Consider the following 57,671-nt stretch of genomic DNA (forward strand, 5'->3'; position numbering starts at 1 on the left):
ATTTCACAAACAACAATTATTTTACCCGTAGAGCTACTGGATATCCAGGACCTGGAATAATCCCATCCGATAATAGATCATTCTACACTACTTTAGAATTCCTATTTTAAAGTAAAAAATACGCTAAAAATAAAACCATTTAGAGTTTAAGTTTCATTAAGGATTAGCCTTAATTTTCTTAATTTCTAAATGGTTTTTTATTTATAATAGGTACGCTTTCGCGAAAGAAAAAACATTATTTTCCGATATTCTTGTGCAACATTTTGAAATAAGGAAACGCTTTTAATAAGCGACTGCCGTACCAAGAAAACATTTCGCCATCAACTAAAAACGTTTGTGCTTTCTCAGTATAATTGCTGATTTCATAACCATCTTCTTTTTTAAATGGGTACGGTTCTGACGAAAGAAAAATATAATCTGGATCACCATCGTTAACTATTTCTTCTATTGCTACTTCAGGATAACGTCCTTTAGTATCATAGATATTTTTAAAGTGATTCAGTTTTAATAATTCGTTTATAAAATTATCTGAACCTGCCACCATATAGGGCTTTTTCCAAATAAAGTAAGCCACTTTCCTAACGGGAATATCCTTGATGAAAGTTTTAAAATCGCTCCACGCAAAAGCCAGTTTGTCGTTCCACTTTCGAGCTTCGGTGCGTGCATTAAATAACTGACCAAAATCGGTAATCATTTGGAAATTATCTTCAATGGTGATAATATTAGTAACCCAAACCAGACAAATTTCTCGCAGCCTTTCGACCATTTCTTGGGTATTCTCTTCCTTGTTACAAATGATAATATCAGGCTGCAGTTCTTTTATCTTACGATAATTCACCTTCTTAGTTCCACCCACACTTTGCTTGGTTGATTTAAAATGATACGGATGCACGCAAAATTTAGTTATTCCAACAATCTTCTCCTCTAATCCTAGATCGTATAATAATTCGGTTTGTGAAGGCACCAAAGAAATAATCCGTTGCGGCGCAGTGTCAAAAGTATGCTCGGTACCCAGTTGATCGACTAAAGAAAGTTGTTTCACGTTATTTATTTTAAAGTTTTCTGAAGTTGCGGAGCTTTTAAAAAGTTTAAAGTTTTTCTTGTTTAAAGTTTTCTGAAGTTGCGGAGCTACAAAGATTCAAAGTTGCAAAGTTACAAAGTGGAAGAGTTGCAGAGTTGCAGAGTTGCAGAGTTTTAAATAGTAGATAAAGAAAACAACTTTAAACAATCTACCGACAATCCAAAACTTTAAACATTAAACAAATTTAAGACAATGTAAAAACAACTTTAAACCTTAAACTTCAAACAAACTTTAAACAAACTAAAACAACTTCAAATTTACAATTTCGCTCATTTCTTGCTGCATTTTTAAGGCTTCTGCTCTTGCTTTTTCGGCAAAATCAGTTCCATTAGATGCGTAGATAATTCCTCGAGAAGAATTGATCAATAAACCTATATTATCGTTCATTCCGTATTTACATACTTCTGCAAGGCTTCCACCTTGTGCGCCTACTCCGGGAACAAGTAAGAAACTATCGGGAACAATTTTACGAACTTCAGTAAAATACTCGGCTTTTGTTGCACCTACTACATACATCAAGTTTTCACTATTTTTCCATGATTTAGACGTTTCTAGAACTTTCTTGTACAGTTCTTGTCCATCTATTAAAAGAGTTTGAAAATCAAATGCACCTTCATTTGAAGTTAAGGCTAACATGATGGTATGCTTGTTTTCGAAAGCTAAAAAAGGTTCCACCGAATCTTTTCCCATGTAGGGTGCAACGGTAACACTATCAAAGTTCAGGTCTTCAAAGAAAGCCTTGGCATACATAGATGAGGTGTTTCCTATATCGCCTCGTTTAGCATCGGCGATGGTGAAGATATCAGGATAATTATCGTTGATGTACTTGATTGTTTTTTGGAGTGCTAACCACCCTTTGATTCCATAGGCTTCAAAAAAAGCTATATTGGGTTTGTACGCTACGCATAAGTCGTGCGTTGCATCAATGATCGCTTTGTTAAACTCAAAAATGGGATCTTCAAGTGTCAGTAAGTGCGATGGTATTTTATCTAAATCAACATCTAATCCTACGGTTAGGAATGATTTTTTAATTTTAATTTGCTCAATAAGTTGTTGTGTAGTCATTGTGCTGGCTGTTTAATATTGGGTGTTGGGTTTTAGTTAAACCTTCGAGGCAACAAATTTCTTTAGTAATTGTATTCTTCTTTGTAAGCGATATCGTTCTAATATAAACTAATCCTATTTAGCCCCGATTGAGCCGATATCCTCGCAGTGAAAAGGAGAGATAAAGGCGAAAGCGGGAAATAGCTCCAAAAAAAAGCCTCAATAAATGAGGCTTAGATATTAGAAAACTTCGCTAGCTTCCTTTAATTTTTCCATGTTGTTCACTAGTTGTAATTCGTCAACAATTTTCTGGATATCACCATTCATGATGTTTCCTAGATCGTATAATGTCAAACCAACACGGTGGTCAGTCACACGACCTTGCGCATAATTATAAGTACGAATCTTAGCCGAACGGTCACCAGAACTTACTTGAGAAGTACGTTTTGTAGCGTCTTCTGCTTCTTTTTTGGCTAACTCTTGTTCGTATAAACGAGAACGTAAAACCGTTAAGGCTTTGTCCTTATTCTTGTGTTGTGATTTTTGATCTTGACATTGCGCCACTAATCCCGTAGGAATGTGCGTTAAACGTACCGCAGATTTAGTGGTGTTTACTGATTGTCCACCAGGTCCTGACGAACAAAAGAAATCCACACGTACATCATTCATATCAATTTGTACATCAAATTCCTCAGCTTCTGGCAATACCATAACAGTCGCTGCTGATGTGTGTACACGTCCTTGCGTTTCCGTTTGTGGCACACGTTGCACACGGTGTACACCTGCCTCAAACTTCAAAGTTCCATAAACATCCTCACCAGTAACTTCAAAAATTACCTCTTTAAAACCTCCAGACGTACCTTCATTCATATCTACTACTGATGTTCTCCACCCTCTGTTTTCACAGTATTTAGTGTACATACGGAATAAATCTCCTGCAAATATACTCGCTTCATCCCCACCCGTTCCGGCACGAATCTCCACCATCACATTCTTAGCATCCTCCGGATCTTTAGGAATCAACATAAATTTGATTTCTTCCTCTAGTTCTGGTAATCTTTCCTTTGCTTCTTCCAGTTGCATTTTGGCCATTTCGGTCATATCTGCATCACTGTTATCTGCTATAATTTCGTTTGCTTCTTCAATATTTGCCATCAAAAGAACATATTCGTCTCTTTTTTCAGCCAATGCTTTCAAGTCTTTATACTCTTTATTCAATTGTACATAACGCTTCTGATCAGAGATAACATCCGGCTGGATAATTAAATCCGAAATCTCATCGAAACGTTGTTTTACTATTTGAAGTCTATCTAACATAATCTTAGTCCTTTTATTGGAGTGCAAAATTACGAAATTTTTGTTTAAAGTTTAATGTTTAAAGTTCCAAGTTTTTTAAGGAGCTTAATCCTGCTATTCGCTATATCTTTTCCTTGCTAAAAGTGCAAGAAAAAGGATGGCGCTACTATCAGGGCTAGGGAATTTTGTACTAAATGAGAGGGATTACGGTTTTCCGTAAAGCCCCTGATTAAAAAGCGCTTACATTTGAATTACCGAAATTATTTAATCAGTAATTTCGGAAGAATGTTTATATTTGATAATATAAATTTTATTATTAAGACCAGTAACTTAAGTTTTAAACAAAAAATAAGTATAGATAATTTAAATATCCAATGAGTATAAAAAAATCACAAACTAGCTTATTGAACCATTCGGAAGCTAAAGTAAAGTTATTTGGAGATTACATTCAAAAATATTTAAATATAATATGTAACGATGGATATACCAGATCTGTACATATAATAGATTTATTTTGCGGACCTGGTGTTTATGAAAATGGTGGTGAAGGTAGCCCAGTTATTGCTTTAAAAAAGATAAAACAAACATTTTACCAATTCATTGATAAACGCCCAAATCAATCACCAAAAATTCATTGTTATTTCAACGACATTGATAGAAATAAAATAGAACAATTAGAAATTATTATAAAAGAAAAGAAACTACATTACAATAATTTTGGAAAATTAAATTTAATTAATAAAGATTATAATGAGATTGTAACCCAATTACCCCATAAATTCAAAGCATTTAAAGATGATAAAGCCTTTGTTTTTATTGATCCTTTTGGCTATAAAGATGTCAAAGCAGATCATATTTTAAATCTATTAAATTGTAATTATAAGTCCGAAGTATTATTATGGCTTCCAATTCAATTTATGTATCGATTTTCCAAAACTGGAACACCGGATGTTTTGGAAAGTTTCAATTCCCAATTAGGAATAAATAAAGATGAATTAAGAAACGAATGGGAATATATAAGTGCATTAAAAGAAGGATTTGGATCTTTTATTGGCAATGAATACTTTGTTGACAGTTTTACCCTAAAAAAAGAAGAAAACACAATATTCTGTTTATTCTTCTTCAGTTCACATATTCGTGGATATGAAAAGATGTTAGAAACAAAATGGGAGATAGACAATGAGCAAGGTAGAGGTTGGAAATATGATAGTAATCAATCCTCCCTCTTTTCTGATTTGGAAACTAATAAGCTTGAAGATTTTTTAATTATTTTTTTACAGAAGACCCGAAGAACTAATGGTGAAGTATTTGAATTCACATTAAGAAAAGGTTTCTTACCTAAACATTCAACTCAAATTTTAAAAAAACTACAGGCTGACAATAGGTTAAAAGTGTTGAATGAAGACGGTTCTAAAATAAGAAAAGGTGCTTTTTATTTAAATTACAGAGATTATAAAGATAACTTTGCTAAACTAACTATTAATCTAATATAATGGCACAATCTAGCATTGAATGGACTGAGATGACTTGGAATCCAACAACTGGGTGCTCTAAAGTTTCACAAGGCTGTAAGTTCTGTTATGCCGAAATTATGTCTAATAGGCTTCAGTCAATGGGTGTTGAAAAATATAAAGATAATTTCGAGGTTCGCTCACACTCAGAAGCTTTAAAAGTTCCGTACACTTGGAAAAAATCTAAGATTGTTTTCGTAAATTCAATGAGTGATTTATTTCACGAAGAAATACCCCTTGCATTTATCAAAAAAGTTTTTAAAGTTATGAATGAGAATCCTCAACACGTGTTCCAAGTTTTAACTAAAAGAGCAGAACGGCTATTAGAATTTCATACTGAATTAAAATGGACACATAATATTTGGATGGGAGTCTCAGTGGAAGAACAAAAAGTATCGAATAGAATAGACTTTTTACAGCAAACCAATGCAAGAGTAAAATTTCTTTCCCTAGAGCCTTTACTAGGACCACTGCCAAATTTAAATTTGGAAAAGATTGATTGGGTTATAGTTGGTGGAGAAAGCGGACACACTCCTAGACCAATGGATGTAGATTGGGTAATTGATATTCAAGAACAGTGTCAGCAAAAAGATGTAGCATTCTTTTTTAAACAGTGGGGAGGAAAGAATAAGAAGAAAAATGGGAGAATTCTAAATGGCAGAACTTATGATGAAATGCCTGAAATTGAATTACAACGTAGCGTCTAAAAAACAAAGTCCCCGCTCTACGAGGTCGCCCGACTTCGCACCACAAACCAAGCAAACAATACAGTTCGTTAAAATTGTTATCCCGACAAAGGTAGGAACTTCACAAAACAACGAACATAGTTTGCAACCTGACTTATAAAGACTCTTCCTTATAGTTAGAATGACAAGATACTGGAATCTATACTTAAGATTCAGAGAACTCCGATTTGCTATCCGTGCCTCTAATTAAAAGACAATAACAACATAGAAAACTAAATACCATTGTTGTTCTTAACGTTTACAAACGGGATTAATGCTACTCATTATGGCGCAAATAAAAAACTTTGTCACTCCCAATAATATTCTTAAATTGAGACTTTAAAAAACACTCTGAGCAGGAACAATTATTGCTCATATAAGCGACATCACATTATGGAAAAATATTTACGTCAATTGATTACAATTGAATTTGAAGATAAAAAAGACATTTTTACCGGATTTCTAATTGACTGGACCGAAGATTGGATTTTACTTAAAAACAATCCCGTCGATTTTATTATTGATGGTTTTACGATTTTGAAAAACAAAAATGTAAAATCCATTATTCAAGACAAAGACCACGAATTTACCGAAAGAGTTATTAAATTAAAAGGTCTAAAAACCAGTGCCGAAGAAATAATTCAGCTTACTAGTTTAGAATCTATTATCCAATTTTTGGCAAATAAATACGAGATATTTCAAATCGCAAAAAAGTCGGACAAGGCGGTTTATCTTGGTAAACTCATGGAATGCGATGACAAAGAATTGGTTATGGATTTCTTAGGTCCTGAAGGAGAATTTGAAGGAGTAATGAGTTTCAAAAACAGTAAAATACGTGTTATTGAATTTGACACAGACTATATCAACTCTTTAAAACTAATTGTTGAAGAAAATAGCAAAGGCTAATTAAGAACTTTGATCTTATTTGTATTAGAAGCCAAAAAACGGAATTACTAGCCCTGATGGCAGCGGCATCCTCGCAGCGCAGCGTAGAGATACAGCGTACAGCAGGACTGTTCGTTTATAAAAACAATAATGATGCTGCTCCTTAAACAGTGAACCAACACTTTTATAAGAGTGACGCACAACATAAAATTATCTTTATGAAACCGGAGGATAAAGAACAAGAAACATATCAGGAGGAATTAGAAAAAACGTCTAACGAAGTGGATGGTGTCAATGAGTACCGCGATATTTTGAGCCGCGTTATTCATGAAGGCGAACAGGTTTTTAAAATTAAAAATAAAGCCATTACGCTCAGTGCCATTATCGCCGGACTTGAAATTGGGTTTAGCTATTTCTTGATTTGCACTCTTTACTACTTGCTAGAGGGAACGCTTGCTGAGAATACTATTTTTAAGCTTTTTAGTGTGGTGTATCCTGTGGGTTTTATTCTGGTTATTTTGGGCAAGTCGGCTCTATTTACAGAGCAAACTTCCGTTTTGACCTTGCCTGTTTTGAACGGGCAACGATCCATTGGGGAGCTACTCCGAATTTGGGGATTGGTCATTTTGGGTAATGTGGTAGGAGGAATTCTATTTACCTTATTCATAAGTGTGCTGGCTCCGCATTTGAATTTGTTCACACAAGATACCATGGTAAAAATAGGGACGCATGTTGTCCATCACGATGCCTGGGTCCTTTTTATTAGCGCCATTGTTGCGGGCTGGCTGATGGGCTTATTAAACTGGTTATTGAACAGTGCTAAAAGTTCACTAACACGCATTTTTATCATTTTTATGATTACCTCAGTGATAGGTTTTGGCGGATTCCATCACAGTATTGTAGGGAATATCGAGGTTTTTGCCGCCTATCTATTTTCAGATGCTGTAACACTTTTTGATTATTTGTGGTTTTTATTGTTAGCTTTACTTGGTAATGGTATTGGTGGTGCAATTGTCGTAGGACTTTTCAAATACCGAATTTTTGAATCTAATTACAAGAGTTAGAAATCTGTTTTTTAATACTTTTATAAACCTAATTTGTACTGTTTTTAAAGCGCACGAATATGAATCCAAATGTAGATGACTTTATTAGTAATGCCAAAAATTGGCAGTCAGAAATGAAGGAATTGCGACAACTATTGCTGGCCTGTGGCCTTACTGAAGAATTTAAGTGGCGCGCGCCTTGCTATAGTTTTCAAGGAAACAATGTTGTGCTTATAGGAAGTTTCAAAACTTTTTGTACGCTTAGTTTTTTCAAAGGAGTATTGTTACAAGATACTGCCAACCTATTAATTAAACCGGGAGAAAATAGTCAGTCAGTACGGTTTTTTAAATTTACTAGTTTACAAGAAATTACAGATCAAACATCGATCATAAAAAACTATATTTATGAGGCCAAAGAGATTGAAAAAGCGGGTTTGAAAGTCGAATTAAAAAATAATATGGAACTGGAATTAGTTCCTGAATTACAAAATACCTTGGCTACAAATCCAAGTTTAAAAAAAGCCTTTGAAGCGTTAACTCCAGGGAGGCAAAGAGCATACAATCTTTATATTTCATCCAGCAAAAATCCCAAAACAAGAGAAACCCGAATCGAAAAATACATTCCGCGTATCCTAGACGGCAAAGGGATCAATGATTGTGTTTGTGGTTTATCAAAAAAAATGCCTAGTTGCGATGGCTCACATAAGTATATTTGACAATTTAAAGAGCAGCACAACCCCCAGTAATCAAAAGTAGTCATAAAAAGTAATGTCTCTAAAGAAAGCTATAAACAGATAACTTGATTACAGTGAAAAAACATTGTAATTTAATTAAAGGGACTTAATTTACGAATAAAACATTTCTAGCGTAAACGACGAAAACTATGAAAAAAATTTCTTTACTACTATTCCTACTTGTTTCGTTCAAAGGTTTTTCTTGTGATTGCGACAGTGGTAACAATGCTTTAGAGTTCTATTCTTCGAAATATGTTTTTGAAGGTAAAATAATTTCAAAAGTTTACGCAGCAGACAGTCTAACGTATAAAATTACTTTTGATATTTTAAAACATTATAAAAATGGAGATGCTCCTAAAACACTTTCATTTGATTTGAAATCCGAAGCTAAATATAGTAAACAGTGGTCTTCATGTGATTGGATGGCTAAAAAAAATGAAAAATGGATTGTTTATGCATACGAAAATAACGGGAAAATAAATTTTAGTGGTATTTGTTCTAATTCAAGAGTTCTCGATAGCTATCCAATTCAGCCTAACGAACAAAAAATGTTAGACAATGGAAATTCATTTAAAATCGAAGACTTCATTTATGAATATGAGTATGATTTTAATTTCTGCAAAAATATTACAGACATCAATTCAATTTTAGAAAAAGGAAAAGTAAAAGATTATTTAAAACCATTTACGATTCTAAGTCTTCACATTGACTCAGAGGGAAACCTAAAGTCGGTCAACATTACCAGAGAATTATTGCCTATTTATGATTCCATTAATCATTTAAGAAAAGAACTAATCTTTAAAAGTTATCTCCCAGTTACTGAATTTGAAAAAGATGCTATTGAATTAATAAGTCAAGTTAAGAAATGGGAAATTAAAAAACATAAGCAGACAAAAGTAAATGTTGCTTATCTAAAGAATATCAGCGTTGAATATGATCTAAAGACCAATAAGTGGAATTATGAACTTTGGTAATAGCTTAAAGTTAATTCTTTGCAACTGGTACGATCGAGAACTCATTCTTAGTTTTTTGTAAAAAATTTGTTTGTCCAATTTTATGTTTGTGAAATTCGTAATTATGAAAACAAAACATTTTCTTTAGCCCTGATGGCAGCGGCATCCTCGCAGCATAGCGAAGAGATACAGCGGACAGCAGGACCATACGTATTTGAAAAAACCATTCGCACTGCTCCTAAAAATTCTCTCCTCTCCTAGCCGTTCATAACTCCTGAAGATTTCTTTTTAATACCAATTTCTAAATTCCTAATTTGCGGCTTCAAAACTAGAAGGAGAAAAATGAAGGTCTGTATTGCCGAGAAACCAAGTGTAGCACGAGAAATCGCATCCGTATTAGGTGCTAATACCAAGCATGATGGCTATTATGAAGGCAATGGCTATGCGGTGACCTATACTTTTGGACATTTATGCACCTTAAAAGAACCTAACGATTACAAACCCTACTGGAAAAGCTGGGATTTGAATAACCTGCCAATGCTTCCTGAAAAATTTGAGACGAAAGTCGTTCAGAATTCAGGGATTCAAAAACAATTCAAAATAATAAAAGGATTGTTTGACAAAGCTACTTTGGTCATCAACTGCGGGGATGCTGGACAAGAAGGAGAATTGATTCAGCGCTGGGTGATGAACGAAGCCAATTACAAAGGCGAGGTACAACGCTTATGGATTTCGTCTCTAACCACCGAAGCCATCAAAGAGGGTTTTGAAAATCTAAAACCATCTGCCAACTACGATAATTTATATTATGCGGGATTTTCTAGAGCCATTGGCGACTGGTTACTGGGTATGAATGCCACGCGTTTGTACACCGTAAAACATGGTGGTTACAAACAAGTTTTGTCCATTGGTCGCGTGCAAACGCCTACATTAGCGATGGTTGTGGATCGCTGGAAAGAAATTGAAAATTTCAAACCGCAACCCTACTGGGAGCTGCAAACTTTATATAGAGAAACACTTTTTAGCTATGAGGAAGGCCGCTTTTTGAAAAAAGAAGACGGAGAATTTCTAGCCAATAAAGTCAAAGAAAGTGAGTTCGAAATTGTTTCGGTCGAAAAAAAGAAAGGAAATGAGTTTGCGCCAAAACTGTTTGACTTAACCGGACTGCAAGTGTATTGCAATACCAAATTTGGTTTCTCAGCAGAGGAAACACTCAAAATTGCCCAAACCTTATACGAACAAAAAGTAGTTACCTATCCTAGAGTAGATACCACTTTTTTACCCAACGATATTTATCCAAAAGTACCGGGAATTCTGCAAAAACTAACGAATTATGCTGCTTTGACGGAACCACTTTTAGGCAAGAAAATAAAAAAATCGACTAAGGTTTTCAACGATAAAAAAGTAACAGATCACCATGCGATAATCCCAACTGGAATCCAATCAAACTTGCAATACAATCAGCAGCAAGTGTATGATATTATTACAAAGCGTTTTATCGCGGTCTTTTATGACGATTGTTCGGTAGCCAATACTACAGTTATTGGTAAAGCCGCCGATGTACATTTTAAAACCACTGGAAAAGAAATTTTAACCAAAGGATGGCGCATTGTTTTTGAAGATCCAAACGCCAAAGAAAAAGAAGCCGATATTTTACCAAGCTTCATAAAAGGTGAAAAAGGACCTCATCAACCTTCGTTTTTAGAAAAGGAAACCAAGCCACCCAATCAGTTTACCGAGGCTACTTTATTGCGTGCTATGGAAACCGCAGGGAAACAAGTCGACGATGAGGATTTACGCGAGTTGATGAAGGAAAATGGCATCGGCCGACCGTCAACACGAGCGAATATTATTGAAACTTTATTCAAACGCCAATACATCGTCAGGAACAAAAAACAAGTCTTACCCACACCTACGGGAATTCAATTGATAGATACCATTCAAAATGAAATGGTGAAGTCGGCGGAGTTGACAGGTTCTTGGGAAAAGCAACTAAAAGACATTGAAAAAGGTACTTTTACCGCTGGCGCTTTCATTAATAACATGAAGCGTATGGTAGATGCGCTCGTGTATGAAGTGCGCAGCGAGACCAAGCGGGCTAACATTTCGCATGTAGGACACATTCAAAAACAAGAAGCAAAAGCAGAGAAAAAGAAAGCTGCAGGAATATCGGCAGAAACCTGCCCTAAATGTAAAAAGGCCACACTTATAGCTGGGAAATCAGCTTATGGCTGCGGTAACTATAAGTTGGGCTGCAACTTTGTTTTGCCTTTTACTTTTGCTGATAAAAAAATATCCGAAAACCAATACCTGCGATTACTTCAAAAAGGATCAACAGTAAACCTGAAAGATTTTAAAACTGAGGCTGGTAGCGCTGAAGGTTTACTGCGTTTTGATGACAATTTTGATTTAAAATTAGAACCTAAGAAAACTGCCGCTCCTACTCCCGCTTCAGAAAAGAGAACAACCGCTGATGCACTTTCGTGTCCTAAATGCCAAAAAGGGAACGTAATAAAAGGAAATACTGCTTATGGTTGTAGCGACTATAAAATGGGTTGCGATTTTAAAGTGACTTTTGATCTGGTTCGGGAAAAACTAAAAAATCAAAAACCTACCAAAGAATTGGTTCATTCTATATTGAAAACAGGTTTTTAAATTACAGCTTTTTAGTAGGAGCTTTATCCAGCTATCCGCTATATTCCCGCTAATAAAAACTACGGCTAAAAAAGCCTTGTTTTTCTAAATCGGGAGATGCCGCTTTTATCTGGGCTAGTTGTGTTTATTTTTCCTAATTTTGTATCTATATATCCAACAATAATTTCAAAGATCATGTTTAAAAAAATAGCTTTCCTAACACTAATTGTACTGTTTATCTCTTGTAAAAAATCAGACTCGAGTACATCTGAAGCTACAGAAAAAGAGAAAATAAATGGCGCACGCTGGATTTTAGGATCTTGGGAAAACAAAACTGCAGAAGGTAGTTTAAAAGAAATTTGGACTAAAGCAAATGACAGTACTTTTGAAGGACAGTCGTACTTTATCAAAGCAAAAGACACCATCCACTTTGAAACGATACAATTGCAACAAAAAGGAGAAGAGTTGACCTATACTGCAACAGTAAAAGGACAAAACAATGATAAGCCAGTCACTTTTAAATTAACAACTTCGACTGAAAAGGAATTGGTTTTTGAGAATCCAGCACACGATTATCCTCAAAAAATAAGTTATACAAATCCCGCTCCAGATCAATTAATAGCTGAAATTTCGGGTACACAATCGGGTAAACCGAGTTCTGAAAAATACACAATGAAGAAAGTCAAGTAGTATTGATCAGAACGGAATATAACCACAAGTTAAGCTTTCTCTTCGGCAATCTTGTTGACCATTACTATCATCACAGCTCCTAATAGAGCCATTATTAAAAAGGCCCATTTCATACTTAAAACCTCTGAAATGAAGCCCACCATGGGCGGCACCACTAAAAACCCTAAGTAACCAATGGTTGAAATGGAAGTAAGCGCAGTACCACTACTCAAGCTTTTTGATTTTCCTGCAATGCTAAATACTAGTGGTACTACGCAAGAAACTCCTACTCCTATCATAAAGTAACCTATAATGGTCGTTACAATAAAAGGGAAGAAAAAACAGATCAAAAAACCAGAGCTCATAAAAACACCGCTGTAGAATAATATGTTTTTTATTCCGTATTTACTCACGGCATAATCTCCTAGGAAACGACCTAAGGTAACTGCTGTCATAAAAAACACAAAAGCGGCAGTAGTCCACTTAGCCGAAGCCTGCAAAATATTTTGGAAATAGATTCCACTCCAGTCGTACATTGTATTTTCGCAAGCCATAGATACAAAACAAATTATAGCAAACTTTAGTAAATTTTTATCGGGCATGGAGAAGAATTTTTTCTTCTCTTTTAAAGGGGCAGTATGAATTGTTTGAGGATAAAACCAAAAAGTAACCGCCATCATAGCCACACTTATTCCTAACAAATGATAGGAAGGTGCAATATGTTGTGTAACCATTACATAGCCTAAGCCTGCGCCTATAAATCCCGCCAAACTCCACACGGCATGAAAGGTGGTCATTATTGATTTAGGATATAGTTTTTGAACTTCTAAGGCCTGTGCATTCATTGATAAATTAAGAATGTTGCGCGAAGAACCAAATAGCAACAGAATAATGACTAGTTGCCAAACAAAGGCAGCAAAACCTGGCAGAGCCAACACAATATTAAATAATATTGCTCCTATTAACATGCAGTAGCGGCTGCTCAATTTGTTTAACAGTCTACCGGTAATGGGCATTGTTAGCATTAAACCTATCGGCAAGGCAAATAACACAGCACCAAACTCCGCTTCACTCAAATGCAGTTGCGATTTAATGGCTGGAATACGAGATGCCCACGAGGAATATCCAAAACCTGACATGAAAAAAAACACGGTATTTGCGATTCTAAATCCCTTGGGGGAATTCTGGATTTTTAGTAAGTACGATTGTATCATGGATGTATTTATGAATCAAGCTATGAAAATATATCGCACTGCTTTTGACAATGCAAACTTAATAATTTTCAAAACTAAAATAGGAAATACCGTTTAGCAGCTATCAAAAATCATAGTAACTGCTCCTAATTTACCTTGAAACTATATACAAATTCTGAAAAATTAAATTTATGTCAAGGATCTTACTGTCAATCTTTAAGTTGGGTATTAAAAATTACTATTTTAAATCACTGTAAAACAATGTAGTAAAAATTTTATTTTTATTTAATCTAAATAGTCATTGTTAAATAAAAATTAAAATATAGATTTGCATTATTCTTATTAGTTCTAAATAAGAATAAATACATAACCTTAATTATTTTTTACCATGTACTATTTTAATAAAAGAATGCCAGCCTACTTTTTACTGCTATGTCTGTCATTAATCTCAGTGAATTCCGCATTTGGACAACAACCCACAGCGGCGATTAAAGGAACGGTTCATACCAGTGCTAATAAGGCGGCAGAGGGAGTAACCATTACAATAAAAGGAAAAAACAGAACCACTATTACAGATAACGATGGTGCGTTTACCCTAAACAATTTACAGGAAGGAAACTATGTTCTTGTGGTAAGTCTAATAGGTACTAATGATATCGAGAAAGAAGTAGCGGTTAAAAATAATGAAACCAGCACAGTAGACATAACACTGACTTTGTCTAACAATGAATTAAATCAGGTGGTTATTTTAAGTAATAAAAGTGCTTTTAAAACCAATAGAATTTCGTCATCGCTACGTTTACAATCGCCCATAATTGAAATTCCGCAAAACATACAGGTTATCACTGGGAAACTGATCAATGATCAGCAGATCTTTAGTATGTTAGAAGGAGTTACCCGTAATGTTAGTGGAGCTACAAGAGTAGAGCACTGGGATAATTATGCAAATATAACGATGAGAGGAAGTCAGGTTGCCGCTTTTAGAAACGGTATGAATATGAGTTCTACTTGGGGACCACTTACTGAAGACATGAGTATGGTGGAACGCATTGAATTCGTTAAAGGTCCAGCAGGTTTTATGCTAGCAAATGGAAATCCGAGTGGTTTTTATAATGTAGTTACTAAAAAACCTAGCGGAAGAACTAAAGGAGAAGCTAGCTTTACTTTAGGAAGTTTTGATATGTATAGAGGAACATTAGATTTGGACGGAAAATTAACGAATAACGGAAAACTATTGTACCGCATCAATGTAATGGGAGAAAAGAAAGGAAGTTACCGTGACTTTGATTTCAATGACCGCTACAGTTTTGCACCAGTCTTAAAATACCTAGTTAGTGATAAAACCGCCATCACGCTTGAGTACACTCAGCAATTCTCTAAAGTAAATGCTGTAGGTTCTAACTATTTATTTTCGCACAGAGGCTATGCTGATTTACCAAGAACAGCAACTACTTCTGAAGCTAACCTAGACCCTACAAAAATGACAGAAAGAAATATTCTTGCTATTGTAGAGCATAAAATTAATGACAACTGGAAATTTACAGCACAGTCATCCTACTTGAATTACCAACAAGAAGGACTATCCTTATGGCCTAATGGTTTTGATACTACTAATGATGCTATTTTAAAACGTGCCGGAAGTATTTGGGATATTTTAGGAAAAATTTATGTAGGTCAAGCGTATGTAAATGGTAATGTACAAACAGGAGCGGTAACACATAAAATATTATCTGGAGTCGATTTAAGTGATAAAACCTTTTACCATGACTGGATGCAATATTTTACAATGCCTGATTTAGATATCTATAATCCTGTTCATGGAACATTAGCAGCGTCGCCTACTTTTGATAGAAGCCAAAGTTTAGAAGATAGAGGAGTAAAATATCAAAACAATTATAAGGCCTTGTATATACAAGATGAGTTAGGTTTCTTAGATAATAAATTGAGACTGACATTAGCAGGAAGATATACGGTGTTAAAATCTGGAAACTACTATTCTGGAGACACAAAAAATTCAAGATTTACGCCTAGAGTAGGTTTGAGTTATTCAATAGATAAAAACACTTCAGCCTATTTTGTAAATGACCAATCATTCAATGAAAACTATGGTTCAGACTGGCAAGGAAATGCCTTCAATCCTGAAACTGGAGGAAATATTGAGTTAGGTCTAAAAAGAGATTGGTTGAACGGAAAATGGAATTCGGTGGTTTCATTATACCAAATCACAAAGAACAATGTCCTTACATTAGATGCTGAACACTCTAATTCAACAAACCAATTTAGTAGAGAAAGTGGGCAACAAAAAACAAAAGGTTTTGAAGTGGACATAAGAGGAGAAATCTTTAAAAACTTAGATTTAATATTAAATTATGCCTTTACTGAAGGAAAAACTACCAAAGATACTAACGAAGATCTTGTAGGAAATCAAGTAGCAGGAACAACCAGACACATTCAAAATGCATGGTTAAATTATAAAGTAGACAGAGGAATTTTAAATGGTGTAGGCTTTTCATTAGGGTACCAATACCAAGTAAAAAGAGCGCCTTGGTACATATCTCCTGACAACACAGGAATGTTACCTGATTACTTCCGCTTAGATGGAGGAGTTTCTTATCAAAAAAACAAAATCTCTGTGAACTTAGTTGTCAATAATATCTTGAACAAATACCTGTATTCAGGAGGATATTATGATTACACGGATATGTTCTATTGGCAAGCAGAAGCAGGTACAAATGCAAGAGTAACTGTTGCCTATAAATTTTAAGAACAATTAAATTGAATAACTTATAACTCCGCTTTATCTAAGCGGAGTTATTCTAATTTTTACACCACATGAAAATGAGTTTTAAAAAAGCAATCGGAGTACTTCATTTATGGTTAGGATTGTCCTCAGGAATAATTGTTTTTATCATTGCTATTACAGGATGTTTGTATGCATTTCAGGCCGAAATTCAGAACCTTACAGAACCTTATCGTTTTGTGCAGGAACAAAATGCTGCATTTTTGCCCCCTTCTCAATTGCTTGAAATAGCCCAAAAAGAACTACCTAACAAAACAATTCATGCTTTAAAATACAATACTAAAACTGATGCTGTAGAAGCCATTTTCTTTCATTATGAACCCACTTATTATTACACTAGCTATCTTAATCCCTACACTGGTGAGGTATTAAAAACGGTCGATAATGAAACGGGATTTTTTCACTTTATCTTAGATGGTCATTTTTATCTATGGCTTCCTGATGCCATCGGGCAAATTGTAGTTGCAACGGCAACTTTAATTTTCCTGATACTCATTATCTCCGGCTTTATTTTATGGTATCCCAAAAATAAAAATGCAGCAAAACAGCGCTTTTCTTTTAACTGGAAAAAAGGAATGAAATGGAAAAGAAAAAATTATGATTTGCATAATGTTACTGGCTTTTATGTGTTGATAATTGCGTTCATTTTTGCCGTAACAGGACTAGTTTGGGGGTTTCAATGGTTTGCCTTTTCGTATTACAAAATTTTAGGAGGAGAAAAATCTTTACTGTATGAAGAGCCAAGCTCAACAGCGGAACCACATGATAAAGTTAAAAAAGTAGCACCGCTAGATGCCGTTTGGCATATAATGGTAAAAGAGTATCCAGAAGCAGAATCTATAGAGGTACACCCACCAGAAACGGATAGCTCATCTATAGCGGCTAATGCTAATAGTGATAAAGAAACTTATACTAGTATCGATTACCGCTATTTTGACCAATATTCCTTAAAAGAAATCAACGTGAATCATCTTTGGGGAAGAACAAAAAATGATGCAATTGCTGATCAACTAATGAAGATGAATTATGATATACATACTGGTGGAATCTTTGGCTTAGCCGGAAAAATTTTTGCCTTTCTTATTAGTTTGTTAATCGCTAGTTTACCCATTACTGGCACTCTAATATGGTGGGGAAGAAACAAAAAGAAAAAGAAAAATAACAAATACAAATAAAGAGTTTTAAACCTTGCTACAGTTAGCAAGGTTTTTTTTTTGGCATAAATAACTGAAAAACAATTTATTAAAAATATTATATATAATAAGTCTAAATAAGTATTGCAAATATCAGAAAAGCATGTAAATTCGCGTCGTTATTTTAAATCAATCTAAATAAATGAAAGCAATAATACTCGCTACAGTTAGCCTTCTAACTTGTTATTCTGTTCACAGTCAAAACAGAAAAAGTAATCATAACCCAGCTAGCCCGCAAATCCATACCGCAGTAGCATTAGACACTATTAAAAATAAAAAAAGCGAATCCTTACAAGAAGTAATTGTAAGGGCAAACCAGCAGAAAAAAGTGATCAATGCAGTTCGTTCTGGTTTAAAACCAATGGACATTCCGCAAAGCATTCAAGTAATCAACAGTGAAGTTATTGGGCAGCAGCAAGCTGTGCGTTTGAGTGATGTTATCAAAAATGCTAACGGAGTATATGTAGGATCCGCAAGAGGTGGCTCTCAAGAGTCTTTCTGGTCAAGAGGCTACGACATGTCAGCTAACAATATGTTCAAAAATGGATTTCGTTTTACTAACGGTTCTATTCCAGAGGTTTCTTCATTAGAACGTGTGGAACTTTTAAAAGGTAGCGCTGCATTATTTTTTGGAAACGTAGCTCCGGGAGGCATCTTGAATATGGTTACTAAAAAACCTTCTTTTGAAAAAGGTGGTGAAATAAGCATGCAAATGGGGAGTTATGCATTTTATAAACCCTCTATTGATATTTATGGCCCTTTAAATAATAGTATTGCTTACCGTTTTACGGGATCGTATGAAAACTCAGAAAGCTTTAGAGACGTTGTCAAAAAAGAACGTTACTATATCAATCCTTCGCTATTATTTCAAATTAGCACACAAACAAATATTACGCTACAAGGAGATTACTTGCACGATGATTGGACTCCAGATTTTGGAACGGGAATTATTGGTAAAGAAACTGCAAACGTTCCTAGAAACACATACTTAGGTGCAACTTGGTCTAACGGACAAACAACACAAAGTAGCGTATCTGCATTAGTAAATCATAGCTTTAATGACAACTGGAAATTAGACTTTAATTCATCCTTTCAGGATTACAATAGAACCTCAAAAGGAACAGAACGAATCCAGCCAGCGGCAAATGGAGATTGGTCTAGACCATTAGGTCAAAATAAAAATCAAGAGCAAATAGTAGCAGAGCAATTAAGCTTCAATGGAAATTTTTACATAGGAAAAATCAAACACCAACTGTTTACAGGAATTGATTTTGAAAACGCTTCGGTGACGGCATATACTTTTAAATTTAGCAATGCTACTTACGGCAGTGGTAACATCTATGACTTTGAAAATTTTGACCAAGGAGGAGCCGTTCCTGATGCTGCAGTTACTAAAATTGTAAATACAGATACCAATCGTTTAGGAATTTACGCTCAAGATTTAGTTTCATTAACCGAAAAATTGAAAGTATTGGCTGGAATTCGTTGGTCTTGGCAAGAAGCAAAAATAAAAACACAAGATTTAACAGTAACGCCCACGGCTTATAAAACAGATCCTAATCGTGTCGATCAAGCTTTTACACCTAAAGTGGGTTTAGTATACCAACCTACAACGGCAGTTTCATTATTTGCTAGCTATGCTAATTCTTTTACCCCTAACTCAGGAACTACAGTAGATTTAAAAGTAATCAAACCATCCATAATTGATCAATACGAACTGGGAATCAAAAAAGACTTCTGGAACGGCAAACTTTCTACAAATTTTACCCTGTACCAAATTGAGAATAGCAACTTAGCACAAACAGCAGAATTTAAAGCAGATGGTTCGAATAATACTGATTCTAGCATCAAAGTTTTAAGTGGTGCTACCAAAAGTAAAGGAGTGGAACTGGATGTAACAGCAAGGCCCATAGAAGGTTTAAACATCATTGCAGGCTACAGTTACAATGACATGCGTTACACCAAAACATCCGGTTTAAATGGTAGTTTTATTGAAGGCGATCGTCTGGCTAGAACACCAGCCAATACCGCGAATCTAAGCTTCTTTTATACAATACCATCAGGAATATTAAGAGGATTGTCAGTAGGATCTGCTGCAAATTACATAGGCAATCGCATTGCAGGATGGAATAATCAGTTAGTTGTTAACGCAACGACAGCTGCAACAACGATTAACGACCGTGAAGTTCCTATTGACGGCTACACAACGGTAGATTTCTCAGCTGGCTATACTTGGAGAAAAATAGCTATACTATGTAAACTATCAAATATTGCCAACACGCTTAACTATACAGTACATGAAAACTACAGTGCAAACCCTATTGCACCCCGACAAATCATGACCTCTTTAAAGTATAAATTTTAATTAAACCTTTTTATTTATTTTTGGTCCTAAAAAGACGTCTTAAACTATAAACATGAAAAAAATCAACTTTAGAAATTTACACCGTGATTTAGGGTACTTCTATATCGGACTAATTGTGTCATTTGCTTTTTCGGGCCTAATGATGAATCATAGAGATTCTTGGCATCCCGAAAAATACACCACTGAAACCAAAGCTATTGAAGTGCAACTACCTGAAGAAAACCAGCTTAATGAAGACTTTGCAAAAGAGCTAGGAGAAAAATTAGGCATACAAGATAAAATGAGACGCCAAGCGGTCAAAAAAGGAACATATAAAATTTCTTTTGAAAAACATGATGTCGAAATTGATATGGAAACAGGAAAAGGAGAAATTGTGTCGTTCTTTAAAACGCCTATTATAAGTCAATCCATGTCCTTACATAAAAATACGTCTAATTTTTGGATTTATTATTCGGATATTTTTGCAATAAGCTTAATTATTATAGCATTAACAGGCACAATAATGATTAAAGCTGGAAAATTTAGTTGGAAAAACAGAGGCTGGAAACTAGCTGTAGCAGGAGTTATATTTCCTTTGATCTTCTTGTTTTTGTTCTCATAAAAGTACAATGGAATAAAAAGTCCCATTCGCTACAGCGAATGGGATTTTTTTATTTTAAAGCAAATTGGATTTATTTCAATCCTGCTAAACTTTGCTCAATAGTTTCAATTTTTGCCAAAGCATCTGCTTCTTTTTGTTTTTCATTTGCCAAAACTTTTTCTGGCGCACCGTTCACAAATTTTTCATTAGACAGCTTTCCTTGTACTGATTTCAAGAAACCTTTGGTATAATTTAATTCCGCTGTTAATTTAGCAATTTCTTCTTCTACATTAATATTTCCAGTGATCGGAATAAAGTATTCATTTGAATTCACACGGTAAGACAATGCTCCTTCTACTTTATCAGAAACATATTCTAGCGATGTAATATTCCCTAATTTGGTTACAACCGAATCAAAATAAGTAGTTGTACTTTCGTTATTAATTGCTTTTAACTCAATAGCATCTTTAAACGGAATGTTCTTGTCCTTACGGATTGTTCTTACTCCAGAGATTACTTCCATGGTATTTTCAAAATCAGCAATCAAGGCAGCATCGAATGGCTTCATTTCTGGCCAAGTTGCTACGATTAATGCTTCTTCTTTAGTTCTAGGTGCAATAAACTGCCAGATCTCTTCAGTTAAGAAAGGCATAAATGGATGTAATAATTTCAAGTTATTTTCAAGCATTTCTATCGCTTTCGCAAAAGTTACACTGTCAATAGGCTGCTGGTATCCTGGTTTGATCATCTCTAGGAACCATGAACAGAAATCGTCCCAAACTAATTTATAAGTTCCCATTAACGCTTCAGAAATTCTGTATTTTTCAAAGTTGTCTTCTATCTCTAAAAGTGTCTGTTGCAACTTCGCCTCATACCATTCAATCGCCACTTTAGAAGATTCTGGTTGCGGAATTGCATCCGAAACTTCCCATCCTTTGATTAATTTGAAAGCATTCCAGATTTTATTAGTAAAGCCTTTTCCTTGGTTACACAACTCTTCATCAAACATAATGTCGTTTCCTGCAGAGGCGCTTAATAGCAGACCTACACGAACCCCATCGGCACCAAACTTCTCAATCAAATCTAAAGGATCAGGTGAATTCCCTAACGATTTAGACATTTTACGTCTTTGCTTGTCACGAACTAAACCAGTCAAATAAACATTTGTAAAAGGTTTTTTACCTGTATATTCATAACCTGCAATGATCATTCTAGCTACCCAGAAAAATAAAATATCTGGACCTGTAACTAAATCATTTGTTGGATAATAGTATTTAAAATCTTCACTTTCTGGATCCATGATTCCTCCAAAAACAGACATTGGCCATAGCCAAGAAGAAAACCAAGTATCTAAAGCATCAACATCTTGTTTAAGATCTTGGATTGTTAAGTTTTGGTTATTCGTTCTTTCTTTAGCTAAAACTAATGCTTCTTCGATAGATTCAGCAACTACAAAATCTTCCTTACCATCTCCATAGAAATAAGCCGGAATTTGTTGTCCCCACCACAATTGACGAGAAATATTCCAGTCGCGTATGTTGTTCAACCAATGTGCATATGTGTTATTAAAACGAGCAGGATGTAATTTAATATCACCATCCACTAATACCGATTGAATTGCTGGTTTTACTAAATCTTCCATTTTTAAGAACCATTGATCTGATAATCTTGGTTCGATAACCGCTTTTGTTCTTTCAGAAGTTCCTACTTTATTTAAATGCGTTTCAGTTTTTGCTAAAGCGCCAATAGTTTCTAATTCTTTAGCAACTTCTTCACGAACCACAAAACGATCTTTTCCTTGGTAATGCAAACCAAAACTGTTCATCGTGGCATCTTCATTGAAGATATCAATAATCTCTAAATTGTGTTTTTCACCCAGAGTTTTATCATTCATATCGTGAGCAGGGGTCACTTTTAAACATCCTGTTCCAAATTCGATATCTACATATTCATCTTCTATAATAGGAATAACACGACCACAAATAGGTACAATGGCTTTCTTCCCTTTCAAATGAGCAAAACGTTCGTCATTTGGATTAATACAAATTGCACTGTCTCCAAAGATAGTTTCAGGACGTGTTGTTGCAATTGTCAAGAAGTCTTCGCTTCCCTCAATTTTATATTGAATATAGTATAATTTTCCTTGTTGTTCTTCGAAAATTACTTCTTCATCTGACAAAGTAGTTTTCGCTTCTGGATCCCAATTTACCATTCTATAGCCACGGTAAATCAATCCTTTGTTGTACAAATCAACAAAAGAACGTATTACAGATGCTGACATATCAGGATCCATGGTAAATTTTGTACGTTCCCAGTCGCAAGACGCACCTAGCTTTTTTAATTGCTCTAAAATTACGCCACCGTATTTGTCAGTCCAATCGTAAGCGTGTTGTAGAAATTCCTCACGAGTTAAATCAGACTTATTGATTCCTTCTTGTTTCAATTTAGCAACAACCTTTGCTTCTGTAGCAATAGAAGCATGATCTGTTCCTGGAACCCAACAAGCGTTGAAGCCTTTAAGACGTGCTCTACGAATCAAAACATCTTGAATTGTATTATTTAACATATGCCCCATATGCAGTACTCCAGTCACATTAGGAGGAGGAATTACAATAGTATAAGGTGTTCTATGGTCTGGTTCTGAATGGAAATAATTATTTTCCATCCAGTAGTCATACCATTTATTCTCAATTGTTTTGGCGTCAAATTGTGCAGGAATTGTCATTGTATAGTGGATTCGATTAATCGTTAATTTGCATGTCAGACTGCTTATTAATACTAAGCTTACTAGTCGATTAAAAGACTAACTCACTCATCAAAAATACTTTGGTCTGATTTTTGTAATTTGTATTGGGAACAAAAGTAAATAATTAAGTACACTATAAAAAGAGAAATAAATATTTGTGTGCTAATTAAAACAAACTATATTTACTTTTATAAAATAAATTTTAAAATGAAAAAAATAGCAACAGTATTAGCAGTCATATTATTTAGTAGTATTGGATTTGCTCAAAGCGGAGCTAAAATTGAATTTAAAGCTGACAATAATACGATAGATTATGGAACAATAACTAAAGGGAAAGACAATGGGGTTAGATCCTTCATTTTTACCAATACAGGAGATGCGCCATTAATCATATCAGCGGTTCAGTCTACCTCTAGTTGCACTGTTTTATCCAAACAAAACGATACCGTTTTACCTGGAAAAACATCTAAAATTGATGTAAGATACAATATGGTTCCCGGTCCTATTAGAAAAACTTTAACCGTTGAATCGAATGCCGTTAATTATGAAGAAGGACGTGTTCCTTTAAAAATAAAAGGTGAAGTTGTAGCCAACTAACTATTTAGATTTACAGATAAAAAGCTTCTTGAATTGATTTCAAGAAGCTTTTTTTTTATAAAATATTGATCAACTTAAATCTAAATTTATACAGCTGACTGTCTCGTTCAACCTCTAATGTTATCCATTTTTCGTCTTCTGATTTTAAGAAAGAATTGATTTGCTGTAAGGTATAACTATGAGCCGATTTATTATTTACAGTAATTAAAATATCTCCTTCTCTTAAGCCAGAATTAGCTGCTGGAGAGTTTTTTCGAAGATTAGAAATTTCATAAACCGGTTTAAGTTGAAATTTATACTTAAAATTATTTGAAACTGCTTCATTATTCAAGCCGTTATAGCCTCCAGATTTTGGTTCCATTTGCAAATGAACGGTTTCCTTAACCCACTGCATTCCAGTATGCCTGATTTCAATTCCACTTTTATTATAGGTAAAATGATTTTTGTAGTTCCCATTTTTCTTTAAGTAAAGAAGACTGTTCTTGTAATCAAATATCACCGAAAATCGTTTGAATATCTCTCCACCTACTGAACCCAATCTGCCAGAAACCATTTTAACATGCTTAAGCGATATAGAATCTGGAAAAGCTGCTATAGGTCTTTCAAATTTAAAATCCCCAATTTGAAATTCTGTAATGATCGCTCGTTTCCCTAGGACATCTCCACTAAAACCTTTACCCAGATAATCGTCAAAATTTCGTTCGGGTACTTTAATATTTTCTATTACATTATCAAAAAGCCACACAGCGTCACTATTTCCAATGTCTACTAATAATTTGACTGGAACGGCTTGATTTCCCATAACTACAATACTATTCACATAGGGTTTAGCTCTTTCAATAGAAATAGGAATTTTGTTGTACCGTCTTTCAATTTTATTTCTCTTTTTTACTCTTTCTTTATGAAAGTAAATTCGTTTTTTTTGATAATTAATTTCTAATAAATGATTTTTAAAAAAAGAATATCCAATGATGCCGTTTACGGGAATTCCTATATGTGAGGAGAGATTAAATTCTTGATCGAGAATTATATATAACAAATGATTCCTAGACTGCATTTCTTTTATCTCTAGTATATTACCAGTGGATTTTAAACCTTCGATAGCATCAGCACTTCCTAAACCTCTTAAACTTATGGTTTCTGTATTTTTTAGATCTACTTCTTGCTTGTCTTCTAAACTAAATAGAACGGTTTCTTCTACTCCGGAGTCTAATAAAAAGGTTAACTCTACTCCATTAACTTGTAAGGGTATAAAAACTAAGTTGTTAATCAGTTGAAATGGAATGCTCACGCGGTTCACATCTTTTTTAAATAGAAAACCAGGCTGAGCCAAAATAGGTAAGCCATATAGAATCAAAAATAGTATTGATGCTAATTTTTTCATAAACGATGCTTTCCATAAATTTACTAAAAATTTAACTTAAAACTGCTTATTTAACAATAAATAGGCGGATTGACGGTATTACTTTCGAAAAAAAAATCGCAAATTTGCAATTCAATAATTAGAATTATGCCAAAAATATCACACAAAGGCAAGCAAATGCCTGAATCACCGATACGTAAATTAGTTCCTTACTCAGAAATTGCAAAGAAAAAAGGAAACAAAGTCTACCATTTAAACATTGGTCAGCCAGATATTAAAACCCCTGAAGTTGCGATGGAAGCGGTTAAAAATATTGATATAAAAATATTAGAATACAGCCATTCTGCTGGTTTTGAAAGCTATAGAAACAAATTATCTCAGTTTTACAAAAATCAAGGATTACCTATTAATACTGAGGATATCATTATCACTACTGGTGGATCTGAAGCCTTACTTTTTGCAATGGGAAGTACAATGGATCAAGGGGACGAAATCATTATTCCTGAGCCATTTTATGCTAACTATAATGGTTTTTCAACGGCTTCTGGAGTAGCTGTCATTCCTGTTATCTCTTCTATTGATACTGGTTTTGCCTTACCTCCTATTGCCGATTTTGAAAAACTTATTACACCAAAAACCAAAGCAATACTTATCTGTAACCCTGGTAATCCAACTGGTTATTTGTATTCTAAAGAAGAAATTATGCAGCTAGCTGAGCTAGTGAAAAAGCATGATTTGTTCTTAATTGCTGATGAAGTTTATAGAGAATTTACTTATGATGGCGATGTACATTACTCTGTGATGAACATTCCAGGTCTTGAAGAAAACGCAATCATGATTGATTCAGTTTCAAAAAGATACAGCATGTGTGGAGCTCGAATAGGTTGTATTGTTTCAAAAAATAAAGAATTAATGGCTACTGCAATGAAATTTGCACAAGCAAGATTAAGTCCACCTACCTTTGCTCAAGTAGCAAGTGAGGCCGCTTTAGACACTCCTCAAAGCTATTTTGATGAAGTTATTTCAGAGTACAGAGAACGAAGAGACACACTAATTGCCGAATTAAATAAAATTGAAGGTGTAAAAGTTGCTACTCCAAAAGGAGCTTTCTACTGCATTGCTGAGCTTCCAATCGCTAATGCTGATGATTTTGCACAATGGCTTTTAGAAAGTTACGACTACAATGGAGAAACAGTTATGGTAGCACCTGCTGCTGGCTTTTATTCGACTCCTGGAGTTGGTTTAAACCAAGTAAGAATAGCATATGTTTTAAAGAAAGAGGATTTAATTACTGCAGTACACATTCTTAAAGAAGCTATTATTGCTTACAATGCGCGCTAATTAGAATAAAGCGTTACTTAAGCAAAGTTTTTACAATATAGTGACTCAATATATTTACAAAGGCAATAACAGCTTTACTGTTATTGCCTTTGTTCATTTTAAAATCACATATCTGCTGAGATTAAAACAAGCATTAAAAAGAGATGATTAATTATCAAAAGCTTTAGAAATTCTTTAGTTTTTATTAATTATCTTTACGGCCTAAAAATATACACCCACAATAATAGTAGCTTTTAATGATAAATAAGGAAGAATTACATGATGAAATAGGTGATAATCATATTGCTTCATGTGCAAAAAACCCAGTAAGAGAGGATGCGTTTGACATTACTGATGATGAAAAAATTGAAAAAATAAAAAAAGACGTTGAAAGTATCCTATTGACATTAGGAATGGATTTGACCGATGATAGTATGAAAGGAACACCTAATCGTGTTGCAAAAATGTTTGTCAAAGAAATTTTTGGGGGTTTAAACCCTGCTAAAAAACCAAAAGCATCCACCTTTGATAACAATTACAAATATGGTGAAATGCTAGTTGAAAAAAACATTACATTATACTCAACTTGTGAGCACCACTTATTACCAATTATAGGAAGAGCGCATGTAGCTTATATTTCTAATGGTACTGTAATTGGTCTTTCAAAGATGAACCGTATTGTGGAATATTACTCTAAAAGACCTCAAGTGCAAGAGCGATTGACGATGCAAATTGTTCAGGAACTACAACAAGCTTTAGGAACAGATGATGTTGCTTGTGTGATAGATGCAAAACACTTATGTGTCAATTCAAGAGGAATTAGCGATATTGAAAGTAGTACAGTAACTTCAGAATTTGGAGGAAAATTTAAAGACCCACAAGCACGTAGAGAGTTTTTAGATTATATCAAAATGGACACTAAGTTTTAATATAACTACACTGTTAATCGACTAATCATATGCCTAGCCCTGATTGAAGTGAAAATCCTTTTTATTTTTTCTTTAAAAATAAAAAGATTGCAGCAAAAAGCAGGATGAGCTTCTAAAATAGAAACATGCCTTTATATACAAGTCAAACCCTAAAAATATACAATTCTCTTTCGGGAGAAAAAGAAACATTTGTACCTATTAACGAAGGAAACATTGGAATGTATGTGTGCGGCCCAACGGTTTATAGTAATGTACACTTAGGAAATGTACGCACTTTCATGTCTTTTGATGTGATTTTTAGATATTTATTACATTTAGAATACAAGGTACGTTATGTACGTAATATTACTGATGTGGGTCACATTGTGGATGATGTAGATGAAGGAGAAGATAAAATTGCAAAGAAGGCACGTTTAGAGCAATTGGAACCTATGGAAGTAGTACAACGATACACTGTTGACTTTCATGATATCCTTAAAGCTTTTAATTTTTTACCACCAAGTATTGAACCTACAGCTACCGGTCATATTATTGAGCAAATAGAGATTATTAAAAAAATAATTGATTCAGGGATAGGCTATGAAGCCAATGGATCTGTTTACTTTGATGTAGTAAAGTTCAATGAAACCAATCATTACGGACGATTAAGCGGGCGAAATATCGAAGATATGTTGGCCAATACACGTGATCTAGATGGTCAAACCGATAAAAGAAATCCTCAAGATTTTGCTCTTTGGAAAAAAGCAGAGCCTCAACACATTATGCGTTGGCCATCGCCATGGAGTGACGGATTCCCAGGATGGCATCTAGAATGTACTGCCATGAGTACCAAGTATCTTGGTAATCATTTTGATATTCACGGTGGAGGTATGGATTTAAAATTCCCTCATCATGAGTGCGAAATTGCACAAAATGAAGCTTGCACGGGTCAAACTCCAGTAAATTACTGGATGCATGCCAATATGCTTACTTTAAACGGTAAAAAAATGGCTAAGTCTACTGGTAATAATATTTTACCTAGAGAGATTCTTACGGGTGAAAATTCTATCTTAAGTAAAGCATTTTCAGCATCAGTTGCTCGATTCTTTATGTTACAGGCTCATTATAGAAGTATACTTGATTTCTCTGATGACGCTATTGTGGCTGCCGAAAAAGGTTACAAAAGACTGATGGAAGCTATGGATGGACTAGCAAACATTAAAGCTGGTTCAAAAAGCACCTTAGATATTGCTACTTGGAAACAGACTTGTTATGATGCTATGAATGACGATTTTAATTCGCCTATTCTTATTGCACACTTGTTTGAAGGGGTGCGTTATATCAATCTTCTGCTTGACAATAAAGAAAGTTTAACCGCTGCTGATCTGGAACTATTTGCTGCAGCCATGCATGCTTTTGTTTTTGATGTTTTAGGGTTAGAAGATGAAAAAGTTACAGATACTAGCTCAGATAAACTGGAAGGTACCGTTAACATGCTTATTGCCATGAGAAATCAAGCCAGAGCCGATAAAAATTTCGCGTTGTCTGATCAAATAAGAGACCAATTAATAGCCATAGGAATCCAGTTGAAAGACGGTAAAGAGGGTACCACTTTTAGTATTTAAAATTGCTACAGAAGAATCTAAAAACATATAATGCTGAATAAAATACTCATATTCCCTTTTTTACTGTTAGTGCGTATTTACCAACTTGTAATATCGCCATTAACTCCAGCATCTTGCCGATTTGAACCTACTTGCTCTTCCTATATGATAGAAGCATTAAAAGTTCATGGCTTATTTTATGGTGGTTTCTTGGGGATAAAAAGGATTGTGAGTTGTAACCCATGGGGAAGGACGGGCTACGATCCAGTTCCTAAAAAGAAATGCAATCACTGATATACTGCTAATTAAAAAAATGCATCGTGGAGAAAAAGAAAGCTATGAAAGGTTTAACTTAAATTTCACACTGCAATTCTTAACAAAAAATGTATTTTTACATAAAATAAATAATAATGACACACGCTTTAAATATAGTTTGGAATCCATCTGAAGGAATAGATCTTGGTTTTTTTGTTATTCGTTTTTACAGCTTGATGTTTGTAATAGCGTTTGGACTAGGATGGTATATAATGAAAAACATCTTTGAACGTGAAAACGAATCTATAGAAAAATTAGATTCACTATTCATCTGGACGGTTTTAGCAACTTTAATAGGCGCACGTTTAGGACATGTTCTTTTTTATGATTGGGAATATTTTAGAAATCATTTGCTGGAAATATTTTTACCATTTAGATTTAGCCCAAAATTTGAATTCACTGGTTTTCAAGGATTAGCAAGTCATGGTGCAGCAATATCAATAATTATTGCAATGTATTATTTTAGCAAAAAAGTGCTAAACAGACCTTTATTGTGGATTTTAGATAGAGTGGTAATACCAGTGGCAAGCGGAGCTATTTTTGTTAGATTAGGTAATTTCTTCAACTCTGAAATCATTGGTAAAGAAACTGATTCTGCTTTTGGAATTCGATTTGTACGTGACCAATTTAGCCCTAGAGATGCTGTTAATGCAACTCAAATAGCTAATCCAAATGACGCTTACAACGCCATTGTTAGTGACCCCAAATTTGCAGGTCTATTAGAGCAAGTTCCCGTTAAGCATCCTGCGCAATTGTATGAAGCATTTTGCTATGTCTTTGTATTTGCTATTTTGTATTTCTTATATTGGAAAACAGAAGCGAGACTTAAATCAGGATTTTTATTTGGTTTATTTTTAGTATTATTATTCTCAGTACGTATTGTAGTAGAGTTTGTAAAAGAAAGTCAAGGTGGATTTGAAAGCGCATTAGGACTACTTTCTACGGGGCAATGGTTAAGTATTCCTTTTATTTTAATTGGAGCTTATTTTATCTTTACTGCAGAAAAACCGGTTAAAATATAATTTTAATAAAGACCATTATAAATCAAAACAGTTAAGAGTACAGACTTTTAACTGTTTTTTTATTTGTTTGAGCTTTATCGAATATCACTATTTATCTAAGTATTTTATTACAATAATATGCCCTGACTACGGTTTTCCGTAAAATAGATCAATAAGATGATTGTACTTTTGGTAAAAAAAGAATGAAAATGCCAGCTATACTAAGAAAAATTATCTTCACTTTCTTACTATTAGGATTGACTAGTTGCCAACAAGATAAAAATAGAGATCACCATAGCGTCCTTGATTTTAAGAGTAAAGACGAAACCATTCTGGAAAACAGCTTCGATTATATAGTTGAAGGTTTTGATGAAGATGGAAGAAAAGTTAATGGTTCTATCAATATAGAAGGCAACAATGGCTTAGGCATTCTTACTCAAAATGATGGAAAACTCACAGAAATTGTTATTGAAACTATGCATTCCAAGAAAAGAATTGTAGCAACAAATGACGAAGGTTTTAAGTACCATCTAACAATCATATCAAAAGCGAAATAAGGAAACATTGTAGTGCTTATTTGTTCAAGATCCATTATTTCGGTATAAAATTAATTAAGTTGTATTCTCTCTCTTATTCCAATAAATGAAAATTATTTTTAGCTTCTTTTTTTTCTTCTTTTACAGCATACTCTTTTCGCAGACCACACTTTTATCTTGGAACATAGAAAATTTTGGACGTTCAAAATCTGATAGCGAAATCCAATATATTGCAAAAACCATTCAAGGCTATGACATTATCGCATTACAAGAAGTAGTTGCTGGTTATGGAGGTGTTCAAGCTGTAGCAAAATTAGCAGATGAACTTAATCGTACCGGTGCAAAATGGGACTTTACAGTAAGTAATCCTACCTCTAGCAGTGCTTATAAAACTGAACGTTACGCTTTTCTCTGGAAGACACCAAAAATAAAGAAGATTGGAGATGCATGGCTGGAGAAACAATACCATCTAAACATAGACCGAGAACCATACTTATGTACTTTTGAATATGAAAGCAAACAATTTACTGTTGTTAACTTTCATGCCATCACTAAAAAGAGACAACCCGAAACAGAGATTAAATATTTTAAGTTTTTGCCTAATGAATACCCCAATCTACATTTACTATTTGTAGGTGATTTTAATTGTCCACAGTCGCATACTGTATTTAATCCGCTAAAGAAAATGGGTTATGCTGCTCTTTTTGTCAATCAAAAAACATCTTTGAAACATCAGTGTAAGAATAACAATTGCCTCGCTTCTGAGTTTGATAATATATTTTTTCAAACCAGCCTGCTAAAAAATAGTAATCAAGGTATTATTCCTTTTTACAAAAGTTTCAACTCACTTAAAGAAGCTAGAAAGATATCTGATCACATCCCTATTTGGTTCGAATTTTATTTAAATTAATTATCTTCTTTTTTAGGGTAAAAAAGGGTTACAACTCCAATCTTGAACAGGTCCTCGCTGCGTTCTTTCAAAATAGTTTAAAACTAGTCCTTAAGTACGGGAAACCGCAAAGAAAATAACTTAGTCTTGCTTAATTTTGTTCGAAATTTAAATCTCATGTACAGAATTCTCTATTTATTACATCAAGACTTGGTGGTATTCATTCAAGTTGGCGTAATGAGTTTGTCTGCGTTTAGCATTTTGTTTTTAGTATATAAAATGTGGAAAGAAGAAAAAAAATAGTACTAAGTGAAAATTAAAAAAAATCATCATTATAAACGAAATCACCTATGACATCAAAAAATCAGTTTAAAGAGATCATTCTTAAAAAAGAAAAACTACTTCTTCGCTGCAAAACCAATGAAATAAGGGAATACAAATATTCTGACTTAGAAAATATATTTATTAAAGTAAACAAGGCGTCAACAATTCAAGAATTAGGCGCTATTGCTTTGCTTTTACTAATTGTTAGACTTTCCTTGAACAACCTTCCTCATGATTTAGTTTTAGTATTGCCCTTAATAATTATAATCACACTTTTTGTTAGAGTTGATTTATATAAGAGCTATGAACTCACTATCAAGTTAAAAAATGGTACGTTTTTAAAAAGAAAGGTTAAACCAGATTTACTACAGGAAGAAATAGCGACTATAAATAACATCAGACAGGAGATTTTTGATTGTAAAATTAGATCTTGCTAAAGCTTTCTACATTTACATTTCTTATAAAACAAAATTATTAAATTCTTATTAACTGTAACAAATCTGCTTTATAAATTGCCTATTAGGACTCCTTGTAAGTTTTTATGTTTACAAAAGCATAGTTACTTACATCCTATTATAGATGAAGAAGATTTCCTTACTTTTATTAATTGCCCTAGGGCAATATATTACTTTTCTTCCATTTCTGATGTGTTGAAAAGCAGCTAAAAAGAGAAAGCCTATCATAATGTGATAGGCTTTCTCTTTTTATAGTTATATCTCTTAAAATATAGACATACCGGTTTTAGTAGTTAACAATTCCAATGCATGCATACCTAGCTCAGAATTTCCTTTTTTATTTAATTTAGGTGACCAAGTGGCCACCACAAAATTTTTAGGAAGCAAGGCAGCTATCCCTCCTCCTATGCCACTTTTTCCTGGTAAGCCCACCTTGTATGTAAACTCTCCAGATTCATCATAAAAACCGCAGCTTTGCATTAAGGCATTTAACCTTTTGACTTGACTACTGGACACTATTTGCTTTCCATCTCTTGTTTTTCCTTCGTTAGCAAAAAAGAAAAAAGCATGTGCTAGTTCTTCACAACTCATTTCAATAGCACATTGATGAAAGTAAAAATCCAGCACTTCATCTACATCATTATCAATGTTCCCAAAAGATTTCAAAAAATTAGCTAATGCCGCATTCCTAAAGCGAAACTCTTTTTCAGATTCGGCGACAGCTAAGTTATGCTTCACGGAGTTACTTCCTGAAATTAACTGAATGTAATTCAAAAAGTCTTCTTTTGGGTTTTTTAAACAAGAAACTAATATGTCTGCAATTACTATGGCTCCAGAATTGATAAAAGGGTTTCTAGGTATTCCTTTCTCATATTCTAGCTGAATCAAAGAGTTAAAAGCAGTTCCCGAAGGTTCTACTCCTACACGTTTCCATAATTTCTCACCCAAAAATGAAAAAGCGAGTGCGACGGTAAGTGCCTTAGAAATACTTTGAATGGAAAACTTTTCTGTACTGTCACCCACTCCATAATCCTCGCCTTCGATCGTCGTCAGGTGAATACCAAATTTAGTTGGATCAACTTTAGCTAACTCTGGGATTGTTGTTGTTACCTGGCCTATCGTAGTATAATCATTGAGTTCTATTGCTATTTCTTGTAGTATTTGAGGATAGTTCATTATGTTGCTTTTTAATCCTTTTTAGGTTTTTTGTTTTTTCTTACGCGCTGCTGGAAACAGTACATTGTTTAAAATTAATCGGTACCCAGGTGAATTTGTATATAAATCTAAAACTGTGGGTGCATCTCCTACTCTGTGCTGGAAATCTTCTGGATCATGACCCCCGTAAAAAGTAAACATGCCTTTCCCTTTTTCACCATGGATGTAGCGAGCTTCACCATTGAGCTCACAGCTGCCCATAATCAGCACATTTGACTTTATCAATGAAGCATTATACGAGGTCGTTTGTCCCATAAAACCTTTCACTAACTGAGTATGGTTTTGGCAAAGCATACTAGGAATGGGGTCCCACTTAGCCGAATATTGCATCAAAGTGAAATAATCTTTTTCCATTGGTATTCTTCGTACCTCTGTCATATCAATATCTGAAAACTCATATTTTTCGGGCTTTCTTTCTAATATGAAGTCTTTAAAAGCGAATGAATTAGAATAGTTTATCTTGGACTGGTAATTGGCATCACTATCATCTCCATCAAACATCGCTTCGCAAATATCCACCCCATCTGCAGCTAATGCAATATCAAAACTTTCTGTAGCAGAACACATGGCAAACATGAATCCACCACCAATGACAAAGTCCCTGATTTTTTTGGCTACAGCCCCTTTTTCGTCAGCTACTTTTTTAAAACCTAGTTTAGCAGCCAGTGCCTCTGCCTCTTTCTTTTGTTCGATATACCAAGGCACATTCCTATAAGCTCCAAAGAATTTCCCGTATTGTCCTGTGAAATCTTCATGATGCAAGTGCAACCAATCGTATAAGATGAGTTGGTCATTCAGTACTTCTTCGTCATAAATAGGCGTAAAAGGAATTTCGGCGTAAGTCAATACTAAAGTTACAGCATCATCCCAAGGTTGTTTGCCTTTCGGCGTATAGACAGCAATCTTTGGAACCCGTTCTAGAATTACAGTTTCCATATTTTGGGAAGGACTAGATATCTCTAACAAAATTTGATTTGTTTCATTATCAGAGAGTATCTCAAAACTAACTCCTCTTATTTGGCATTCCTTTCTTATTTCTTCGGCATCAGGAAGTAAAAATGAGCCACCGCGATAATTCAATAGCCAGCTGGCCTTATAACTTTTTTGTAGAGACCAAAAAGTAATACCATATGCTTTTAAATGGTTTTTTTGAGTGTTTTCATCCATTGGTAACAACAAGGATGAGGCTTTTGAAAAGAGTGATGAAAATAAAAAAAGAAGAAGTAGTAGCTTTTTTACTGCCATTGCAAAATTGTTTTAAGTCAAGGATATAAAGGTAAATCATTAAAAGCGCTAAGCTTCCATTTTCACGAAACTAATTATTAAATACAGTTATCTGAAACATTTTAGATCAAATTCAGGTATTTATACTCATTTATATCTTCTTCAAATTAAATAACTTTGATACTGTATTTCAAACCAATTAGTACAAAATGAATATCTTTAAAAATAACTACCAGCCAAAAATTTTAAAAGTCCTGAAAAAGAGCGGGCTGTGTTTATTAGTTATGTCTATTATTATCTATTTTATTTTAGCAATTAGCTACATGAATAGTTAGTTCAAACTCAATTCAGTCATAAATAAGTACAATTTTATTTTGAACAGCGTACACCACTAGACCGGCGATATTTTTAGATCCCGTTTTAATTAATAAATTATTACGGTGTCCATCCACTGTTCGTGGACTAAGAAACAAAATTTCGGCAATTTCAGCGGTGGTTTTTTGCTCACAGATTAGTTGCAACACCTCATTCTCGCGACTTGTAAGAAAATTAGATTCTAACGGACTCTTTGTATTCGAACTTGCTAATACTGTCTCCTTGAGAATACTCATTACATAATCATTATAATAGAATCCCTTGCTGTGCACTTCGCGTATGGTCTTTATTAAATCTTGTGGAGTCGTATTTTTAACTAAATAGGAAACAGCTCCTACATCGATCATATTTGCTACAAATGATTTAGAATCATAACTAGACAATGCAATAATTTTAATTTTAGGAAAGTCTTTATGAATTACTTTAGTGGCTTCTACGCCGTTTAATAATGGCATTTTTAAATCCATAATAATAATATCAGGATGAATCGCACTGCTATTTAAAAAAGAAAGTAGTTCAACTCCATTAGAAGCTTCATGAATAACATCAATATTCTCTTCTCTATCCAGTAAAAAGGAGATTCCTTTTCTAAAAAGAATCTCATCATCAACTAAAACTATTTTTACAGTATTACTCATAAATTAAAAATGTATTAGTACGTCAATACCTTGATTTTTTGCAGAAACAATCGCAAGACTACCATTTAAAAAATCTACTCTACTCTCAATGTTTTTCATCCCAAGTCCGTTTTGATTTTTGGGATCATCCATATCAAATCCTAACCCATTGTCAGTGTATTTACAACGGTTTTGACCATCCACTTCATCAAAAACAAGGTTTATCTCAGTGGCTTTTCCATGACGAACGGAGTTGTTCATTAATTCTTGGAGAATTCTAAATACATGCAAGTGTTTCTCCTTGTCCGTTTCATTAAATGTTATATTATTTTGATAAGTGACATTTACGGCTTTACTACTATTAAACTCGGCACACAATTCTTCTACACCGGCATGAAGTCCAAATTTATCTAAAACAGGTGGCAGTAAGTCATGCGCAATTCGTCTTGTATTTCCCAAAGCTTTTGCTGTCAACTCTATAATATTGTTTGTTATGTCATTTGTTTCTATAGCCGATAGATTAGGAGTCTTTAACAAATGACTATTTAAAGAAACGATATTTAATTTAGAACTAATATCATCGTGCAGGTCTTGTGCAATGCGCTTGCGTTCTTCTTCCTGAGTGATAATCACCGCACGCAATTGTGCACGTTGATGCTGAATCTCTAAATCTTTTTTCTCTAATTCTTTCTGAATGATTTTTTTTCGAGAAAAATAGAAAAATACAATCAAGACCACAGCTAAAATAATAAAGAATACTGAGGTGTATAGAATTATTGAAACAATTTCCTTTTCATGAACTGGGTTAATTTTCATCTCTTTAATTTAATTGCTTTTTTTGAAAAATTTTTATTCCAGTCGTACACTATCAAGAGGTAATAGACAATAAGCAAGAAAGCATTTAAAGTCCAGGTTAATAAACTTATTTTAGGGCTCAATTCTGCTGTTAAGTTACCCACAAAAAACAAAATGGTACTACCTGATAAATAAGAAAGTATCCCTATGTTGATGTAATAATATTCTTTTTTATCATTTAACATATTGTAAAAATGCATCACTGCATAAATAATTACTAAAAATGATGTAACAAATATTTCGAACATATTAAATTTATAAAAAACCATTGGATCAACCGCATACTGAATTCCAATCGCTAATAAACCTATAATCAAACAAAGGTTAACTATTTTTTTTTGTCTCTTTTCTTTTAAGAGATTTTGATAAAAAAAACTGAGTAAGACGAACTGTCCAATAAAATAAATATGTGACAAAAATAAATTATGTATACGTAAACGCATTAAGATATTTGAAATAATTTGCACACTAAAAACTAAGCCTAAGTACCATGTGAAGATAATGTAAGCCTTGCCTTTATTCGCAAATCCTTTTATAAACAATACCAGACTAATAAATAATATTATGTAGCCAATGTTAACTAATGGATAATACATTATTCAAAATTTAAAGGGCTTTCTTCATCTCCAGCTGGCGGACAAGGTGTAGAAAAATCATATATTCCATCAACTGCAGCATTCTCGTCTACAGAATTATTATCAGCTGTTCTTATACCATAGTTGATTTGATCAACATATACGTTTCTATCAGCATCATACTTAGTACCTACAAACATTAATTTTTCTTCATAAGTCGTTTTGCCGCCCTTTTCCTTTGATTTAATTTTTCGAACACCAATGTATGCTCTTACGTGAGTTCCACCTTCATCTAATAATTCTTTCAAATCAACTGCAGGAATTAAGAATGCATTTAATTTATGGTGCTTATTATAGTGACCTTCTTTTTTTACCCAACGTTTTGCCCATTTTTGAGCCTTTTTTAAAGAAATGGCATTAATAAATCCTTCAACTGCTGCTGCTGCTTTTTTGGGTGTGGTTTCTTTTGACATTAATCCGTTTATTTTAAGTTATTTGATTAGTTGTTTGTGACTAAATAGCATACTGCTAAAGTACTATATTTTAAATTTTTAACATAAAAAATAGCACTTTTTATTACACAATAGTACACACTGTTTTTTAAGATTTATCAAAAAAAAACAGGTAAAATGAAAATAAAAAACAGTCATTATAATAATGAATTAGAGTTGATGAGCAAAACCCTATAAATAGCTAAACTAATAAAATGTTGTTCTAAACAGTTTGATTCTTAATATGCTTTGGAAGGATAAGGAAATTGTCAATATAATTAAAGTACAAATCCAGTACTGTTTTGTTCGAAAATAGAGAAACAACTATATAAAAGAGCAAAATAAGCAGAGCTATCACTGTAACTGTCTTTATCCTGAATAATTCTTTTTCCATTCTATTAAAATAAAACAGTGATTTACAATGACTAGAAATGCATTGAAAGTCCAAGTAAAGTAACTCCATTTCGGACTTAAATCAGCAGTTAAATTGCCAACAAAAAACAAGACTGTACTTCCAAATAAGTATATCAGAAGTCCCATATTAATATAAAAGAATTCTTTTTTCTCATTCAACATGTTGTACAATCTAAAAATCGCAAAAACAATCAGCAATAGCGCTGTTACAAATATTTCGAACAAATTAAATTTAAAAAAAATACTAGGTTCAAAGATATACTGAACCGAAATAACCAGTAAACCCGCCACAAAACCATATTTAACTAATTTTTTTTGCAGAGGATCCTTTAACAGACTATGATAAAAAACACTCAGTAAAATGAATTGTCCTATAAAATAAAAATGGGATAAAAAAAGGTTGTTGTGCTGTAGTTGTTTTAAAGTCCCTGATACTACTTCAATTACACCAACAAGAATTAAATAAAAAGCAAATATTTTATATGCTTTTGCTTGCTTAGAGAAGCCTTTTAGATAGAGTATTAAATTTAATAGCAACAGGAATTCACCGATATGGACAAGTGTGTAATACATCTATTTTATTTAGGTAACCTTCTTTAAGTAAAAACTTTTCTTCCATTCTACTAGAATGAAAATTTGATAAATGATGTACAAAAATGAGTTTAAAATCCAGGGAATTTTATTGAGCGAGGGACTTAAAGTCGTCATTAAATTTCCAACGAGAAACAAGACAGTACTTCCAAAGAGGTAGATCAAAACTCCAATATTTACATAGTAAAATTCCTTTTCTTCATTTAATAAATTATAAAAATGAAAGGCTGCATAAATTATAAGAGTAAAAGAAGTAATAAATATTTCAAACAAATTGAATTTTGCAAACAAGCTGGGATCCATAAAATATTGAGCTCCCAGTACTAACAAAACAATCAATAAACCTGCTTTCACAATTTTTCGTTGCAAGTTTACTTTACTAAGCAGCGTAAGATAAAAAAGACTTAAGACTACAAACTGACCAATGAAATAAAAGTGAGACAGGAATAAATTATTTTTCCGTTGCTGAATGAACACTTCTGCTAAAATTTGGACCACTAGAATCACACCTAAATAAACAACAAATGTCTTATAGGCTTTCCCTTTACTGGCAACACTCTTAAGAAAAAGGATAAAATTCAGTAATAACAAGAAATATCCAATAAATGCTAATATTCTGTTCATTTATACTATGTTAATAAAGGACTTGAAGGATCGCAGTCTGTAGGACAAGGTCTGGTAAAATCATAAATTTCATCTTGCTCTGACTTGTTAGTACCAATACCTTGAGTAATCATATCTTCATAAATACCGGTCTCCGGATTATATTTAGTTCCTACAATCATCAGTTTCTCCACATTATTATCATCAACTCCAATGTAGGCTCTAGCAGCATCAACTCCTTCTCCTAGTACTTCAAGCATGTCCACTTTTGGAATCAGAAAAGCATGTAGCTCATGATGTTTATTGTACTTACCTTCTTTTTTGGTCCAGCGTTTTGCCCACTTCTGAGCCGTTTTTAATGGAATTGAATTGATTGCAATTCCTACTTTTTCTGATAATTTTCCTAATGTGTTTTCTTTAGCCATCATTCTATTGGTTTAGTAATTTAAAAAATTAATGATTTAACAAATCTAACAGATAGCTAAAGTACTGTTTTTAAATTTTTTAACATATAAAATATTCCTTTTAAAAATAATGAAGCATAAAAAAAGCCTATATCAATAGGCTTTTTTTTACTATTCTAAAACGGCATATCACTGTCGTCATCATCGTCATTTAAATTGCTACCAAAAGCCTCATGAGCTGATGGAAGGTTTTTAGTTATATACGAATTATCATCATCATTCATAGAAGAAGGTAAATCATCATAGTTACCACTAAAATCTTCTAGATTATCAAACTTTCCTAGATGCCCTATAAATTTCAAACGAACATTTTCGATTCCACCATTACGGTGTTTGGCAATCATAATTTCTGCCTGACCTGCGGTTGGTGAAGCTTCATCATCATCCCACTCATCAATTTTATAATATTCAGGACGATACAAGAACGAAACAATATCCGCATCCTGCTCAATCGCACCCGATTCACGAAGATCAGAAAGGAGTGGTCGTTTACTAGATCCACGAGTTTCTACCGCACGCGACAATTGAGATAATGCAATTACAGGTACATTCAATTCTTTTGCTAATGCTTTTAAGTTTCGGGAAATAGTCGAAATTTCTTGTTCACGATTTCCACCACCTTTACCGTTTCCTCCTGCAGTCATTAATTGCAAATAATCAACAATGATAATTCGAATACCGTGCTGCGAAACTAAACGTCTTGCCTTGGCACGTAAATCAAATATGGAAAGTGAAGGGGTATCATCTATAAATAATGGGGCTTTCTCTAAGTTTTTAACCTTAGTACTTAATTGCTCCCATTCATGTTTTTCTAATTTACCTGTACGTAACTTCTCTGAAGACAAACCAGTTTCAGATGATATTAAACGCGTAATTAACTGTACAGATGCCATCTCTAAGGAGAACAAAGCTACTGGCATTCCAAAATCGATAGCCATATTTCTAGCCATAGATAATACAAAAGCTGTTTTTCCCATCGCAGGCCTTGCTGCAATAATAATTAAATCACTAGGCTGCCATCCTGAAGTTAATTTATCTAATTTCTCAAATCCGGTTGCAACACCACTCAATCCTTCTTGTCCTGCAATTTCTTCAATACGTTTTTTAGCTTGTAGCACTAAACTTTGTGCCGTTTCTGAACTACGTTTGATATTCCCTTGGGTTACTTCATAAAGCTTAGATTCTGCTTTGTCTAATAGATCAAATACATCAGCAGAGTCATCATAAGAATCTTCTATAATTTCTGATGAGATGCGAATTAAACTTCGTTGAATAAACTTTTGTAGAATGATTCTGGAGTGAAATTCAATATGTGCAGATGAAGATATTTTTTGCGTAAGCTGAATTAAGTAAAAATCACCTCCAGCTATATCTAACTTACCGTTTTTCTTTAACTGAGCTGACACAGTCAACAAGTCAATAGGCTGAGTATCAGTAAAAAGCTGGACAATAGCTTCAAAAATATGTTTGTGCGCTTCTTTGTAAAAAGCGTCTGGTTGAAGAATATCAATTACATCATCGACACCTTTTTTATCAATCATCATTGCTCCCAGAACAGCTTCTTCTAGTTCGATTACCTGTGGTGGTAATTTTCCTTTTTCTAAACTTATGATTGTTGTTTTATCGACCTTAACAGGGTTTATATTTTTGAAGTTCTCCATACTGCGAAAGTAACATAATTTTAAAAAATATTTTTCTTGAGTTATTACAAAAAATTGTTTATAAGTAACTGATTTTTGTTTATAACCAAAAAAAAATCCGAAACTATAGGGCTTCGGATTTAAATGTTGTTTGTAAGATTTTACTCTTTATATTCGCCCATTTTACTGTATTTATCCATCCTCTGAGCGATTAATTTTTCTGTTGATAAGTCTTTCAATTCTGCATAGCCTTTCAATATATATTCTTCTACTGTTTTAAAAGTAGTTTCTCTATCATAATGAGCACCACCTAATGGTTCAGGAATAATATCATCAATCAACTTTTGCTTTTTCATATCAGAAGAAGTCAATTTCAGAGCTTCTGCAGCTTGTTCCTTGTACTCCCAGCTTTTCCATAAAATAGAAGAACATGATTCTGGTGAAATAACAGAATACCAAGTATTCTCAAGCATGTATACGCGATCTCCTACACCTATTCCCAATGCACCACCTGAAGCACCTTCACCAACAATAATGGTAATAATAGGCACTTTAAGACGAACCATTTCAAAGATATTCCTAGCAATTGCTTCACCTTGTCCGCGCTCTTCAGCTTCAAGACCAGGATAAGCACCTGGAGTATCAATAAGTGTCAAAACGGGAATACCAAATTTTTCAGCCATTTTCATTAAACGCAATGCCTTACGGTAACCTTCTGGATTTGCCATCCCAAAGTTTCTGTATTGACGTGTCTTTGTATTGTAGCCCTTTTGTTGACCTACAATCATAAAAGACTGACCGCCTATTTTACCTAAACCACCAATCATCGCTTTATCATCTTTAAACCCTCTATCTCCATGAAGTTCTAGAAAGGTATCACCACAAATTGCTTTGATATGATCTAATGTATACGGTCTGTTTGGGTGTCTTGACAACTGTACACGTTGCCATGCAGTCAAGTTTTTATAAATATGCTTTTTGGTTTCTATTAGCTTCTTGTTGATTTGTTTACAAGTTGTTGTAACATCAACATCTGATTCCTGACCAATAACAAGGCATTTATCTAACTGATCTTCTAGTTCTTTTATTGGAAGTTCAAAATCTAAATATTCCATATGATTTATGCGTTTTTGTTTTTTATTTGGAACTGCAAATATAAAATATTAAATCGTTTGCAGCCCTTTATTTTTTATTTAAGTATGTTAAGTTCATCAAGTTTTGGCAAAAACTAAACAAATTACTGCCCTACAAATTCAACTAATATACTCAAAGCCAACGGCAAGAGCCGCTAATCTACTCTATTTACTTTTGTCCTTTCATCCTGTATTTACGTTCTTTATAAAGGTAAGATGCCGTTGTGACATGAGCTAAGGCATCTTTCGCCATTTCGCTATTGACTTTCACTGGAGTCAACACGGTGTCGTTTTTCATTTCAAATTGCACTGGTTCCTTATTGGGCTGTAATATAACAACTTGATTCCCTACTCTAAAGGCATTGTTATTATGAAATTGCATAATAGCTCTTCCAGTTGTATTGGCCGGGAGTTTCATTAAATTGCGTCCGGGCATCGGGTTTTGTACATCCATACCTATAAAATTTAAAACAGTTGGAGCAATATCTATTTGACTACATAATTTAGTGTAGTCCACACCTTTTGGCACATTAGGACCTATAAGCAATGCCGGGATGTGAAATTTATTGATAGGCACTAAATTTTTCCCATAGGTTCTGGTATTATGATCTGCTATTACTAAGAAAATAGTGTTTTTGAAATACGATTCTTTTTTTGCCATTTCGAAGAATTTTCCAATAGAGAAATCAGCATATTTCATGGCATTGTGAACAGTATTTTTCTGTTTGTCGTATAATTCAATGCGCCCATCAGGAAACTCAAAAGGTTCGTGATTAGATGTAGAGAACATCAACGAGAAAAAAGGCTTATTCCCTTTGGACTTAAAATAAGTATTTGCTTTGACAGCTAAATCTTCATCTGAATAACCCCAAGTCCCTTTAAATGCTGTTTTATCATTTTTATAATCTGACTCGTCAATTATATCACTAAAACCATTACCATTAAAAAAAGCTGCCATATTATCAAAATTTGCCATACCGCCATAGATAAAACTAGTTTGATAGCCTTTCTCTTTTAAATTTTGAGCCAACGTATAAAAAGCAGTTTGTGAATTACTCAATTTTACCACACTCTCTGAAGGTGAAGGTAAAAAACCGGTAATCACAGCTTCAATTCCTCGTACACTTCTTGTACCAGTGGCATAAAGATTTGTAAACAATAGCCCTTCTTTAGTTAATTTATCAAACTCAGGAGTCAAAGGCAAGCCTCCTAGACTTCCCACATATTCAGCACCTAGACTTTCTTGAAGAAAAATTACCACATTGTAAGGCCTAGCAATAGTACTATCTGATTTTTGAACGTGCATCAGCGGCAAATCGGGATTAGTGAAATCTGCTTCTGGTACATTCATATATTTTTTAACTCTGCTAATGGCTTCATTAGCATCCATTTTTCCGTACATCTTAGCCGCATCTCCTTCATTTTTAATAGAATAAAGGGCAAAACCAACAGTATACAAAGAATTTAACCCCAAATTATTGGTTAGCTGATCCGTTGAAAATATCGCATTACTAGCATTTATAGGTCGTTTTGAAACCAGACTAGAACGTGCTCCAAAAAACAATAAAAAGGCAACTAGAGGAAACAGCATTAATTTGGTACGGTACATGGTGAATTTGGGATAAAATAAAACCCCTGCTTTTTTAATACTGTAAATGAGTGCCAGTGCAAGAAAAAAGAATGAAAAAACCATCGATCCTAAATAGCTTTTCACTAAGGTTCCCATAACTTCCCTAGGATAAATCAAGTAATCAATAAATAATTTATTTGGACGGGTATCATACTCTTTTATAAAATCATGACTCGCTAATTCGATAAAAAGCATTAGAAACAAAAAAGCAATAAAGTAGAATGCAAAAAAACGTCTTATTTTCTGCAGATATTCATCGGGAAGGACACATAATAGTAAGGTAGGCAAAAAAGAAATATAAGATAAAAGTATCAGATCCATGCGCAAACCAATGGGGAAAATCATCCAATAATCTGGCGTTTGCATCACGCGATCTTTAAAAATAAAAAAAAGGATAATCCTGCTTAGTGTTGTAATAAGAAGCCCAATAAAAAGGAAATTAAAGATTGGTTTTAGGAAAATTATTTTTTTCATTTAAAAAATATTAAGGTGATATACAAAAGTTTTCCTACTGTACAACAACAGCTATTGCTGACCAACAATCGCTGTACTTTTAGGCTTTTGTCTGTGTTTAATAATACCGTTAAGAATAACCGTTATGATAATGATCACGGCTCCAACATAAAATGAAAAACTCATTTTCTCTTTTCCTCCAATGATAAAATACGCGAGAACAATACCGTAAACAGGCTCTAAATTTGTAGTCAACATTACGGTATACGGACTCAGTTTTTCCATTACTTTAACGGATGCTGTAAAAGCATAAGCCGTACAAACTGACGCTAAAATTAGCAATAGCATCCAGTTATTAAAACTCAGATCAAAAAAGTCAGCTGTAAATTTGTTTTGGTACAGAAAGTAAAGTGTGATAAAAAATACTCCCGACATGAATTCGTAAAACGAAATTACTGATGGATCATGTTTATGTATCAATTTCCCATTCATCAACGTAAATAAAACGCCAAGTAAGATGGAAACTAATGCAAACAACATGCCTTCTAAATAATTGACTTCGACCTTCATAATCATAGCAAGTCCTGCGATAATCACGAGCCCAAAAAGCACTTCATACCACAATACTTTTCGGCCATAAAAAAGAGGCTCTAATAGCGATGCAAAAAAAGCACCTAAAGAAAATACCGAAAGTGTGATTGAAACATTAGAAACATGAATAGCATGGAAAAAAGTGATCCAGTGTAGCGCAATCAAGAGCCCTACAAAAACCAACTTAAGAAAAGCAGTCGTGGGTATTTTAAATGATTTTTTCTTAAAAACTAGAAATAGGGCTAGAAATATACCTGCTAAAAACATGCGATACCAAACTATAGCATCGGCACTAATGGTTATTAAAGCGCCAAGAATGGCTGTAAAACCCCAAATAAAAACTATTAAATGAAGACTCAGGTAACTTTTTAATTTATCGTTTTGCATTGCGTAATAAATAGATCGCTAAAATTCCAAATACAATATTAGGAAACCATACAGCTAAAAAAGGGGAGAAAGTTGATTTCTCAGCAATAGTTCCAAATATTTTATCAAAAAACACATAACCAAAAGCGATGGCTATCCCTATGGTTAGATTCATTCCCATTCCTCCTCTTCGTTTCATTGAAGAAACTGAAACGGCAATAATTGTTAGAATAAATGCTGAGATAGGCACACTGTATTTCTTGTACAACACTACCATATACACATTAATATTTGAAGACCCACGCTTTTTTTCTTTAGCAATAAATTGATTTAATTTATTCAAACTTAACGTTTCTGCAATATAAACCACAGGAGTTAAATCCTCCAGATCAAAAGTGAATTTGGTCTTTTTCTCTGGTACTTTTTCAATTTTATCTCCTAAAACACCTACCGTTCTCTTTGTATAATCATACATGGTATACGTACTGTCAGCAGGGTTCCATTTAATCCTGCTTGCAGTGATTTTAGAAACTAATTTCTCCTTTTCAAAACGTTCTAACGCAAAGTTAAACGCCACTTTAGACTCGGTATTGAAACTATTAACATAAATAAACTCGTTATCATTAATTTGTCGGTACACATCTGTATTGTCTCCCAACATGGCTTCTTTACCGCCGCCCCCTTTTAAATAGGTGTACCTAAAATAGTTGAAGCCTTCACTAGATTTTGGAACTACGTAAAATCCCATTATTAATACGAAAATAGAAATAATGGTTGCCCCAATAATGTACGGTCTTAAAAAACGAGTAAATGAAATTCCCGAACTTAATATGGCAATAATTTCTGTATTGTTAGCCAGCTTTGATGTAAACCAAATAATCGATAAAAATAAAAATATCGGAAATAAAGAGTTGGCAAAATAGATAGTAAAATGATAATAATAGATTGCAATTTCCATCAACGGAATCTTGTTCTCTATCATTTTATTTATCTTTTCAGAAACATCAATAATAATCCCAATAGGAATAAACATCAACAACATAGCCGCAAATGTGGCTAAGTATCGCTTTAAGATGTATCTATCTATTATTGTTAACATTTAAAAAAGTTTAAGGTTCAATGTTTAAAAGTTTACGGTTTTGAACAGTCTCAAATTCCCTTTAGGAGTTTTAAACTTTCAGCTAACAAAACTTTAGCCAATTTTTTATAATCTCTGATTCATATTTTTGACCATCATCTCTTTCCATGGTCTAAAATCACCAGCTAAGATATGTTTTCTAGCCTCGCGAACCAACCACATATAGAAACCCAGATTATGAATCGTAGCAATTTGTTTTCCTAGATATTCATTAGCTGCAAACAGGTGACGTAAATATGCTTTAGTATACTCAGTATCTACAAAAGTATGCCCCATTTCGTCGATTGGCGAAAAATCAGCCTCCCATTTTTTATTCTTAATATTGATAGTACCGTTAGCTGTAAATAACATTCCATTTCTAGCGTTACGGGTAGGCATCACACAGTCAAACATATCAATCCCTAAAGCAATATTTTCCAAAATATTAATAGGCGTTCCCACACCCATCAAATAACGCGGTTTGTCTTCAGGTAAAATTTCGCAAACTACCTCAGTCATCGCATACATTTCCTCAGCAGGTTCCCCTACAGATAATCCACCAATGGCATTCCCCACCTGGTTTGAATTAGCAATGTATTCCGCTGATTGCTGGCGCAAATCTTTGTAACAACTACCTTGAACAATAGGAAAAAAAGCTTGATCGTAACCGTATTTTACAGGAACTTTTTCTAAATGATTTACACAACGGTCTAACCATCGGTGAGTCATTTTCATCGAGCGTTTCGCATAATTATAATCACATGGATAAGGTGTGCATTCGTCAAATGCCATAATTATATCAGCACCTATCGTACGTTGAATCTCCATCACATTCTCTGGCGTAAAAACATGATATGAGCCATCAATATGAGACTTAAATTTCACTCCTTCTTCTTTGATCTTACGATTAGAAGACAGCGAATATACTTGGTAGCCACCAGAATCCGTTAAAATATTACGGTCCCAGTTCATGAATTTATGCAAACCACCCGCTTTCTCAAGGATTTCAGTTTGTGGACGCAGGTATAAATGGTAAGTGTTTCCCAGGATAATATCTGGATTTATATCTTGTTTAAGCTCTCTTTGGTGAACCCCTTTTACTGAGGCTACAGTACCAACAGGCATAAAAATAGGCGTTTCAATAACACCGTGATCAGTAGTAATGCTTCCCGCTCTGGCTTTAGACTGCGGGTCCTTTTTTAATAAATCAAACTTCATAGTAACGTTTTTCTCCCGATTGTTCGGCTGGCAAAGATAGGATAATTTGAAACCCGCATCAAATAAATATTTTTATGCTATTGAAATATAAAAAGGAAATACTGACTAGCAAAAATTAACTGTAGCTGAAGGCCAAAATTTTGTTTTTAAATCAATTTAAAAATGGATTAAAATTTAGGATTTCACAGTTAGGGAGTCTAAAAAAGTGCTTTTTACTGTAGTCAAAAGTCCAAAATATTTATTGGGCGTGACCTTGTTGCAGAAACTAAAAGTTCAAATTATAATTTTCGTTATAACAAGGTCGGGCTATCCGTTGCAATCTCCCGAAAAAGCTCGGGAGGATTTTCACTTCTATCCCTCACGCAAATAGGCGATCTGTTTTGAACGAGAATGCGAAATAAAAATGAAAATGAAAGTTTTAACTAATAATTCAATTACAGTCGCAAGTTCGCTAGAAAGTTCTAGATTCAAACGACAGCAGCATTTCTTGTTTGCTATTTTGGAATATCTAAAAACATTTATAAGCGTACTCGCAATAGTCAAATTCACATAATTTATTGCAAATGATTAAACGAATACGCTTCATATGGAAGATTGTAGCATTATTATCTTTTACTAGAGATTATTTTACTAACTGCTTTAGCAATGATTCGTTCGATACTCAGTTTTACGCTATGAACTAGATAAAATATTTTATTACAATTGCTCGTCCTAATGCAGCATTCTTTTTAAGTTCCTTCACATATAAAATTTATACTCTTTCATCACTGAATTTTTAAGACATCTTATAAAGTTTATCACCTCTGTGCTATAACTAACTACACTGAATGATAGGATTCACTAGTTATACTGCCTACTTACCATATTAGAATAAACACTCATACCCAGCAAGATACAGCAGGAATAATTTTAAATCTGTGATATTTATTGTAATTTCGTTGAATTGTAAATAGCCAACATTGACCAAAAAAACATGACTTTATCAGAATATATAATTAGAAGAAATGGAGTACCCATGGGGAGTTCTAAATCTTTGAGAAATAATCTTCACCGGTCTTTTGGTGCTAAAAACTTCGCTACGTTCTGGAATTTTTGGAATCCTATCTTCGGGTATTATTTAGGACAAAAAATCTTCAAACCCCTTAAAACTTATTTTACTCCAGCCATTGCTTTAGTAATGACGTTTATTTTTTGTGGATTACTGCACGATACGGTGACAACCCTTTTTCGTGGCAGTATTTCGTTATTTTTTACCCTTTGGTTTTTACTTATGGGTTTGATTGTGCTGTTGACTACTTATTTGAAACAAGACTTATCCCATAAAAATTGGATGAGCCGTGCATTTGTCAACCTGGCTATTATCTTAGTAACTTTTTCTATAACGAATCTGTTATACAATTTTATAGAAGCTTCATAAAATTTGTGTTTTTAAAATAATTATTCCCTATTAAGAATTATTAAAAGATCTAAAATTAAATACATTTAGAAAAAAAAACTGGCTATTCCATATTTAAATTATCAAAGTATAGAGCTTAATCAAACATCCCATTACAACATTACGCAAGTACTTAATAAATAGGATTTAAGGCATAAAAACGAGGCCTTAATAAAAACAGAAATCAGATCAATTTTTAAATACTTCCTAACTATTCTTTCTGCCTGTAGCAAACTAGACCGCTCTTTCTTCCAAACTAAATAAGCTATATTTACTTTTAAAAGTATTTATAAATCATTCTAAAATTGAAAACCAAAAAATGAAAACCACATTAGAGAAGAAAGTTAATTTTTTAACAGGATATGCTGTTGTGAGTTCCCTAATCTTTGGAACCCTATTATTAAGCTCCTTTGGCAAAGAAGAAAAAACAGAATCGTTTGACGAAATTACGACCAAAAAGATCAATTTAATTGCAGAAGATGGCAGTTTAAGGATGGTTTTAAGTAATGAAACCAGACAACATTCTGGAAGAATGAACGGAAAAGATTATCCCAAAAGACAAAGACCTGCCGGCATGATTTTCTTTAATGATGAAGGTGATGAATGCGGGGGTTTAATTTTTGCAGGTAAAACCACCAATAATAAAACAAGTTCAGGAATGTCCTTTACGATGGATAATTACCATGATGACCAAGTCATTCAGATACTGAATACTGAAGAATATGCAGATGGTAAAAGTACGATTCAAAGAGGTATTTCAATCAATGAATATCCATTAGGATCCAACATTGACGATCGGAATACCAAATTTAAAGCACTTGAAAACATCGAAAACGAGGAAACAAGAAACCTAAAAATGCAGGAATTATGGGATAAGGAAGGATCTAAAAAAAGACTTTTTATTGGCCGAACAAAATCTAATAGTTCGGGTTTATTTTTATACGATAAAGAAGGGAATCCAAAAATAAAAATCCATGTAGATGATGAAGGTAACCCTAAATTTGAGATTATTGACAAAGACGGTAAATTCATCAATTTCTTAGATAAAAAATAATCTCTAAACCATAAATTCTTTCTAACAGCAACAGTAAGTTCAAAATAAAACCGCTCTTTTTAAATTAAGAAGAGCGGTTTTAACAATCCTGTTCTTTAAAAGACACCTAATCGTACGCTTGGGGCACGCACGCCTATCTGTGTATTTACACTTGTACTACTGGGACGTGACTGATAATTTTGAGGTTCATAGCCATAATAGTAATATCCAGCATGCTGATAAAAAGAATTACTATGGTAACAATGGGCATCACAGTGATGGTGATGTTCAGCATACGCCTCTTGTTTACTTGTTATATAAACTCGATATGCCTTTCTATTTTGCCTCTTTAAATTCTTTTCGTATTCTTTCTGTTCGTTCCAGAATGCTTTATCTTCCGCTTTTGTCTTCGCTTTAAATTCCATTTCAAAACGAGCATCTTCTACTCCTCTTTGCTGATAGTAAGCCATCTTATCTTGATTGTTGCTTACTTTCACCTCAGCTCTCATGCTTGCCTTTTGGGCATTAGCAGTAGCTACCGCACTGAAAAATAATATCGTAAATAAATTTTTAATCGTCTTCATCATTTTTAAATTTTAGTGATAGGTCACTATCGTTTATAGTAATAAGACAACTATAAACTAAAAAACCCTACCCTAAAGACAAAAAAATAATATCTTACAGATAAAGAAGAAACACGATTAAAAAACAGCTCGATTTTACACAAAATGCAAAGTGGAAGTTATTGTAAATTTGAATTCAGACTTTCACTCCAGTTGCAAGATTGTTTTATTTACTGTGCAATTGCATAAAATGAATTACCTCATCAAAACGGTCGCTCCATGGCCAAAAGTATTGTGTAACCATAGGCACATGTTTTTTATCCAGATGAATAGCAGATATATTGGCCTGAAACGGTTTTAAAGCTTTTAGGAAACGATTGTTTGCTGTTATTATTGAGGGATAGGTTTTATCTCCTAAATAAATAAGAAAGGGTGGGGAGTTGCTATCTAAAAAATAAATGGGTGAAGCCTCTTCCCAATTTTCAGGTTTTCGAGTCCAAGTAGTCAAATAATCATCAGTTGTTGTGGGCGGGTTTTGTTCCAAATAATTTTTCATATCTAACCCTGCAGCATCATTCAAAATAATTCCTGAAATAGTCTTAGGATCAATGCCGTACTTAGAATTCATTACAGCCAAAGCACCAAGATGACCACCAGCTGAATGTCCTGTGATAAAAAGATTCTTAGCGTTTCCTTTATATTTACTAATATTCTGCTGAGTCCATTTAATTACTGCCGCAATTTCCTTAGTCATATCATCATAATTTGCTTTAGGGCTCAATGTATAATCCGGGATAATGGTGATTACGCCTTTCCTTGCAAAATTTCGTCCTAATAAATCATAGGTGCCTTTGCGGCCGCTGTTCCAGTTTCCTCCATGGATAAAAATTAAAACTGAGGCATCTTCCTTGCTATTTCTTGGCACAAAAATATTTAATTTCGGCGTTATTAATTCACCAGTGACAATGGGAGCTGTTAAATAAGAGGTGTCTTTTATTTTTTTTGAACTACAGCTCATCAGTAGGAACGTGTTCAATATAATTAATAGAGCAAGTTTAAATCGCATTTTTTTTAACAAATATATCAATTCTACCTAATATGGGTTAAAAGATTATTTTCAAACTATATAGCTAGTTAGATCTTTAAAATGAGAATGTATTTGCATAGATTTGTAGGAAGAACAAGCTACTAGTAAAAAATTATGATATGGAACACACGCTATTAATTGTACCTGGATTAGGAGATTCTGGAACTGAGCATTGGCAAAGTTACTGGCTGAAAGAGTTTAAAAATGCACAAAAAGTTTTTCAAAAAGATTGGCATCGACCTCAACTTAGTCTATGGCTGGATAGTTTAAGTAACACTATAAATAATATTGAAGGACCAATAATTATAGTCGCTCATAGTCTGGCTGTTTCTCTAATCAATCATTGGTCGCAAAATAACGATTGTAATCAAGTCGTTGGCGCTTTATTAGTGGCACCAGCTGATGTTGATTCTGCTTTACATACCCCAGAAGAAACTAGAAACTTCTCTCCTATGCCATTAACACAGTTGCCGTATCCTTCAATTGTTATAACTAGTTCTAACGACCCTTATATCTCTGTTACAAAAGCGGCCTATTTTGCTTCGCATTGGGGAAGTCAATTTAAAAATGTTGGCGCTCAAGGCCATTTGAATTCTGATTCTCAGTTGGCTAATTGGCCAGAAGGCAAGGAACAATTAGCATTCTTAATGGCGCAAATTTTAGAAAGCAGAAAATAACTTATTTGATAACTGATCAAAAAAATAACAGCCTTCACTTTTCAGCTAAGACTGTTATTAATAGGTTTTTCTTGGGGAACAACCTAAATTTCAACTAACAATTAAAATCTAAAACCTGAAACAAAGTAGTTGGCTCTGTACTTTTCTTCTAAGTGTTGCTAACGATTTATCCTTACCTCAAGTTGCTGCATGTACAAATACACTTATTTAACCAAATCTTTCTATTAAAAATAATAACCAATTATAATAATATTTAACTGCTTCATAATTTTTATCTGTTAACTATGGTACAAATATAAATCGGTATCTCAAATTACAATTTAGTTTTAGACAACAACCCTTTTAGTGTCGATGAATGGTAGTTATCTATAGTTGAATAGAATAGTACATCTTAATCCAATCTTAATTTAATTGAAAAAAGTTTAGCATACATTTGATAGCAAGCACTTTTTTTGAGCACGACTAAACACCCACAGTGGCCTCCTTTATTTACTTAAATTATGGAAAGACTTAATAAAGTAGCGCAATTATCGCTACTGTTCTGGATAATGAAAATCATCGCGACTACACTGGGAGAAACACTGGGAGATTATATAGCTCAAACATTAAACTTAGGTTATACAATAGGGTTAGTTATTACATTTGCGTTTTTCAGTATCGCGTTGTCTTTTCAGTTAAAGTCTAAGAAATACATACCCACATTTTACTGGCTTGTGATCATTGCTACTACTACTTTAGGTACTGAAATTTCAGACTATTTAGATCGAAGTTTACATTTAGGATATACATTAGGAAGCTTATTTTTATTTTCCTGCTTGCTACTGACCTTGTTTCTTTGGTATCGAAAATTCAAAAGCCTGAGCGTTTACCCCATTACTGAAAGTAGTAAAGAGATATACTATTGGATGGCCATCTTATTTTCTAACAGCTTAGGAACAGCATTTGGAGATTATTTAGGAGACAACTTGGGTATGAGTTATTTGAACGGGGCACTGATTACTGCAGCGGTTATCGTTATTGTCCTGATACTTCATTATGTCTCCAAAATCAATCAGGTTCTTCTTTTTTGGATTGCCTTTATTTTTACAAGACCATTTGGAGCTACTTTTGGCGATTTCTTAACCAAGCCCATAAGCAAAGGCGGACTAGATTTAGGAACTTTAGCAGCTTCTATAGTCTCATTATTTCTGATGATTTTACTGGTAATTATTGCTCATAGAAAGGTAAAACGAACAATAATTACCTAATTCTACCGCTTAAATTTAAAATACTTCAGTAAAAATTATAAACACCCTTCACCTTCATACCATAATAAATAAAGCTTTTCTTTTATAAAATAAACTTATTCAGTCCAGCCAAAGGACACAAATTGTTATTATACAGAAAGTCCCTATTATTTTTAGTTAAAAAATTCATATTAATCTAATTTACAATTATATACAATTTTAATTAAGTAATTTTATAGTGAACCAATTCAAAAGCGCCTATGAAATTAAAGTATTAATTTATATCAGAAAGTAAACGACAAAAACTATAGTAACAACAACACAAAAAAAATATTATGGAACCAACAGCAAGAACGCAACAAAAGGGAAATGTAACAATGAAGGCAAAAAGTGATTCAGCTCACGGACTCAGAGATTTGTTTGAAGTAGGATTAAAAGACATTTATTATGCCGAAAAAGTTTTGAGTAAAAATTTACCAAAAATGGTTAAAAATGCCTCTACTCCTGAACTTGTCAATACGTTAAAAGGCCAAATTACGGAAACAAAAGAGCATGTTTCTAGGCTTGAAAAAATTTTTAAAACGGCTGGTATCAAACCAGAGGCGCAAAAATGCGATGCGATGGACGGAATTTTGAAAGAAACAGAAAATCTAATGAAGAATACTGATTCGGGAAATGTTAGAGATGCAGGAATAATTGCTTCAGAACAAAAAGTAAAACATTATGAAATAGCAACTTACGGAACACTTCATGCTTTTGCTCAAACTTTGGGAGAAAATAAAGTTGCTGATTTACTCGCTATGACTTTAAATGAAGAAAAGAAAGCCGATGCTGCATTAACAACTATTGCCATGGCTTCTATTAATAAAAATGCATTTAAAGCTGATGCTATCACAAATACATAAAATCAGAGCTAAAAAATAACAACTTAATAAGTTTATTTAGTAAAGCCTCTTAACAAAGAGGCTTTTTTCTTTTTTTAATTTAAAGCCAACGATATTTTTGCGAAATTTAGTCTTATGTAACAAAAGTTACTGTAAACGCCTTTTTGAAGCCGTACTTTTGTACTGCAAAAAGAGCGATAATGCATGTAAAATGAAAATGATGCTCTACAATGCACTATTAACTTAAAATACAACAAAATGAAATTAGAAGACATCATCAAAGAAAACCAAGGAACTGTAGTAGATGTGCGCTCCTACGGAGAATTTATGGGTGGTAATGTTGCCGGTTCTGTCAATATTGCCTTGAATGAAATTCCGGAGAGAATTGAAGAATTAAAAAAATTAAAGGCACCACTAATCCTCTGCTGTGCTTCTGGAAATAGAAGCGGACAAGCACAACATTTTCTATCACAACATGGAATCGAATGCTTCAACGGCGGATCATGGTTAGACGTAAATTATTATAAATCACTAGCAAATAAGTAAGATGATTAACACACTTAAAAAGTTATTTGGAATTGGACCTGCAGTTAATTATGCTGAATTAGTAAAACAAGGAGCTGTAATACTAGATGTTCGTAGTCCAGGAGAATACAAACAAGGACACGTTAAAGGTTCGATAAATGCACCTTTAAATGAACTAAGCAAGCACATTTCTAAATTGAAAAAAGACGCCACTGTTATTACCTGTTGTGCATCTGGAATGCGTAGTGCATCAGCTAAAAGCATTTTAAAATCTAATGGGTTTAATAATGTATATAATGGTGGTGGTTGGAGCAGTTTACAAAACAAACTTTAAATGAATACAAGCACTTTTGTTACTAATTGGCATTTAATGCGATTCATTCGTTTGGGATTAGGACTCTATATTGGTTTCCAAGCCTTTCAAACCCAAAGTATACTTTCTGGACTATTGGCTGTATTTTTAGTATATCAAGCTATTACAAACACAGGATGCTGTGCAGCGAACAGTTGCAATGTACCAACAAATAAAAGCAGTTTAGATACAGTTGAAGATGTAGAATTTGAAGAAGTGACTGGTAAATAAACATTCTTTACTAAAATAATAAAAGCCCCAAATTGGGGCTTTTATTTTATATCGGTTTTAAGGTTTATGAGATCTATACTTATATTGCATCATTCGTATGAGATCAACATAATTTTCAGCCGTAACAACAAATTAAAATATTCTAAATTTTATACTTCCATTTTTGGATAGTCGTTATAACCCTCAGCTGTAAAAGTGTAAAAGGTACTTGGGTCAGGTGTATTTAAAGGAGCATCTTTTTCAAAACGAGCTACTAAATCGGGATTCGCAATAAATGGAACACCATAAGCAACCATATCTGCATACCCCTCCTCAATAACTTTAGTTCCACTCTCTTTAGTAAAGCCTTTATTTATCATCAGTAAGCCTTTATAAATTGGTCTAAAATGTTTTGCAATTTCAGAAACAGCATAAGGCACCTCAGTAACATCAGTAAAAGGTTCCGTTAAATGCACGTAAGCTAAACCATATTCATTCAATCGACTTACAATATATTCATGTGTAGGAATTGTATCCTGATCAATTGTCATTCCTTGAACCCCGTGCATCGAAGGATTTAACCGAACTCCTACTCTAGAATAATCAATAATTCCTTTTAAAGCATCTAATGTTTCAAACAAAATGCGTGCTCTATTCTCTATACTTCCTCCGTATTCATCAGTACGAGTATTTGAGGTACCATTAAAAAACTGATGGAATAAATACCCGTTAGCTGCATGCAGCTCAACGCCATCAAAACCAGCAGTTACTGCATTTTGAGTACTACTTTTAAAATCTTGAATAGTCATTTTTATTTCTTCAATTGTCATTTCCTTAGGTGTCACCGTATCTATAAATCCAGATGCTACATATGCTTTCGCCTCTGGATTAATTGCTGATGGAGCATGTGGCAATTCACCGTTATGCAATTCTGGATGCGACAATCTGCCGGTATGCCACAGTTGTACAAAAATCTTTCCTCCTTTATCATGTACAGCTTGAGTTACTTGTTTCCAGCTCTGTGTTTGTTCCTCACTGTAGATACCGGGCACATTGATAAAACCAACTGCTTTTTTACTCACAACCGTACCTTCTGTAATTAACAAGCCAGCATCAGCGCGGTCAGAATAGTAAATAGCCATTTGCTCAGTAGCTAAATTTCCTTCATTACCTGCACGGCTTCTAGTCATTGGCGCCATTGCCATACGATTATTATAGGTGGTTGTATTGAAGGTATAAGGACGTAATAAGATAGAATTACTCATATTATTTATATTTTAGATTAATTTATTTGAGACACATAAGTTGTAAAACCAACACTTTCGAAAATAGCAGAAACCACA

At 33.8% G+C, this 57,671-nt stretch carries 55 protein-coding genes (2 of these 55 cut by a window edge); 30 read left to right on the forward strand and 25 right to left on the reverse strand.

The features are described 5' to 3' along the window. On the forward strand, window positions 1–110 hold the final stretch of the coding sequence (locus ACEN2K_RS05480) for a TonB-dependent receptor domain-containing protein (protein WP_441758318.1). The gene continues 2,368 nt to the left of window position 1, outside the view; only the last 110 of its 2,478 coding nucleotides appear in the window; its start codon lies off the left edge, out of view; the stop codon is at window positions 108–110. Between the two features lie 125 nt (window positions 111–235). Here ACEN2K_RS05480 and ACEN2K_RS05485 read toward each other — a convergent pair whose 3' ends face one another. From ACEN2K_RS05485 to prfA, 3 genes are all read right to left on the reverse strand, one after another. After that, on the reverse strand, window positions 236–1,042 hold the full coding sequence (locus ACEN2K_RS05485) for an ABC transporter substrate-binding protein (protein WP_441758319.1): 807 nt from the start codon (window positions 1,040–1,042) through the stop codon (window positions 236–238). A gap of 279 nt (window positions 1,043–1,321) precedes the next feature. Beyond that, window positions 1,322–2,146: an orotidine-5'-phosphate decarboxylase gene (gene pyrF / locus ACEN2K_RS05490; RefSeq protein WP_441758320.1), complete on the reverse strand. Its 825-nt coding sequence runs from the start codon at window positions 2,144–2,146 to the stop codon at window positions 1,322–1,324. Window positions 2,147–2,365: 219 nt separating this feature from the next. Further along, window positions 2,366–3,442: a peptide chain release factor 1 gene (prfA, locus tag ACEN2K_RS05495; protein ID WP_441758321.1), complete on the reverse strand. Its 1,077-nt coding sequence runs from the start codon at window positions 3,440–3,442 to the stop codon at window positions 2,366–2,368. Window positions 3,443–3,795: 353 nt separating this feature from the next. On the opposite strand from prfA, the gene tcmP reads away from it, so the two are divergent. From tcmP to ACEN2K_RS05535, 8 genes are all read left to right on the forward strand, one after another. Next, window positions 3,796–4,914, forward strand: coding sequence for a three-Cys-motif partner protein TcmP (gene tcmP / locus ACEN2K_RS05500; RefSeq protein WP_441758322.1), 1,119 nt, complete (start codon window positions 3,796–3,798; stop codon window positions 4,912–4,914). Then, complete coding sequence (locus ACEN2K_RS05505) at window positions 4,914–5,639, forward strand: DUF5131 family protein (protein ID WP_441758323.1); 726 nt, start codon at window positions 4,914–4,916, stop codon at window positions 5,637–5,639. The genes tcmP and ACEN2K_RS05505 overlap by 1 nt, the downstream gene beginning before the upstream one ends. Window positions 5,640–6,050: 411 nt before the next feature. Further along, a complete protein-coding gene (locus ACEN2K_RS05510; protein ID WP_441758324.1) occupies window positions 6,051–6,563 on the forward strand; it encodes a hypothetical protein in 513 nt (170 codons plus the stop codon). Between the two features lie 197 nt (window positions 6,564–6,760). After that, window positions 6,761–7,606 (forward strand): formate/nitrite transporter family protein, encoded by an 846-nt coding sequence (locus ACEN2K_RS05515; RefSeq protein ID WP_441758325.1) that lies wholly within the window; start codon window positions 6,761–6,763, stop codon window positions 7,604–7,606. A gap of 59 nt (window positions 7,607–7,665) precedes the next feature. After that, window positions 7,666–8,301, forward strand: a complete 636-nt coding sequence (locus ACEN2K_RS05520; protein ID WP_441758326.1) for a DUF1801 domain-containing protein — start codon at window positions 7,666–7,668, stop codon at window positions 8,299–8,301. Window positions 8,302–8,468: 167 nt separating this feature from the next. Continuing rightward, window positions 8,469–9,293 carry a hypothetical protein gene (locus ACEN2K_RS05525; RefSeq protein WP_441758327.1) on the forward strand — a complete coding sequence of 275 codons (825 nt, stop codon included), beginning with the start codon at window positions 8,469–8,471 and terminating at the stop codon, window positions 9,291–9,293. A 321-nt stretch (window positions 9,294–9,614) separates the two neighbouring features. Further along, entirely contained in the window at window positions 9,615–11,927 is a 2,313-nt protein-coding gene (locus ACEN2K_RS05530; RefSeq protein ID WP_441758328.1) for a DNA topoisomerase 3, read from the forward strand. 174 nt (window positions 11,928–12,101) lie between these two features. Continuing rightward, window positions 12,102–12,596, forward strand: a complete 495-nt coding sequence (locus tag ACEN2K_RS05535; protein ID WP_441758329.1) for a DUF6265 family protein — start codon at window positions 12,102–12,104, stop codon at window positions 12,594–12,596. Window positions 12,597–12,625: 29 nt separating this feature from the next. Here the strand turns inward: ACEN2K_RS05535 and ACEN2K_RS05540 are convergent, their stop codons facing one another. Then, on the reverse strand, window positions 12,626–13,789 hold the full coding sequence (locus tag ACEN2K_RS05540; protein WP_441758330.1) for an MFS transporter: 1,164 nt from the start codon (window positions 13,787–13,789) through the stop codon (window positions 12,626–12,628). A gap of 367 nt (window positions 13,790–14,156) precedes the next feature. On the opposite strand from ACEN2K_RS05540, the gene ACEN2K_RS05545 reads away from it, so the two are divergent. The 4 genes from ACEN2K_RS05545 (at window position 14,157) to ACEN2K_RS05560 (ending at window position 20,727) form a co-directional block, all read left to right on the forward strand. Then, a complete protein-coding gene (locus tag ACEN2K_RS05545; RefSeq protein ID WP_441758331.1) occupies window positions 14,157–16,532 on the forward strand; it encodes a TonB-dependent siderophore receptor in 2,376 nt (791 codons plus the stop codon). A gap of 74 nt (window positions 16,533–16,606) precedes the next feature. Then, entirely contained in the window at window positions 16,607–17,743 is a 1,137-nt protein-coding gene (locus ACEN2K_RS05550) for a PepSY-associated TM helix domain-containing protein (protein WP_441758332.1), read from the forward strand. A 160-nt stretch (window positions 17,744–17,903) separates the two neighbouring features. Beyond that, complete coding sequence (locus ACEN2K_RS05555; RefSeq protein ID WP_441758333.1) at window positions 17,904–20,126, forward strand: TonB-dependent siderophore receptor; 2,223 nt, start codon at window positions 17,904–17,906, stop codon at window positions 20,124–20,126. Between the two features lie 52 nt (window positions 20,127–20,178). After that, window positions 20,179–20,727: a PepSY-associated TM helix domain-containing protein gene (locus ACEN2K_RS05560; protein ID WP_441758334.1), complete on the forward strand. Its 549-nt coding sequence runs from the start codon at window positions 20,179–20,181 to the stop codon at window positions 20,725–20,727. Window positions 20,728–20,797: 70 nt separating this feature from the next. Here ACEN2K_RS05560 and ACEN2K_RS05565 read toward each other — a convergent pair whose 3' ends face one another. Further along, window positions 20,798–23,431, reverse strand: a complete 2,634-nt coding sequence (locus ACEN2K_RS05565; protein ID WP_441758335.1) for a valine--tRNA ligase — start codon at window positions 23,429–23,431, stop codon at window positions 20,798–20,800. Window positions 23,432–23,659: 228 nt separating this feature from the next. On the opposite strand from ACEN2K_RS05565, the gene ACEN2K_RS05570 reads away from it, so the two are divergent. Next, window positions 23,660–24,049 (forward strand): DUF1573 domain-containing protein, encoded by a 390-nt coding sequence (locus tag ACEN2K_RS05570; RefSeq protein ID WP_441758336.1) that lies wholly within the window; start codon window positions 23,660–23,662, stop codon window positions 24,047–24,049. Window positions 24,050–24,104: 55 nt separating this feature from the next. On the opposite strand, the gene ACEN2K_RS05575 is transcribed toward ACEN2K_RS05570, so the two are convergent. After that, on the reverse strand, window positions 24,105–25,433 hold the full coding sequence (locus tag ACEN2K_RS05575; RefSeq protein ID WP_441758337.1) for an aspartyl protease family protein: 1,329 nt from the start codon (window positions 25,431–25,433) through the stop codon (window positions 24,105–24,107). Between the two features lie 126 nt (window positions 25,434–25,559). Between ACEN2K_RS05575 and ACEN2K_RS05580 the strand changes: the two genes are divergently transcribed. The 8 genes from ACEN2K_RS05580 to ACEN2K_RS05615 all read left to right on the forward strand — a co-directional run bounded on the left by ACEN2K_RS05580 (window position 25,560) and on the right by ACEN2K_RS05615 (window position 32,746). Continuing rightward, the gene (locus ACEN2K_RS05580; RefSeq protein WP_441758338.1) at window positions 25,560–26,753 is read left to right on the forward strand and encodes a pyridoxal phosphate-dependent aminotransferase; all 1,194 of its coding nucleotides are present in this window, start codon (window positions 25,560–25,562) and stop codon (window positions 26,751–26,753) included. A 236-nt stretch (window positions 26,754–26,989) separates the two neighbouring features. Continuing rightward, window positions 26,990–27,661: a GTP cyclohydrolase I FolE gene (gene folE, locus ACEN2K_RS05585; protein WP_441758339.1), complete on the forward strand. Its 672-nt coding sequence runs from the start codon at window positions 26,990–26,992 to the stop codon at window positions 27,659–27,661. A gap of 125 nt (window positions 27,662–27,786) precedes the next feature. Further along, entirely contained in the window at window positions 27,787–29,265 is a 1,479-nt protein-coding gene (cysS, locus tag ACEN2K_RS05590) for a cysteine--tRNA ligase (RefSeq protein WP_441758340.1), read from the forward strand. A 30-nt stretch (window positions 29,266–29,295) separates the two neighbouring features. Beyond that, window positions 29,296–29,538, forward strand: coding sequence for a membrane protein insertion efficiency factor YidD (gene yidD, locus ACEN2K_RS05595; RefSeq protein ID WP_441758341.1), 243 nt, complete (start codon window positions 29,296–29,298; stop codon window positions 29,536–29,538). A gap of 116 nt (window positions 29,539–29,654) precedes the next feature. Next, window positions 29,655–30,581: a prolipoprotein diacylglyceryl transferase gene (gene lgt, locus ACEN2K_RS05600; protein ID WP_441758342.1), complete on the forward strand. Its 927-nt coding sequence runs from the start codon at window positions 29,655–29,657 to the stop codon at window positions 30,579–30,581. 188 nt (window positions 30,582–30,769) lie between these two features. After that, window positions 30,770–31,117: a hypothetical protein gene (locus tag ACEN2K_RS05605; protein ID WP_441758343.1), complete on the forward strand. Its 348-nt coding sequence runs from the start codon at window positions 30,770–30,772 to the stop codon at window positions 31,115–31,117. An 85-nt stretch (window positions 31,118–31,202) separates the two neighbouring features. Beyond that, window positions 31,203–32,006: an endonuclease/exonuclease/phosphatase family protein gene (locus ACEN2K_RS05610; RefSeq protein WP_441758344.1), complete on the forward strand. Its 804-nt coding sequence runs from the start codon at window positions 31,203–31,205 to the stop codon at window positions 32,004–32,006. A gap of 329 nt (window positions 32,007–32,335) precedes the next feature. Next, a complete protein-coding gene (locus tag ACEN2K_RS05615) occupies window positions 32,336–32,746 on the forward strand; it encodes a hypothetical protein (protein ID WP_441758345.1) in 411 nt (136 codons plus the stop codon). A 282-nt stretch (window positions 32,747–33,028) separates the two neighbouring features. On the opposite strand, the gene ACEN2K_RS05620 is transcribed toward ACEN2K_RS05615, so the two are convergent. From ACEN2K_RS05620 to tgt, 15 genes are all read right to left on the reverse strand, one after another. Continuing rightward, window positions 33,029–33,940 (reverse strand): glutaminase, encoded by a 912-nt coding sequence (locus ACEN2K_RS05620; RefSeq protein ID WP_441758346.1) that lies wholly within the window; start codon window positions 33,938–33,940, stop codon window positions 33,029–33,031. Window positions 33,941–33,961: 21 nt separating this feature from the next. Then, on the reverse strand, window positions 33,962–35,224 hold the full coding sequence (locus tag ACEN2K_RS05625) for an asparagine synthetase B (RefSeq protein WP_441758347.1): 1,263 nt from the start codon (window positions 35,222–35,224) through the stop codon (window positions 33,962–33,964). A 326-nt stretch (window positions 35,225–35,550) separates the two neighbouring features. After that, on the reverse strand, window positions 35,551–36,216 hold the full coding sequence (locus tag ACEN2K_RS05630) for a response regulator (protein ID WP_441758348.1): 666 nt from the start codon (window positions 36,214–36,216) through the stop codon (window positions 35,551–35,553). Window positions 36,217–36,219: 3 nt separating this feature from the next. Then, window positions 36,220–37,011, reverse strand: coding sequence for a sensor histidine kinase (locus tag ACEN2K_RS05635; protein WP_441758349.1), 792 nt, complete (start codon window positions 37,009–37,011; stop codon window positions 36,220–36,222). After that, window positions 37,008–37,298 (reverse strand): hypothetical protein, encoded by a 291-nt coding sequence (locus ACEN2K_RS05640; RefSeq protein ID WP_441758350.1) that lies wholly within the window; start codon window positions 37,296–37,298, stop codon window positions 37,008–37,010. The genes ACEN2K_RS05635 and ACEN2K_RS05640 overlap by 4 nt, the downstream gene beginning before the upstream one ends. A gap of 347 nt (window positions 37,299–37,645) precedes the next feature. Continuing rightward, on the reverse strand, window positions 37,646–38,098 hold the full coding sequence (locus tag ACEN2K_RS05645; RefSeq protein ID WP_441758351.1) for a hypothetical protein: 453 nt from the start codon (window positions 38,096–38,098) through the stop codon (window positions 37,646–37,648). A 387-nt stretch (window positions 38,099–38,485) separates the two neighbouring features. Next, window positions 38,486–39,103, reverse strand: a complete 618-nt coding sequence (locus ACEN2K_RS05650; RefSeq protein WP_441758352.1) for a hypothetical protein — start codon at window positions 39,101–39,103, stop codon at window positions 38,486–38,488. A gap of 9 nt (window positions 39,104–39,112) precedes the next feature. Further along, complete coding sequence (locus ACEN2K_RS05655; protein WP_441758353.1) at window positions 39,113–39,745, reverse strand: hypothetical protein; 633 nt, start codon at window positions 39,743–39,745, stop codon at window positions 39,113–39,115. A 5-nt stretch (window positions 39,746–39,750) separates the two neighbouring features. After that, the gene (locus ACEN2K_RS05660) at window positions 39,751–40,149 is read right to left on the reverse strand and encodes a hypothetical protein (RefSeq protein ID WP_441758354.1); all 399 of its coding nucleotides are present in this window, start codon (window positions 40,147–40,149) and stop codon (window positions 39,751–39,753) included. Window positions 40,150–40,304: 155 nt separating this feature from the next. Then, on the reverse strand, window positions 40,305–41,849 hold the full coding sequence (dnaB, locus tag ACEN2K_RS05665; protein ID WP_441758355.1) for a replicative DNA helicase: 1,545 nt from the start codon (window positions 41,847–41,849) through the stop codon (window positions 40,305–40,307). 140 nt (window positions 41,850–41,989) lie between these two features. Then, window positions 41,990–42,943, reverse strand: coding sequence for an acetyl-CoA carboxylase carboxyltransferase subunit alpha (locus tag ACEN2K_RS05670; protein WP_441758356.1), 954 nt, complete (start codon window positions 42,941–42,943; stop codon window positions 41,990–41,992). A 187-nt stretch (window positions 42,944–43,130) separates the two neighbouring features. Beyond that, window positions 43,131–44,957, reverse strand: a complete 1,827-nt coding sequence (locus ACEN2K_RS05675) for an LTA synthase family protein (RefSeq protein WP_441758357.1) — start codon at window positions 44,955–44,957, stop codon at window positions 43,131–43,133. Between the two features lie 159 nt (window positions 44,958–45,116). Beyond that, window positions 45,117–46,022: a DMT family transporter gene (locus ACEN2K_RS05680; protein ID WP_441758358.1), complete on the reverse strand. Its 906-nt coding sequence runs from the start codon at window positions 46,020–46,022 to the stop codon at window positions 45,117–45,119. Next, window positions 46,009–47,100 carry an LptF/LptG family permease gene (locus tag ACEN2K_RS05685; protein WP_441758359.1) on the reverse strand — a complete coding sequence of 364 codons (1,092 nt, stop codon included), beginning with the start codon at window positions 47,098–47,100 and terminating at the stop codon, window positions 46,009–46,011. The genes ACEN2K_RS05680 and ACEN2K_RS05685 overlap by 14 nt, the downstream gene beginning before the upstream one ends. Before the next feature lie 105 nt (window positions 47,101–47,205). After that, entirely contained in the window at window positions 47,206–48,336 is a 1,131-nt protein-coding gene (tgt, locus tag ACEN2K_RS05690; RefSeq protein WP_441758360.1) for a tRNA guanosine(34) transglycosylase Tgt, read from the reverse strand. 973 nt (window positions 48,337–49,309) lie between these two features. Between tgt and ACEN2K_RS05695 the strand changes: the two genes are divergently transcribed. Together ACEN2K_RS05695 and ACEN2K_RS05700 are read left to right on the forward strand one after the other, a co-directional pair. After that, window positions 49,310–49,753 carry a hypothetical protein gene (locus tag ACEN2K_RS05695; protein ID WP_441758361.1) on the forward strand — a complete coding sequence of 148 codons (444 nt, stop codon included), beginning with the start codon at window positions 49,310–49,312 and terminating at the stop codon, window positions 49,751–49,753. A 337-nt stretch (window positions 49,754–50,090) separates the two neighbouring features. Further along, window positions 50,091–50,825, forward strand: a complete 735-nt coding sequence (locus ACEN2K_RS05700; protein WP_441758362.1) for a hypothetical protein — start codon at window positions 50,091–50,093, stop codon at window positions 50,823–50,825. A gap of 95 nt (window positions 50,826–50,920) precedes the next feature. On the opposite strand, the gene ACEN2K_RS05705 is transcribed toward ACEN2K_RS05700, so the two are convergent. Together ACEN2K_RS05705 and ACEN2K_RS05710 are read right to left on the reverse strand one after the other, a co-directional pair. After that, window positions 50,921–51,391, reverse strand: a complete 471-nt coding sequence (locus ACEN2K_RS05705; RefSeq protein WP_441758363.1) for a hypothetical protein — start codon at window positions 51,389–51,391, stop codon at window positions 50,921–50,923. A 202-nt stretch (window positions 51,392–51,593) separates the two neighbouring features. Continuing rightward, complete coding sequence (locus tag ACEN2K_RS05710; protein WP_441758364.1) at window positions 51,594–52,385, reverse strand: alpha/beta hydrolase; 792 nt, start codon at window positions 52,383–52,385, stop codon at window positions 51,594–51,596. Window positions 52,386–52,573: 188 nt separating this feature from the next. Between ACEN2K_RS05710 and ACEN2K_RS05715 the strand changes: the two genes are divergently transcribed. The 6 genes from ACEN2K_RS05715 to ACEN2K_RS05740 all read left to right on the forward strand — a co-directional run bounded on the left by ACEN2K_RS05715 (window position 52,574) and on the right by ACEN2K_RS05740 (window position 56,349). Next, a complete protein-coding gene (locus ACEN2K_RS05715) occupies window positions 52,574–53,131 on the forward strand; it encodes an RBBP9/YdeN family alpha/beta hydrolase (RefSeq protein WP_441758365.1) in 558 nt (185 codons plus the stop codon). Between the two features lie 500 nt (window positions 53,132–53,631). Then, window positions 53,632–54,378, forward strand: coding sequence for a COG4705 family protein (locus tag ACEN2K_RS05720; RefSeq protein WP_441758366.1), 747 nt, complete (start codon window positions 53,632–53,634; stop codon window positions 54,376–54,378). 314 nt (window positions 54,379–54,692) lie between these two features. Continuing rightward, window positions 54,693–55,262, forward strand: coding sequence for a YciE/YciF ferroxidase family protein (locus ACEN2K_RS05725; RefSeq protein ID WP_441758367.1), 570 nt, complete (start codon window positions 54,693–54,695; stop codon window positions 55,260–55,262). Between the two features lie 237 nt (window positions 55,263–55,499). Continuing rightward, window positions 55,500–55,787: a rhodanese-like domain-containing protein gene (locus ACEN2K_RS05730; protein ID WP_441758368.1), complete on the forward strand. Its 288-nt coding sequence runs from the start codon at window positions 55,500–55,502 to the stop codon at window positions 55,785–55,787. Window position 55,788: 1 nt separating this feature from the next. Beyond that, a complete protein-coding gene (locus tag ACEN2K_RS05735; protein ID WP_441758369.1) occupies window positions 55,789–56,100 on the forward strand; it encodes a rhodanese-like domain-containing protein in 312 nt (103 codons plus the stop codon). Then, window positions 56,101–56,349: a hypothetical protein gene (locus ACEN2K_RS05740; RefSeq protein ID WP_441758370.1), complete on the forward strand. Its 249-nt coding sequence runs from the start codon at window positions 56,101–56,103 to the stop codon at window positions 56,347–56,349. A 149-nt stretch (window positions 56,350–56,498) separates the two neighbouring features. Here ACEN2K_RS05740 and ACEN2K_RS05745 read toward each other — a convergent pair whose 3' ends face one another. After that, window positions 56,499–57,593 carry an alkene reductase gene (locus ACEN2K_RS05745; RefSeq protein WP_441758371.1) on the reverse strand — a complete coding sequence of 365 codons (1,095 nt, stop codon included), beginning with the start codon at window positions 57,591–57,593 and terminating at the stop codon, window positions 56,499–56,501. Between the two features lie 17 nt (window positions 57,594–57,610). Beyond that, on the reverse strand, window positions 57,611–57,671 hold the 3' portion of the coding sequence (locus tag ACEN2K_RS05750) for a hypothetical protein (RefSeq protein ID WP_441758372.1). The gene runs 455 nt beyond the window's last position; the window shows 61 of its 516 coding nt (coding positions 456–516); its start codon lies off the right edge, out of view — the gene reads right to left on this strand; the stop codon is at window positions 57,611–57,613.

It is taken from the genome of Flavobacterium sp. W21_SRS_FM3 (genome assembly GCF_052113625.1).
GTDB lineage: Bacteria > Bacteroidota > Bacteroidia > Flavobacteriales > Flavobacteriaceae > Flavobacterium.

Excerpts from the sequence above, each read along its gene's own strand:
- pyrF (WP_441758320.1), bottom strand. The coding sequence starts at position 2,146 with ATGACTACACAACAACTTATTGAGCAAATTAAAATTAAAAAATCATTC.
- prfA (WP_441758321.1), bottom strand. The coding sequence starts at position 3,442 with ATGTTAGATAGACTTCAAATAGTAAAACAACGTTTCGATGAGATTTCG.
- tcmP (WP_441758322.1), top strand. The coding sequence starts at position 3,796 with ATGAGTATAAAAAAATCACAAACTAGCTTATTGAACCATTCGGAAGCT.
- ACEN2K_RS05505 (WP_441758323.1), top strand. The coding sequence starts at position 4,914 with ATGGCACAATCTAGCATTGAATGGACTGAGATGACTTGGAATCCAACA.
- ACEN2K_RS05510 (WP_441758324.1), top strand. The coding sequence starts at position 6,051 with ATGGAAAAATATTTACGTCAATTGATTACAATTGAATTTGAAGATAAA.
- ACEN2K_RS05515 (WP_441758325.1), top strand. The coding sequence starts at position 6,761 with ATGAAACCGGAGGATAAAGAACAAGAAACATATCAGGAGGAATTAGAA.
- ACEN2K_RS05520 (WP_441758326.1), top strand. The coding sequence starts at position 7,666 with ATGAATCCAAATGTAGATGACTTTATTAGTAATGCCAAAAATTGGCAG.
- ACEN2K_RS05525 (WP_441758327.1), top strand. The coding sequence starts at position 8,469 with ATGAAAAAAATTTCTTTACTACTATTCCTACTTGTTTCGTTCAAAGGT.
- ACEN2K_RS05530 (WP_441758328.1), top strand. The coding sequence starts at position 9,615 with ATGAAGGTCTGTATTGCCGAGAAACCAAGTGTAGCACGAGAAATCGCA.
- ACEN2K_RS05535 (WP_441758329.1), top strand. The coding sequence starts at position 12,102 with ATGTTTAAAAAAATAGCTTTCCTAACACTAATTGTACTGTTTATCTCT.
- ACEN2K_RS05540 (WP_441758330.1), bottom strand. The coding sequence starts at position 13,789 with ATGATACAATCGTACTTACTAAAAATCCAGAATTCCCCCAAGGGATTT.
- ACEN2K_RS05545 (WP_441758331.1), top strand. The coding sequence starts at position 14,157 with ATGTACTATTTTAATAAAAGAATGCCAGCCTACTTTTTACTGCTATGT.
- ACEN2K_RS05550 (WP_441758332.1), top strand. The coding sequence starts at position 16,607 with ATGAGTTTTAAAAAAGCAATCGGAGTACTTCATTTATGGTTAGGATTG.
- ACEN2K_RS05555 (WP_441758333.1), top strand. The coding sequence starts at position 17,904 with ATGAAAGCAATAATACTCGCTACAGTTAGCCTTCTAACTTGTTATTCT.
- ACEN2K_RS05560 (WP_441758334.1), top strand. The coding sequence starts at position 20,179 with ATGAAAAAAATCAACTTTAGAAATTTACACCGTGATTTAGGGTACTTC.
- ACEN2K_RS05565 (WP_441758335.1), bottom strand. The coding sequence starts at position 23,431 with ATGACAATTCCTGCACAATTTGACGCCAAAACAATTGAGAATAAATGG.
- ACEN2K_RS05570 (WP_441758336.1), top strand. The coding sequence starts at position 23,660 with ATGAAAAAAATAGCAACAGTATTAGCAGTCATATTATTTAGTAGTATT.
- ACEN2K_RS05575 (WP_441758337.1), bottom strand. The coding sequence starts at position 25,433 with ATGAAAAAATTAGCATCAATACTATTTTTGATTCTATATGGCTTACCT.
- ACEN2K_RS05580 (WP_441758338.1), top strand. The coding sequence starts at position 25,560 with ATGCCAAAAATATCACACAAAGGCAAGCAAATGCCTGAATCACCGATA.
- folE (WP_441758339.1), top strand. The coding sequence starts at position 26,990 with ATGATAAATAAGGAAGAATTACATGATGAAATAGGTGATAATCATATT.
- cysS (WP_441758340.1), top strand. The coding sequence starts at position 27,787 with ATGCCTTTATATACAAGTCAAACCCTAAAAATATACAATTCTCTTTCG.
- yidD (WP_441758341.1), top strand. The coding sequence starts at position 29,296 with ATGCTGAATAAAATACTCATATTCCCTTTTTTACTGTTAGTGCGTATT.
- lgt (WP_441758342.1), top strand. The coding sequence starts at position 29,655 with ATGACACACGCTTTAAATATAGTTTGGAATCCATCTGAAGGAATAGAT.
- ACEN2K_RS05605 (WP_441758343.1), top strand. The coding sequence starts at position 30,770 with ATGCCAGCTATACTAAGAAAAATTATCTTCACTTTCTTACTATTAGGA.
- ACEN2K_RS05610 (WP_441758344.1), top strand. The coding sequence starts at position 31,203 with ATGAAAATTATTTTTAGCTTCTTTTTTTTCTTCTTTTACAGCATACTC.
- ACEN2K_RS05615 (WP_441758345.1), top strand. The coding sequence starts at position 32,336 with ATGACATCAAAAAATCAGTTTAAAGAGATCATTCTTAAAAAAGAAAAA.
- ACEN2K_RS05620 (WP_441758346.1), bottom strand. The coding sequence starts at position 33,940 with ATGAACTATCCTCAAATACTACAAGAAATAGCAATAGAACTCAATGAT.
- ACEN2K_RS05625 (WP_441758347.1), bottom strand. The coding sequence starts at position 35,224 with ATGGCAGTAAAAAAGCTACTACTTCTTCTTTTTTTATTTTCATCACTC.
- ACEN2K_RS05630 (WP_441758348.1), bottom strand. The coding sequence starts at position 36,216 with ATGAGTAATACTGTAAAAATAGTTTTAGTTGATGATGAGATTCTTTTT.
- ACEN2K_RS05635 (WP_441758349.1), bottom strand. The coding sequence starts at position 37,011 with ATGAAAATTAACCCAGTTCATGAAAAGGAAATTGTTTCAATAATTCTA.
- ACEN2K_RS05640 (WP_441758350.1), bottom strand. The coding sequence starts at position 37,298 with ATGTTCGAAATATTTGTTACATCATTTTTAGTAATTATTTATGCAGTG.
- ACEN2K_RS05645 (WP_441758351.1), bottom strand. The coding sequence starts at position 38,098 with ATGTCAAAAGAAACCACACCCAAAAAAGCAGCAGCAGCAGTTGAAGGA.
- ACEN2K_RS05650 (WP_441758352.1), bottom strand. The coding sequence starts at position 39,103 with ATGTATTACACACTTGTCCATATCGGTGAATTCCTGTTGCTATTAAAT.
- ACEN2K_RS05655 (WP_441758353.1), bottom strand. The coding sequence starts at position 39,745 with ATGAACAGAATATTAGCATTTATTGGATATTTCTTGTTATTACTGAAT.
- ACEN2K_RS05660 (WP_441758354.1), bottom strand. The coding sequence starts at position 40,149 with ATGGCTAAAGAAAACACATTAGGAAAATTATCAGAAAAAGTAGGAATT.
- dnaB (WP_441758355.1), bottom strand. The coding sequence starts at position 41,849 with ATGGAGAACTTCAAAAATATAAACCCTGTTAAGGTCGATAAAACAACA.
- ACEN2K_RS05670 (WP_441758356.1), bottom strand. The coding sequence starts at position 42,943 with ATGGAATATTTAGATTTTGAACTTCCAATAAAAGAACTAGAAGATCAG.
- ACEN2K_RS05675 (WP_441758357.1), bottom strand. The coding sequence starts at position 44,957 with ATGCAAACGCCAGATTATTGGATGATTTTCCCCATTGGTTTGCGCATG.
- ACEN2K_RS05680 (WP_441758358.1), bottom strand. The coding sequence starts at position 46,022 with ATGCAAAACGATAAATTAAAAAGTTACCTGAGTCTTCATTTAATAGTT.
- ACEN2K_RS05685 (WP_441758359.1), bottom strand. The coding sequence starts at position 47,100 with ATGTTAACAATAATAGATAGATACATCTTAAAGCGATACTTAGCCACA.
- tgt (WP_441758360.1), bottom strand. The coding sequence starts at position 48,336 with ATGAAGTTTGATTTATTAAAAAAGGACCCGCAGTCTAAAGCCAGAGCG.
- ACEN2K_RS05695 (WP_441758361.1), top strand. The coding sequence starts at position 49,310 with ATGACTTTATCAGAATATATAATTAGAAGAAATGGAGTACCCATGGGG.
- ACEN2K_RS05700 (WP_441758362.1), top strand. The coding sequence starts at position 50,091 with ATGAAAACCACATTAGAGAAGAAAGTTAATTTTTTAACAGGATATGCT.
- ACEN2K_RS05705 (WP_441758363.1), bottom strand. The coding sequence starts at position 51,391 with ATGATGAAGACGATTAAAAATTTATTTACGATATTATTTTTCAGTGCG.
- ACEN2K_RS05710 (WP_441758364.1), bottom strand. The coding sequence starts at position 52,385 with ATGAGCTGTAGTTCAAAAAAAATAAAAGACACCTCTTATTTAACAGCT.
- ACEN2K_RS05715 (WP_441758365.1), top strand. The coding sequence starts at position 52,574 with ATGGAACACACGCTATTAATTGTACCTGGATTAGGAGATTCTGGAACT.
- ACEN2K_RS05720 (WP_441758366.1), top strand. The coding sequence starts at position 53,632 with ATGGAAAGACTTAATAAAGTAGCGCAATTATCGCTACTGTTCTGGATA.
- ACEN2K_RS05725 (WP_441758367.1), top strand. The coding sequence starts at position 54,693 with ATGGAACCAACAGCAAGAACGCAACAAAAGGGAAATGTAACAATGAAG.
- ACEN2K_RS05730 (WP_441758368.1), top strand. The coding sequence starts at position 55,500 with ATGAAATTAGAAGACATCATCAAAGAAAACCAAGGAACTGTAGTAGAT.
- ACEN2K_RS05735 (WP_441758369.1), top strand. The coding sequence starts at position 55,789 with ATGATTAACACACTTAAAAAGTTATTTGGAATTGGACCTGCAGTTAAT.
- ACEN2K_RS05740 (WP_441758370.1), top strand. The coding sequence starts at position 56,101 with ATGAATACAAGCACTTTTGTTACTAATTGGCATTTAATGCGATTCATT.
- ACEN2K_RS05745 (WP_441758371.1), bottom strand. The coding sequence starts at position 57,593 with ATGAGTAATTCTATCTTATTACGTCCTTATACCTTCAATACAACCACC.